This window comes from Streptomyces sp. NPDC043870, assembly GCF_056435785.1.
Window position 1 is genome coordinate 1 of the sequence record NZ_JBWKDT010000030.1, and the last position, 57671, is coordinate 57671.

Annotated in this window: 50 protein-coding genes and 1 pseudogene (1 of these 51 running past the window's edge); 22 read left to right on the forward strand and 29 right to left on the reverse strand. The window is 70.3% G+C overall.

Translation table 11 applies throughout. The features are described from left to right. Positions 1-101 precede the first annotated feature (101 nt). The gene (locus AC0699_RS28830; protein WP_478666099.1) at positions 102-968 is read right to left on the reverse strand and encodes an AraC family transcriptional regulator; all 867 of its coding nucleotides are present in this window, start codon (positions 966-968) and stop codon (positions 102-104) included. Between the two features lie 390 nt (positions 969-1358). On the opposite strand from AC0699_RS28830, the gene AC0699_RS28835 reads away from it, so the two are divergent. Beyond that, positions 1359-3827: a SpoIIE family protein phosphatase gene (locus AC0699_RS28835; protein WP_478665876.1), complete on the forward strand. Its 2469-nt coding sequence runs from the start codon at positions 1359-1361 to the stop codon at positions 3825-3827. 284 nt (positions 3828-4111) lie between these two features. Here the strand turns inward: AC0699_RS28835 and AC0699_RS28840 are convergent, their stop codons facing one another. After that, on the reverse strand, positions 4112-5053 hold the full coding sequence (locus AC0699_RS28840; protein WP_478665878.1) for an NAD-dependent epimerase/dehydratase family protein: 942 nt from the start codon (positions 5051-5053) through the stop codon (positions 4112-4114). A 307-nt stretch (positions 5054-5360) separates the two neighbouring features. Continuing rightward, positions 5361-6728 (reverse strand): FAD-binding oxidoreductase, encoded by a 1368-nt coding sequence (locus tag AC0699_RS28845; protein WP_478665881.1) that lies wholly within the window; start codon positions 6726-6728, stop codon positions 5361-5363. A gap of 157 nt (positions 6729-6885) precedes the next feature. Here AC0699_RS28845 and AC0699_RS28850 point away from each other — a divergent pair, with 157 nt between their 5' ends. Then, the gene (locus AC0699_RS28850) at positions 6886-7584 is read left to right on the forward strand and encodes a winged helix-turn-helix transcriptional regulator (protein WP_478665885.1); all 699 of its coding nucleotides are present in this window, start codon (positions 6886-6888) and stop codon (positions 7582-7584) included. A 160-nt stretch (positions 7585-7744) separates the two neighbouring features. Here AC0699_RS28850 and AC0699_RS28855 read toward each other — a convergent pair whose 3' ends face one another. The 9 genes from AC0699_RS28855 to AC0699_RS28895 all read right to left on the reverse strand — a co-directional run bounded on the left by AC0699_RS28855 (position 7745) and on the right by AC0699_RS28895 (position 19899). After that, the gene (locus AC0699_RS28855; protein WP_478665887.1) at positions 7745-8329 is read right to left on the reverse strand and encodes a hypothetical protein; all 585 of its coding nucleotides are present in this window, start codon (positions 8327-8329) and stop codon (positions 7745-7747) included. Positions 8330-8772: 443 nt separating this feature from the next. Further along, positions 8773-9729, reverse strand: a complete 957-nt coding sequence (locus tag AC0699_RS28860) for a DUF4344 domain-containing metallopeptidase (protein WP_478665890.1) — start codon at positions 9727-9729, stop codon at positions 8773-8775. Positions 9730-10036: 307 nt separating this feature from the next. After that, a complete protein-coding gene (locus AC0699_RS28865) occupies positions 10037-11362 on the reverse strand; it encodes a cytochrome P450 (protein ID WP_478665895.1) in 1326 nt (441 codons plus the stop codon). A gap of 339 nt (positions 11363-11701) precedes the next feature. Further along, positions 11702-12625: an RNA polymerase sigma-70 factor gene (locus AC0699_RS28870; protein WP_478665899.1), complete on the reverse strand. Its 924-nt coding sequence runs from the start codon at positions 12623-12625 to the stop codon at positions 11702-11704. Between the two features lie 156 nt (positions 12626-12781). Continuing rightward, on the reverse strand, positions 12782-13255 hold the full coding sequence (locus AC0699_RS28875) for a carboxymuconolactone decarboxylase family protein (protein WP_478665903.1): 474 nt from the start codon (positions 13253-13255) through the stop codon (positions 12782-12784). 203 nt (positions 13256-13458) lie between these two features. Further along, a complete protein-coding gene (locus tag AC0699_RS28880) occupies positions 13459-15588 on the reverse strand; it encodes a SpoIIE family protein phosphatase (RefSeq protein ID WP_478665907.1) in 2130 nt (709 codons plus the stop codon). 554 nt (positions 15589-16142) lie between these two features. Further along, complete coding sequence (locus tag AC0699_RS28885; protein ID WP_478665910.1) at positions 16143-17192, reverse strand: polyprenyl synthetase family protein; 1050 nt, start codon at positions 17190-17192, stop codon at positions 16143-16145. Then, positions 17189-18253 carry a tetratricopeptide repeat protein gene (locus AC0699_RS28890; protein WP_478665912.1) on the reverse strand — a complete coding sequence of 355 codons (1065 nt, stop codon included), beginning with the start codon at positions 18251-18253 and terminating at the stop codon, positions 17189-17191. Before AC0699_RS28890 ends, AC0699_RS28885 begins: the two co-directional genes overlap by 4 nt. Positions 18254-18729: 476 nt before the next feature. Beyond that, complete coding sequence (locus tag AC0699_RS28895; RefSeq protein ID WP_478665915.1) at positions 18730-19899, reverse strand: NADH:flavin oxidoreductase; 1170 nt, start codon at positions 19897-19899, stop codon at positions 18730-18732. A 115-nt stretch (positions 19900-20014) separates the two neighbouring features. Between AC0699_RS28895 and AC0699_RS28900 the strand changes: the two genes are divergently transcribed. From AC0699_RS28900 to AC0699_RS28915, 4 genes and pseudogenes are all read left to right on the forward strand, one after another. Beyond that, positions 20015-20452 (forward strand): MarR family winged helix-turn-helix transcriptional regulator, encoded by a 438-nt coding sequence (locus AC0699_RS28900; protein WP_478665916.1) that lies wholly within the window; start codon positions 20015-20017, stop codon positions 20450-20452. Positions 20453-20830: 378 nt separating this feature from the next. Then, positions 20831-22129, forward strand: a complete 1299-nt coding sequence (locus AC0699_RS28905) for an MFS transporter (protein WP_478665919.1) — start codon at positions 20831-20833, stop codon at positions 22127-22129. 64 nt (positions 22130-22193) lie between these two features. After that, positions 22194-22459, forward strand: a pseudogene (locus AC0699_RS28910) (hypothetical protein). Positions 22460-22582: 123 nt separating this feature from the next. Next, complete coding sequence (locus AC0699_RS28915) at positions 22583-23143, forward strand: hypothetical protein (RefSeq protein ID WP_478665921.1); 561 nt, start codon at positions 22583-22585, stop codon at positions 23141-23143. 167 nt (positions 23144-23310) lie between these two features. Here the strand turns inward: AC0699_RS28915 and AC0699_RS28920 are convergent, their stop codons facing one another. The 10 genes from AC0699_RS28920 to AC0699_RS28965 all read right to left on the reverse strand — a co-directional run bounded on the left by AC0699_RS28920 (position 23311) and on the right by AC0699_RS28965 (position 35380). After that, the gene (locus AC0699_RS28920) at positions 23311-23886 is read right to left on the reverse strand and encodes a MepB family protein (RefSeq protein WP_478666102.1); all 576 of its coding nucleotides are present in this window, start codon (positions 23884-23886) and stop codon (positions 23311-23313) included. Positions 23887-24006: 120 nt separating this feature from the next. Continuing rightward, positions 24007-26052, reverse strand: coding sequence for a hypothetical protein (locus tag AC0699_RS28925; protein WP_478665923.1), 2046 nt, complete (start codon positions 26050-26052; stop codon positions 24007-24009). After that, entirely contained in the window at positions 26049-26960 is a 912-nt protein-coding gene (locus AC0699_RS28930) for a hypothetical protein (RefSeq protein WP_478665927.1), read from the reverse strand. Before AC0699_RS28930 ends, AC0699_RS28925 begins: the two co-directional genes overlap by 4 nt. 108 nt (positions 26961-27068) lie before the next feature. Then, positions 27069-28478 carry an aldehyde dehydrogenase family protein gene (locus tag AC0699_RS28935; RefSeq protein ID WP_478665928.1) on the reverse strand — a complete coding sequence of 470 codons (1410 nt, stop codon included), beginning with the start codon at positions 28476-28478 and terminating at the stop codon, positions 27069-27071. Then, entirely contained in the window at positions 28471-29793 is a 1323-nt protein-coding gene (locus AC0699_RS28940) for a flavin monoamine oxidase family protein (protein ID WP_478665929.1), read from the reverse strand. Before AC0699_RS28940 ends, AC0699_RS28935 begins: the two co-directional genes overlap by 8 nt. A 47-nt stretch (positions 29794-29840) precedes the next feature. Then, on the reverse strand, positions 29841-30920 hold the full coding sequence (locus tag AC0699_RS28945; protein WP_478666105.1) for an ABC transporter ATP-binding protein: 1080 nt from the start codon (positions 30918-30920) through the stop codon (positions 29841-29843). Positions 30921-30952: 32 nt separating this feature from the next. Beyond that, entirely contained in the window at positions 30953-31813 is an 861-nt protein-coding gene (locus AC0699_RS28950; RefSeq protein WP_478665931.1) for an ABC transporter permease, read from the reverse strand. A 68-nt stretch (positions 31814-31881) separates the two neighbouring features. Beyond that, complete coding sequence (locus AC0699_RS28955) at positions 31882-32784, reverse strand: ABC transporter permease (protein WP_478665934.1); 903 nt, start codon at positions 32782-32784, stop codon at positions 31882-31884. 4 nt (positions 32785-32788) lie between these two features. Next, positions 32789-33925 carry a polyamine ABC transporter substrate-binding protein gene (locus AC0699_RS28960; RefSeq protein WP_478665939.1) on the reverse strand — a complete coding sequence of 379 codons (1137 nt, stop codon included), beginning with the start codon at positions 33923-33925 and terminating at the stop codon, positions 32789-32791. A 216-nt stretch (positions 33926-34141) separates the two neighbouring features. After that, on the reverse strand, positions 34142-35380 hold the full coding sequence (locus AC0699_RS28965) for an aromatic ring-hydroxylating oxygenase subunit alpha (RefSeq protein ID WP_478665944.1): 1239 nt from the start codon (positions 35378-35380) through the stop codon (positions 34142-34144). Between the two features lie 418 nt (positions 35381-35798). On the opposite strand from AC0699_RS28965, the gene AC0699_RS28970 reads away from it, so the two are divergent. The 8 genes from AC0699_RS28970 to AC0699_RS29005 all read left to right on the forward strand — a co-directional run bounded on the left by AC0699_RS28970 (position 35799) and on the right by AC0699_RS29005 (position 44264). Beyond that, positions 35799-36245 (forward strand): hypothetical protein, encoded by a 447-nt coding sequence (locus AC0699_RS28970; protein WP_478665948.1) that lies wholly within the window; start codon positions 35799-35801, stop codon positions 36243-36245. Continuing rightward, on the forward strand, positions 36242-37723 hold the full coding sequence (locus tag AC0699_RS28975) for an NADH-ubiquinone oxidoreductase-F iron-sulfur binding region domain-containing protein (RefSeq protein ID WP_478665951.1): 1482 nt from the start codon (positions 36242-36244) through the stop codon (positions 37721-37723). Before AC0699_RS28970 ends, AC0699_RS28975 begins: the two co-directional genes overlap by 4 nt. A 10-nt stretch (positions 37724-37733) precedes the next feature. Continuing rightward, a complete protein-coding gene (locus AC0699_RS28980; RefSeq protein WP_478665954.1) occupies positions 37734-37925 on the forward strand; it encodes a ferredoxin in 192 nt (63 codons plus the stop codon). 1 nt (position 37926) lies between these two features. Beyond that, the gene (locus tag AC0699_RS28985) at positions 37927-39987 is read left to right on the forward strand and encodes an acetate--CoA ligase family protein (RefSeq protein WP_478665957.1); all 2061 of its coding nucleotides are present in this window, start codon (positions 37927-37929) and stop codon (positions 39985-39987) included. An 87-nt stretch (positions 39988-40074) separates the two neighbouring features. After that, the gene (locus tag AC0699_RS28990; protein WP_478665960.1) at positions 40075-41247 is read left to right on the forward strand and encodes an acyl-CoA dehydrogenase family protein; all 1173 of its coding nucleotides are present in this window, start codon (positions 40075-40077) and stop codon (positions 41245-41247) included. A 39-nt stretch (positions 41248-41286) separates the two neighbouring features. After that, positions 41287-42459, forward strand: a complete 1173-nt coding sequence (locus AC0699_RS28995; protein ID WP_478665963.1) for an acyl-CoA dehydrogenase family protein — start codon at positions 41287-41289, stop codon at positions 42457-42459. A 189-nt stretch (positions 42460-42648) separates the two neighbouring features. Then, a complete protein-coding gene (locus AC0699_RS29000) occupies positions 42649-43509 on the forward strand; it encodes a 3-hydroxybutyryl-CoA dehydrogenase (RefSeq protein ID WP_478665966.1) in 861 nt (286 codons plus the stop codon). 143 nt (positions 43510-43652) lie between these two features. Continuing rightward, positions 43653-44264, forward strand: coding sequence for a TetR/AcrR family transcriptional regulator (locus AC0699_RS29005; RefSeq protein WP_478665969.1), 612 nt, complete (start codon positions 43653-43655; stop codon positions 44262-44264). A 30-nt stretch (positions 44265-44294) separates the two neighbouring features. Here AC0699_RS29005 and AC0699_RS29010 read toward each other — a convergent pair whose 3' ends face one another. Next, complete coding sequence (locus AC0699_RS29010; protein ID WP_478665972.1) at positions 44295-44495, reverse strand: hypothetical protein; 201 nt, start codon at positions 44493-44495, stop codon at positions 44295-44297. Then, complete coding sequence (locus tag AC0699_RS29015) at positions 44492-45691, reverse strand: MFS transporter (RefSeq protein WP_478665974.1); 1200 nt, start codon at positions 45689-45691, stop codon at positions 44492-44494. The genes AC0699_RS29010 and AC0699_RS29015 overlap by 4 nt, the downstream gene beginning before the upstream one ends. Positions 45692-45745: 54 nt before the next feature. On the opposite strand from AC0699_RS29015, the gene AC0699_RS29020 reads away from it, so the two are divergent. Together AC0699_RS29020 and AC0699_RS29025 are read left to right on the forward strand one after the other, a co-directional pair. Further along, entirely contained in the window at positions 45746-46489 is a 744-nt protein-coding gene (locus AC0699_RS29020) for an AraC family transcriptional regulator (protein ID WP_478665977.1), read from the forward strand. Positions 46490-46822: 333 nt separating this feature from the next. Next, complete coding sequence (locus AC0699_RS29025; RefSeq protein WP_478665980.1) at positions 46823-48148, forward strand: PP2C family protein-serine/threonine phosphatase; 1326 nt, start codon at positions 46823-46825, stop codon at positions 48146-48148. 275 nt (positions 48149-48423) lie between these two features. Here AC0699_RS29025 and AC0699_RS29030 read toward each other — a convergent pair whose 3' ends face one another. Continuing rightward, entirely contained in the window at positions 48424-49413 is a 990-nt protein-coding gene (locus AC0699_RS29030) for a GlxA family transcriptional regulator (RefSeq protein WP_478665983.1), read from the reverse strand. Positions 49414-49575: 162 nt separating this feature from the next. Between AC0699_RS29030 and AC0699_RS29035 the strand changes: the two genes are divergently transcribed. Continuing rightward, entirely contained in the window at positions 49576-50166 is a 591-nt protein-coding gene (locus tag AC0699_RS29035; protein WP_478665985.1) for a cysteine hydrolase family protein, read from the forward strand. 85 nt (positions 50167-50251) lie between these two features. Here AC0699_RS29035 and AC0699_RS29040 read toward each other — a convergent pair whose 3' ends face one another. The 3 genes from AC0699_RS29040 to AC0699_RS29050 all read right to left on the reverse strand — a co-directional run bounded on the left by AC0699_RS29040 (position 50252) and on the right by AC0699_RS29050 (position 51921). After that, positions 50252-50908, reverse strand: coding sequence for a glyoxalase (locus AC0699_RS29040; RefSeq protein ID WP_478665988.1), 657 nt, complete (start codon positions 50906-50908; stop codon positions 50252-50254). Between the two features lie 5 nt (positions 50909-50913). After that, a complete protein-coding gene (locus AC0699_RS29045; protein WP_478665992.1) occupies positions 50914-51360 on the reverse strand; it encodes a helix-turn-helix transcriptional regulator in 447 nt (148 codons plus the stop codon). 150 nt (positions 51361-51510) lie between these two features. Continuing rightward, positions 51511-51921: a VOC family protein gene (locus AC0699_RS29050; protein ID WP_478665995.1), complete on the reverse strand. Its 411-nt coding sequence runs from the start codon at positions 51919-51921 to the stop codon at positions 51511-51513. Between the two features lie 822 nt (positions 51922-52743). Between AC0699_RS29050 and AC0699_RS29055 the strand changes: the two genes are divergently transcribed. Genes AC0699_RS29055 through AC0699_RS29065 form a run of 3 tightly spaced genes read left to right on the forward strand, consistent with a single transcriptional unit; the run spans position 52744 to position 55429 of the window. Then, a complete protein-coding gene (locus AC0699_RS29055; RefSeq protein ID WP_478666108.1) occupies positions 52744-53358 on the forward strand; it encodes a helix-turn-helix transcriptional regulator in 615 nt (204 codons plus the stop codon). Next, complete coding sequence (locus tag AC0699_RS29060; protein ID WP_478665998.1) at positions 53355-54488, forward strand: aminotransferase class I/II-fold pyridoxal phosphate-dependent enzyme; 1134 nt, start codon at positions 53355-53357, stop codon at positions 54486-54488. Before AC0699_RS29055 ends, AC0699_RS29060 begins: the two co-directional genes overlap by 4 nt. Next, positions 54485-55429: an ornithine cyclodeaminase family protein gene (locus AC0699_RS29065; protein ID WP_478666000.1), complete on the forward strand. Its 945-nt coding sequence runs from the start codon at positions 54485-54487 to the stop codon at positions 55427-55429. Before AC0699_RS29060 ends, AC0699_RS29065 begins: the two co-directional genes overlap by 4 nt. Before the next feature lie 99 nt (positions 55430-55528). Here the strand turns inward: AC0699_RS29065 and AC0699_RS29070 are convergent, their stop codons facing one another. Further along, positions 55529-55750, reverse strand: coding sequence for an MmyB family transcriptional regulator (locus tag AC0699_RS29070; RefSeq protein WP_478666003.1), 222 nt, complete (start codon positions 55748-55750; stop codon positions 55529-55531). Positions 55751-55944: 194 nt separating this feature from the next. On the opposite strand from AC0699_RS29070, the gene AC0699_RS29075 reads away from it, so the two are divergent. Together AC0699_RS29075 and AC0699_RS29080 are read left to right on the forward strand one after the other, a co-directional pair. After that, positions 55945-56811 (forward strand): GNAT family N-acetyltransferase, encoded by an 867-nt coding sequence (locus AC0699_RS29075; protein ID WP_478666006.1) that lies wholly within the window; start codon positions 55945-55947, stop codon positions 56809-56811. A 198-nt stretch (positions 56812-57009) separates the two neighbouring features. Continuing rightward, positions 57010-57671, forward strand: the 5' portion of a protein-coding gene (locus AC0699_RS29080) for a class I SAM-dependent methyltransferase (protein ID WP_478666009.1). The gene runs 148 nt beyond the window's last position; only the first 662 of its 810 coding nucleotides appear in the window; it begins with the start codon at positions 57010-57012; the stop codon falls past the right edge of the window.

The window sequence follows — 57671 nt, forward strand, 5'->3', positions numbered from 1 at the left end:
CCCCCCCCCCCCCCCCCCCCCCCCCCCCCCCCCCCCCCCCCCCCCCCCCCCCCCCCCCCCCCCCCCCCCCCCCCCCCCCCCCCCCCCCCCCCCGCTACCGCTCAGACCGCAGTCCGCTCCACGGGGATCCACAGCTCCGCGTCCGCCTGTGCCGCGTCCTGCGACAGCCGGGTCCGCAGGATCTCGGGCCCCGGCCGGCTCCGGTACGGATTGGACGGGAACCACTGCGTGAACACGTCCCGCCACAGATACTGGAGCGCCTGCGGAAACGGCCCGGAGTTCTCGAAGACGGCCCACGTCCCGGCCGGGACGGTGAGCGCGTCCATGTCCTCAGGCACGGCGGCGCGGGTCACCACGCCGTGGTAGTAGTCGAGTTCGGTTCCCTCGGCGCGGCTGTCGTCCAGATTGTCACTCACCGAGACGATCCCCTCCGGCTCCTGATCGGACAGGCTCTGAATGCGCTGCAGCGTCTCCTGGCCGATGCCCCGGATGAAGGCAGCGATGGCCGGGTTCACCCCCTCGTGCACGAGGGGGACGCGCGCCTTCCTGCCGACCACACGGAATTCCTCCTTCTCCATGATCCTGTACCGCATGCTGCTACTCCCTTCGACGAGGAGGCGGAAGGACATCCGTGGCTGGGACTGCAGACTCGCACCGGCCCGCCTGGCCTCGCCGGGACCGACGCCGTGCATCGCGCGGAACGCACGCGCGAACGCCTCCCCCGAGGTGTAGCCGTAGCGCACCGCAACCTCCAGTAGCGTCCGCTCCCCGGCCAGCACCTCGGCACCCGCGACCGTCAGCCGCCTGCGCCGGATGTACTCCGACAGCGGAATCCCCGCCAGTGCGGAGAACAGCCGCCGGAAGTGGTACTCCGACGTCATCGCCATCCGCGCCAGGTCGGACACCTCGATCCGCTGATCAAGGTGGCACTCGATGTGCTCCATGGCCTGGTTCAGCCGCTCCAGCACCTCGGCCTCCCTTTTCTTTCGATCACTCACGTTAGGAAGGACCCACCCTGCCGGACCCGACATCCTGTGCCCGGTCCGGTCGGGTACGCCAGGCCCCGAGGGCCCGCGCACACCACACGTGCATCAACCACGACGAGGGATGAATCGCCGCAGTGAGCTCACCCCTGACGGTTGTCCCACCTTGTCCCATCTTCAACTTCCTACGAGGACGGAGCGCCCCCGGTCATGGGCCGCTGCCCCGACGAGCAGCTGCCGGGGGCGTGCGGGGCGACACGCGGGGTCCCCGGCTCCGGGTCAAAGCCGCATCGTGGCGACGGTGACCGGACGCGCCCGTCCGGGAGCGGTGTGTCTCGCTGGGCGCCAGTGGGCTGACCTGCGCAGACTGGAAATATGCGCGGAATATTCGTCGGCGGGACGGCGGAGCGTGAGGATCTGCTCGCCGCGGCCGTCGTCGAAGCGGTCGAAGCAACCGGCGCGTACGCGGGCAGTGTCTTTCTCCGTTCCCGCGACCGCCGGTCGATCGTGCTCGCCGCGACGTACGGGGTGCCACCCTCGCTGCTCGGTGGGTGGCGTCTCATCCCGGTGGGCAGCCCCCTCCCGGTCGCCGTGGCATACGGCTCGGGGCGCACCGTGCACTTGGCCGACGCCGAGGAGACGATGCGCCGGTTCCCCCAGCTCGCGGTGGCCCTGCCGTACGCCTTCGGCTCCTGCTCCGTGCCTGTGGGCGCGGGCGGGGAGGCCTTCGGGGCGCTGGCGATCGTCTGGACGGCCCCACCCGGCAGCGAAGGCCTTTCCAGGTCCCAGCGCCGCCGCGTGCGGAGCATCGCCGGTCGGCTGGGTGAGTCCCTCACCGACCTCCGCGCCCGTACCGGCGATCCTGTGGAATGCGACCCGCAGACGGTTCCCGTCGAGATCCCGGCTCCGTCGGCAGAGCCCGTGCGGGTGGGCCTGTTCGACTGGAACGTCGTCTCGGGCACGGTCACCGCGGACGACGAGCTCTGTGCGATCTTCGGTCTCGACCCCCGTGCTTTCGACGGACGGGCCGAAACGCTTGCTTCCTGCCTGCATCCCGGCGATCTCGCCTCGTTCCGGGCCGCTGGCCGGGAGGCAGCCGGCGAGGGCCGGATCACCGCGCGGCGCCTGCGCGTACGGGACCTCACGGGAGGCGGCGAGGGGTACCGCACGGTCGAGTTGTGGGGGCGCCGCGTACCGGAGGCCGACGATGCGCGGGCGCCCGTCCACCTGGTCGGCGCGGTCGTGGACGCCCGGGCCGGCCACACGGCCCTCGCCGCGGTCGAGCGGCTGCGGGACGGCCTGTTCTCCCTCGCCCCTGACGGGCGCGTCACTTACGCCAATCGCAGCGCCCTGCAACTGCTGGACGTTCCCGGTGAGGAGTTGCTGGGCCGATTCCTGTGGGACGTGCCGTGGCTTTCCGATCCCGACATCGAGTACCGGCACCGGTCCGCGATGATCTCGCAGATGCCGGCCTCCTTCCTGGCCCACCGCCCGCCCGAGCAGTGGCTCTCCTTCTCCCTCCATCCGGAGGCGGACGGAGTGACCGGCCGGGTGGTGCCCATCGGTCAGCCACCCCCGGACTCCGCGATGTCCCCCTCCCCGGCCGGGACAGCAATCGCCCCCAGACCGGCCCGCATGGGCGTCGTGTACCGCGTCCTGCAGCTGGGCAGCGCGCTGACCGAGGCAGTCACCACACGGCAAGTCTGCGAAGTCGTCGCCGAGCAGCTGCTGCCGGCCTTCGGAGGCCAGCAGCTGGCGATCTACGTCGTCCGCGACAGAGCGATGCACCGGCTCTTCCACACCGGCCACCATGAAGACTTCCTCGACTGGCTGGAGGGCGTGTCGGTGCACGCCCGCCTCCCCGGTACGGAGACCCTGACCTCCGGCGCTCCGCTCTTCATCGAGTCGCAGCAGGATCTTTCCCGGGGCTATCCGGACATCCCCACCGGCAAGGTGAGTTCCTGGGCGTACCTGCCGCTGATCGCCTCCAGCCGCCCCGTCGGCACCTGCGTCCTCGGCTTCGACGAGGTCCATCGGTTCACGGAGAAGGACCGCAGCGTCCTCACGGCACTCGCCGGGCTGATCGCTCAGGCGCTGGAACGAGCGCGACTCTATGACTCGGAGTACGCCGTCGCACGCGGCTTGCAGCAGGCACTCCTGCCGCACCGGCTGCCGGCAGTCCCGGGCATGCACACCGTCGCCCGCTACCTGCCCGGTACCAGCGGAATGGACATCGGCGGCGACTGGTACGACGTCATCCCCACCGACCGGGGTGTCTGTCTCGTCATCGGGGACGTGCAGGGGCACAGCATCGCCGCCGCGGCCACCATGGCCCAGCTGCGCAGTGCCGTACGGGCCTTTGCGGCCGTGAGCCATACGCCCGGCGAGGTGATGGCGGGCGTCAACCGGACCCTCCTCGACCTCGACCCCGGGCTGCTGGCCAGCTGCTGCTACATCCACCTCGAACACCACAGCCACCACGCCCACGCAGTCACCGCCGGTCACCCCCCACCCCTGCTCCGGCGCCCCGACGGCACGACCCACACCCTTGACCTGGACGTCGGTCCGGTCCTGGGCGTGGAGCGCGCAAGCACCTATCCCCCAACCCGGATCGCCCTCCCGCCCGGATCCGTCCTCGCCCTCTACACCGACGGCCTGGTCGAGGAACGTGGAACCGACATCGACGTGGGGATCGACCGACTGCGGACGACCCTCGCCCACGCCCGCGCGGACTCCCTGGACGAACTCGCCGACCGGCTCCTGCACAACGCCCGGGGATCCTCCTACCGGGCCGACGACATCGCCCTGCTCCTCACCGACTTCCGGTCACCGCGCTCTGAATGAGACCTCCGAGAACCGTGCGTCGGCCGACGGTTCGTCCGCAGTTCGGTACTCCGGTTGCCTGCGGCGGCCGGAAGCCGGGGTCCTTGGCGCGGTCCAGCGCAGCGCAGCGACTGATCTGCGGGCGCGTGCGGCGAGGCTCGCCCACCGGTACCCGCCCGGCTCGCACGCAGGCGCTGGTTCACATTCCGCGCCCCCGGAAACCGGCAGGCCGTCCCCGCGATCGCGACGTCCTCATGGCCGCGCTCGTGCTGAACTCGCCATGGAATCCTTCGTCGTCGCAGATGTCATCCCGTGGTGGCCAGTCGCTCACGCCACCAGTCCACCGTTGCCTTGACCTGCTCATCGACGGGGGTGGCTCGTACCGCGAGTTCAGCTTCGTAGGCGCTTGAATCAGCTACGAACGGTCGGTCGAACTGGTAACGGATCTCCTTCAGTTCGCGTATCTGGGGGGAGAAGACCGACAGGACACCCAGCACGGCCGGCGAGAGCCTGCGCACCGCGACCGGCCCCGTTTCCGACTGAGCGGCAAGGCGGTCGACCATCTCCCGGGTGGACAGCGCGGGCTCCGTCGGAACGTGCCAGGCCCGTCCCCAGGCCCGCTCCTCCCCCGCGACCTCGACCAGGGCCCTGGCCACATCAGGGAGATAGCTCCAGCTGTGCGGGGCGTCCGGATCCCCGAGCGTGGAAACCGGCTTGCCGCGCAGCAGTCGTGGCATGACCCGCGCGGCCAGGTGGCCGCCATCGGTCACGCCGGGCCCGAAGAAGTCCGAGGCCCGCACCTCGACCGCCTTGACACGACCCTGCTCATGCAGGTTCTGCGCCTGCTCCCAGACGGCGGCGCGCACTTTCCCCTTGGGGCCGGTCGCCGCGAGCGGCAGCTTCTCGGTGAGGGGGCCATCCACCGGACCGTAGCCGTAGAGATTGCCCAGCATGACCAGGACGGCCCCGGTCGCCTCGGCGGCCGCGCAGACCGACGAGGCCAGCGGCGGCCATTCACTCGCCCAGCGGTGGTAGGGCGGTGCGGCACAGCTGTAGATCGCCGCTGCGCCCTGAGACGCCTCGATCAGCCGCTTGCTGTCCGTCGCGTCCAACGCGACGTGCTCGATGCCGGGCTCGGGGCTTCGGCCTGACTTGGTGACGACCCGGACCGAGTGACCCTTCTCGGCCAGCAGCCGAGCAGTGGCCGCACCGGCAGGCCCGAATCCCACGACGACGTATAGGCTCACGCACGCACACTAGCGCGAATATGTGTTGCTCTTGTGCCAGGTGCCCGCGCCCCCGGAGGCCGGCGACCGCTGGACTCGGCTGATCATCGCCGCCCACGTCCCACCTCAAGTTCAGCGTGATGGGCTGAGCTTGGCGTCACGCGCTCGAAGCGAAGCAGTCCCGTTCCGGCCATGCTACGGGCGGCTTCCCTTCGCGCGCAGGGGGATGATGCTGCGCGTGGACACGGGCTGACAAGGTACGCAGGCTCATCGGGGATGAGCGGCGCCCCCGTGCCCAGAAGGACCCCGAGCGCGCCTTCTGGCGCGCTCAACCGGGGCGGATGTTCTTGTTGTGGTGGAAGGCGTTGTCGGGGTCGTACTTGGCCTTGACCTCGGCGAGTCGCCGGTAGTTGCGATCGCCGTAGGCCTCTCGAACGCGGCTGGTGTCGTCGTCGGAATCAAGGAAGTTGACGTAGACACCGGCGCGGTGCGGTTGGAGAGCTCGGAGGAACCCCCGCGCCCAAGCGGTCTCGGCAGTTGCGTGCTCGCCGGAATCGTCAGGGAGCCATACGCCGTCGACGATGATGTTGTGGGCCACGTCGCGACCGGCGTAGGCGGTGGCGTCGTGGGGGACACGGGCGACGGCGCCACCCATGTGGAACATCGCCGAGTACGACCGGGGCGAGCGGGCACTGTAGGCGTGATCGGCGATGACGGCGATGGCATCGCCGGAGAGGCCGGCGAGGTTCGTGGACTTCCAGTAGTAGTGCCACCCGTGGAGGACGGTGTCGTCGAGGGCGCACTGGTGGGCGACGTACGGCGTGGGTGCGATCAGGTCCACGAGCGGCGCCCCGAGCCGACGCAGGGCCCGCACCGCACGCTCGCCGTCCTCGACGGCGCCGGCGTAGCAGCAGGCGACGGCGATGGCCGGCCGCCAGTGCAGGTCCTCGGGGATGACGGGCAGTGGGGGGACGGTGCCGAGCCTGACGACGCTGCCGAGCTCGTCGGGCGCCTCGGCGGCGAAGTCCCGGTAGCAGCGCAGCACGTCGACGGTGTCGTCGGCCGCCCAGAAGACCGGTCCGGCCATCACGGTCGGGCCGATCGGATGCAGAGCGAACAGGAACGAGCTGACGACGCCGAAGTTGCCGCCGCCGCCGCGCAGCGCCCAGAACAGATCGGGGTGTTCGTCGGCGGACGCGCGGACGATGCTGCCCTCGGCGGTGACCACCTCGGCGGCCAGGAGGTTGTCGACGGTGAGCCCGTGTTTGCGCATGAGGAAGCCGATGCCACCGCCGAGCGTGAGCCCGGCGACACCGGTGTGGCCCACGATGCCGCCGGTGGTGGCCAGACCGTGGGCCTGCGTCTCGTGGTCGACGTCGCCCCAGAGAGCACCACCCTGCACCCGGGCCGTGCGGCCGTCGGGGTCGACCCCCACGGCCCGCATCGCCGAGAGGTCGATGACGATCCCGTCGTCGCACACCGCGGTGCCGGCCACGTTGTGGCCCCCGCCCCGTACGGCGATCTCCAGGTCGTGGTCGCGGGCGAAGCGCACGGCCGCGCCCACGTCGGCGGTCCCGCTGCATCGGGCGATCAGCCCAGGGCGCCGGTCGACGGCGCCGTTCCACACGGCTCGGGCGCTGTCGTAGTCGGCGTGGTCAGCGGTGATCAGCCGGCCTCGGAACCCCTCGATCTCCATCGCGGTCGCCTCCTCGCTCAGGTGGCCGACTCGCTCGCCGGCCGGTGGCGTCCTCGGTCCTCCGCTCTCGACGGTCCCATCGCACCACCGTGGACCGCGGCCGTGAAGTCAACAATCTGGACTTCACAGCCGAGGGCAGGCGCGCGACACTGGTGTCGTGCGGACGTACGGCCAGTACTGCCCCATTGCCCGTGGCGCCGAGATCTTCGCCGAGCGCTGGACGCCACTGATCATCCGCAACCTGTACCTGGGCTGCGGAAGCTTCAGTGAGATCCTGGAGGGCGCGCCCGGGCTCTCCCGCACCCTGCTCTCGCAGCGGCTCAAGCAGCTCGAACGGCTCGCCATAGTCGAGTCGGCACCCAAGCCCCACGGGCACGGGCGCCACTACCAGCTCACGCCCGCAGGTCACGACCTCTTCAAGGTCTGCGGGTCGCTCGGCGAGTGGGGTGCCCGCTGGCTCGAGATCGCCCCCGAGCACCTCGATCCCTTTGTGGCTCTGTGGTCGATGTGCAACGCGCTGCGCCGAGACCGGCTCCCGGACCGACGCGTCGTCATCCGCTTCGACTTCACCGGCCGCCGGCGCCGCGAGCGGTACTGGCTGCTGATCGAGCACGGAGACACCGAGATCTGCAAGACGTACCCCGGCCTCGACGAGGACCTCTACATCACGGCGGAAGCGGAAGCCTTCGTGAAATGGCACGCCGGCTGGCTCACGTGGGTCGAAGCCACCCGCGACCGCCGCATCCAACTCCATGGTCCCGTGTGGCTCGTACGCGCCTTCCCCACCTGGAACGCCCGGAGCGCCTTCGCCCACATCAAGCCGGTCTCCCGGACCGCGGCGAGCTCGGCAGCCTGACATCTTGGACGCGCCCACTGGAACGCCCCAGGCGGCCAGGCCGAGGGCCAGGAGCGGGCCGGTGATCGCGCCGAGGGCCGCGGCCGGGCCGGGCCGGGCCGGGCCGCCGAGGGTGGAGGCGTGTGCCTGGCACCGGAGAGCGACGGCCATTCAGGGGCGGTCAGCGGGTCCGTACCGCGGTGATGGTGAAGCGTTCGACTTCGGCGACGTGCCCACCGGTGGATGCGACAACCGTGAGCACCGGGTCGCGGGCACCGGAGAAGGACACCGACACGTTCCAGGGCTGGTCGTTGCCGCCCGCTGGAGTGCAGCACGGGGAGGTGCCCAACGGCGCCGCGGACGACGGCTGGCGCACCTGGACGCGGATACTCTCGTCCACTCCGGAGATCCGCCCGCCGGTCACCACCGGGGAGCGCACGAGCGACCCGTACGCGGGCGTGGTCAGGGAGAACGTCGTGTCGTCGGTGCCCACGACCTCCCACGGGGCGCCCGGGCCGGTGCCGTACCGCACGAGGTGAATCACCGCTGCGGTGCCGCCTTCGGGCCCCGTCGGCGCGACGCCGATGCGGGCGTGCCGACCGCTGACCGTGCGTGAGGAGACCCGGTCGATCTCCTTGAAGCCCAGGTAGCCACGGGTGAACGACAGTGCCGTCTGATCCGGGTCAAGATGCCAGGGCTGGTGGCCGCTGGAGCGGTAGGCCCGCTCCCACGCCTGAGCCTGGGCGAGGGTGGTGAACGGCCACACCGGCTGCAGGCTCCAGGAGCCGAGCGGTGGTGTGCCGTGGGGGGCGGGCGTGGTCGGGGCAGGCGTGGCCGCCGTGGCGGTCGCCGACGGTAGCGGCGGCCGGAGCGTTGTGCTCGACTGCGACGGCGCAGGCGCCCCTGGCGCGGCGGACGGCGACCCCGATGCCTTCGGAGACTCGCCAGAACCACTGCAGGCAGTGAGCATCAGGCAGGCCACAGCCGCTGCGGCGAAGAGCCTGAACGGGAGCGAGATGTTCATAGGTGCCCCAGAAGAGGTGGAACCGACCCGATCGTTCTGTCCGGCTATCGTCCCACCAGAGCGGTCCGCGTCACAGGGGCTGTGTCGTACTCCTTTCGCGCCCCTCTTGCTGGTGCTCGCCGGCGGCGGACAGGAGAACGCGTCGCGGCCGGCGGCGTCCGTGGGCGGGACGACCTTGCGCATGCTCATTGCCCGCTGCGGATCTCGTCGAGCTTCTCCGCGAAGTCCTTCATCTCCGCGATCAGCTGGTCGCGTGCGTTCTCCTGCGCCTTGTCGCCCTGGTCCTTGAATGCCCCGCTGAAATGTGGCTCGAGTTGGGTCCACCAGCCGTAGTCCAGCATCGCCCACGCCTGCGGACACAACGGGGCGCGGGTTTTCGGCAGGTAGCCCGCATCGACCAGGGGCCCGTGGAACCTCTTCGGGTCGCTCCCCTCGAGGTAGCAGAGGAAGTTGAAGACGCGTTGCTGGGTGACGGGGTGATCGCTCGAGAGCCCCTCCAGCGTCAGCTTGCCCTCCTCGCGGGCAAGTTCGTCGAAAAGGATTGCGGCTGCCAACGACGGACCCGGTCCAACCTCGTTGACGGTGTAGAACGACGCGAACCCGTCGGCGGCGTCCTCCTCGAGGCCGAGGTTCGCAAGCAGGAGCTGACGCTGCAGAGCATGGCCCATCTCGTGGCCGAAGATGAACTGGGTCGACTGTACGGTCAGGTCGTCGGCGTTGAACCCGGCCTCGGGGACCAGGGCGGGACGCTTGACGGTCTTGACCACGTTGCTGAGGACCTTTTCGATCTGGGTCAGGAACGACGGGGGCACAAAGATCGTCCTGCCGTCGGGCTGGGCGACCGCATCCGTAACCCCCGGTGGGACCTTGTCGGTGACTCTCACGACCAGGTCATACGGAAGGGTGACCGACTTGTTCACCCAGTCGGCGACCTGCTCGAGCACGCGGGACTTCCGGACCACCGCTACGGCATGCCGGTCCTTCGGCTTGATCGCGTTGTCCTCGTAGACGACCGTGACCTTGCCGTTCGCGGCAGCCTTGTCGCCGCCGCCGCCACACGAGGCGACTGCGAAGCCGGCGACGAGCAGCGCCCCCGCGAAGGCAGTCCTCAGAACGGCTGAGTACCCACCACTGCTCAGCACCCTGATCAGCTCTTTTCCTTGGTCACGGCGTTGGGGCGGGCGGTTGCACCTTCGTGGCCTCCGGAGGCACTTCCCGATGCCGGAGGAGGGACTCGAACGTAGCGAGCCGGGACGGCGAGAGGTTCGCAGGTTCGCATCGTGCCGACGGCTGGATGCCGGAGGCAGAGCTCGAACCTGACACGCGGATTATGATCGACGGACCCTATGTCCGCAATCATCAACTTGGGGTGGCTTTCGCCCCTCTTGGTTTGGATTCTTGGTTCGGACTCCTGGTTCGGACTCGCCCGGCGAACGTCACTGAAGCCGCTCAGGCGGGGTCGAGCGTCGCGGGGGTCGGGCCGTCCGGGCGGACGGTGATGCTGTACGCGGCCTTGGCCGGCGTGAAGTGGAAGACCGGGACGTAGGAGGGCAACAGGTGTTCGAGGAGGACGGTCGTCTCGCGGAGGGCGAACTGCAGGCCCAGGCAGGCGCGGGGCCCGATGCCGAACGGCAGATAGCTCCCCGGGTGCGTGGGGCGTCGGCCCGAGGTCGTGAAGCGCCACGGGTCGAAACGCTCGGGATCCGCCCACAGTCCGGGATCCCGGTGCGTGAGGTAGGGGCAGACCAGGACATCGGTGCCGGCCTCGACGGCGTAGCCGGCAAGGACGTCGTCCTCCACCGCGTGCCGGGGCAGCATCCACGCGGAGGGGTAGAAGCGGAGGGTCTCGTGTACGAGGGCCTGGATGGCCTGCCGCCGCTGCGGTGAGCCCTCGCCGCCGGCGGCGAGGGCCTGCCCACGGGCCGCGGGGTTGCGGTCCAGCAGCAGGTAGAGCCAGGTCAGTGTGGTGGCGGTGGTCTCGTGGCCGGCGAGGAGCAGGGTGACCAGCTCATCGCGAACCAGCTGGTCGGTGTACTCGGGGCGCGCCCCGGCCGCTTCGAGCAGGACATGCAGCAGGCCCGGGCCGTCGGGTCCGGCGGCGTCGCGGCGCGCGGCTGCGATGGCGTGACGGGCGACGGCGTCGATCCTGGCCAGCTCGGCGGCGACGGCCTCCTGCGCGGCGGCACTGTCGGTGGGCAGGGTCGGAAGTGCGGCCACCACGGCGCTCACGGCAGCCAGTTCGCGCTCGGTGTCCGCGTCGAGGGGATGTCCGGTCAGGGACCGCCAGATGGTGTCCAGGGCGTAGCGGCGCATCTCCTCGCCGACATCGAGAATCTGCCCGGTGCGGGCGTACCCGGCCCAGCGGGCCGCGGTGGTCCGCGCGGCCGCGGCGATCCGGTGTTCGTAGCGGCGCATCCCTTTGCCGGTGAACTGGGACTGCAGCAGCCGCCGTTGCCGCTGCCAGGCCTCGCCCGTCGCGGCGAGGACTCCGTCGCCGATCAACAGCCTGGCGCGGTGCGAGCGCTTGACGTACCGGTCCGGATGCAGGGCGAGCACGTGCTGGACGGCCTGGGGCTCGGTGACCAGGACGGTCGGGCGCGGACCGAGGCGGAACGCGGCGACACCGCCGAGCCGCTCGCGCGCCTGGGCGAGGAGGTCGACCAGCTCGCCTCCTCGGGCCTGCCACTGCTCGACGAGAGCGAGATCCAGCGCGGGCACCGGGCGACCGGCTCGGGCGGGGTTCGGGAGGGGGCCGGGGCTGGCATGGGTGGCCACGGTTCTGCTCCTGTTCGGCTGCTGTGCGTCGTCACTGACCGAGCGCGGGCATCACGGACTGTACGGGGGTGGACGCGGTAGGCGACAGCCCGCCTCGCCGCGCGGTGCGGCGAGGCGCGTTCAGCGCTTTCCCCGGGCTTGCGACCATGGTCCCGTCACTGCGGGAAGACCTGGGAGGTCTTGCGCGACTGCCACCTCCAGCCACGGCGTGCACCACGCGATGCGCGGCATCGCCCGCCTGCACGACCTCGACCTCGGCGGACAGGCGAACTGACCGCCACTCTGCGGCCGCTGACATGGGCTGCCGGTGAACGAGTCGGCCTGGGCCGCTTCTTGAGGTCAGTTCGGCTGCCGACGGGCCTGCCTCACCTCACGGTCGACTGCCCAGGCGTCCGCTACCGGGCCCACGTGCCCGAGCTTGTCGGGGTTGATCACCGAACGGATCGTCTGGATCTGCCCGTCGAGCACATCGAGCGCGAGGGTGTGGAGCACCTTGTCGTCCCGGTCCCGGAAGATCGCGCCGGGCTGGCCGTTGACCTCGTGCGGCTCGAACGTCACACCGATCCGGGCCATCCGGGGGAAGACGGAGGCAAGCAGCCGGGCCACGTTCTCGGCGCCGATGACGGCCCGGGCCAGCTGTGGGGCCTTGCCGCCGCCGTCGCCGACCATCTGCACATCGGCGGCCAGCAGATCCTGCAGCCCGCCCACATCGCCGTCCTTCAGTGCGTCGAAGAACCGCGACGCCAGTTCCTCCCGCTCTTTGCGGACCGCTTCGAAGCGCGGCCGCCCGGCCTCCATATGCCGCCGCGCCCGCACCAGCAGCTGCCGGCACGCCGCCTCCGAACGCCCCACCGCCGCGGCGACCTCGTCGAACCCGAAGGCGAACACCTCCCGTAGCACGAACACCGCCCGCTCCAGCGGGCTGAGCCGCTCCAGGAGCAGCAGCGCCGCCATCGACACCGAGTCGGCCAGCTCCACCGACCGGGCCGGATCCTCATAAGGGTCGGCGAGGAGAGGCTCGGGAAACCACGGGCCCACGTACTCCTCCCGCCGCACCCGCGCGGAGCGCAGCACGTCGATGGAGATCCGCGTCACCGCGGCCGACAGAAAGGCCTTGGTCGACACGGGCCGGGTCGCCGAGCCGTCAAAGCGCAGCCACGTCTCCTGCACCGCGTCCTCGGCCTCACCCACACTGCCCAGAATCCGATAGGCGATCGAGAACAGCAGCGGCCGCAGCTCCTGGAACTCCTCGACCTTGCTCACGCCGACTCCCCTCCCCCTGAAGCACTCCCACCCGGCCGTACTCGCCCGCGCAGGCATTTCCTGATGATCATTCGGATCACCGGCAGGCAGAGCAACGCCCCCAAGCCCGGGGACCGGAGCCCGCAGCCGGACCCCGAGCCCGTTGCTGATGCCGTTTCAGTGGAACTGCCCGGGCTCGTAGTCGCCCGCCGGCTGCTGGGTGATGATGTTCAGCCGGTTCACCATGTTCATGAAGGAGACCAGGACCACCAGGCCGGTGAGCTGCTCCTCGTCGTAGTGCTTGGCGGCGTATGCCCACACCTCGTCGCTGACCCCACCGGCCGCATCCGCGACCCGGGTCCCCTCCTCCGCCAGTTCCAGCGCGGCACGCTCGGCCGCGGTGAAGACCGTGGCCTCCCGCCACGCCGCCACCAGGTTCAGCCGCACCGAGGTCTCACCGGCAGCGGCGGCCTCCTTGGTGTGCATGTCGATGCAGACGGCGCAGCCGTTGATCTGACTCACGCGCAGCGCCACCAGCTCCTGCGTCGCGGCCGGCACCGGCAATTCCTTGAGCGCCTTGCCCGCAGCCATCAAGTGCTTGAAGGCCTTGGGGGCGCTCGGGCCCGTGAAGTAGTTCAGTCGCGCGTCCATGGTGTACTCCTCCGTGGTCGTCAGTGGCTACACCCCTGAGACGGGGTGGCCCGACCCCCTGTGACATGAACGCATGTGACCTGCGTCTCCCATCGCCGACTGCGACACCCCGAACAACGGGGCCAGTTGCCGCAGTTCAGGTCGGTCCGCGCGTACGCGGTCACCGGCAGCACCCGCGCCCCTGTCGATGCGGATCCCACGGGTCAGCGGGGCGCGTGGCGAATGAGGAGGAGGGCAACGTCGTCGGTGCGCGGGGTGGCCTTCGCGGCGTGATGGAGGAGGGTGTCGGCGAGTTCGTCGACGGTCTGGTCCCGGGCCTGCGCGAGGCAGTCGGCGAGGGCGGCGACGGCAGCGTCGATGTCGGTGCCGGGGGTTTCGACGAGTCCGTCGGTGTACAGGGCGAGCACGGTGCCAGGCGGCAGAGGGATGTCGGTGGCGGGGTAGTGCGCATCAGGGTCGATGCCGAGCAGGATCCCCGGTGACAGTCCGACGACTTCGGTGCGGCCGTCGGGGTGCAGGACCAGCGGTGCGGGATGGCCGGCGGTTGCTACGCAGGCTCGGTTCCGGGCGAGGTCGAGGTGGGCGTAGAGGCAGCTGGTGAACAGACCGGGCTCAAGGTCGGTGAGGAGGCGGTTGGTTCGGGCGAGGACGTGTGAGGGAGGTGTGCCGGCGGTCGCGTGGGTGTGGACGGCGGTACGGACCTGTCCCATGAGTGCGGCGGCTTGGATGTTGTGGCCCTGGACGTCACCGATCGCTGCCGCGGCGCTGGTCGGGTCGCATCGGATGAGGTCGTAGAAGTCCCCTCCGATCTCCATTCCGTGGCCGGCGGGGAGGTAGCGGGCGGCTACGTCCAGGCCGGGGATCCGGGGCAGAGAGTGGGGCAGCAGGCCGGTCTGCAGGGTGTGGGCGAGCTGGTGCTTGGTGTCGTAGAGACGGGCGCGGTCCAGGGCTTGGGCGATGAGCCCGGCCAGGGAGGTCAGAACGGCCCGTTCGGCGGGAGGGAAGGGACGGGCCTGGTCGTAGGAGAGGACGAGCGAGCCGACGGGGTGGCCGGAAGCGATGAGGGGGAGGAAGGCCCAGGCGTCCCTGCCGTGGTAGCGGACGGCGGCGGGGTAGGCGCGTTTGAGGTCGTCAAAGCTGCCGAAGAAGCGCGCGACACCGGTGGTCAGGGTGTGCACGTTCGGGTTGTCGGCGGTCAGGGGCGTGCCGTCGAAGCGGCTCATGAACTCGGCGGTGTAGCCGCGGTGTCCCACGATCCGCAGGCGGCCTCCTTCCACGGTCATCAGTGCCAGACCGCGGGGGCCGAAGGCGGGAACGAGCTGGTCGGCCACGGCCTCGACCACATCGTGCACGCCTGCGGTTTTCGTGAGCGCCGCCGCCAGGTACATGAGGTGGTACAACGCGCTCGCCCCGCCCGGTTCGGCGGCAGGTGGGGGCTCCGGCACCGGGCCGGCCTGGGAGGCGCCGCTGGTGAGGGGAGTGATCTGGACACTGATGCCGCGGTCGTCCGGATAGAGGTGGAACGACAGCCAACGGTCGGGCGGGCGCAGCGCCGTGAAGGACGTGGGTCGCCGGCTGATCACAGCCGCCCGGTAGCGGTCCTCGAAGAGCGGGTCGTTCATCCACAGCAGCACTTCCCAGGGCCGGTTGCCGCGCAGGACTGCGGCTCCCGCGCCGACCAGGTCGGCCCCGGTGGTGTTGATGAAGGTGATCCGGCCGTCCATGTCCAGGGCACAGCAGCCGACGGGGATGCGCTGGGCGAAGTCGAGTGCGGCCCGGGCCTCGTCCGGATCGGGATCGGGCGGGCGTGGTGGGAGCAGTACCCGTGGCTCTTCACCGGCCAGCGGATGGCCGCGGTCGGCGGCCTGCTGCAGGAGCAGCCCGGCGTGACGGCAGCACACGCTGATCGCCTCGCGCTCCTGCGGGCTCAGGGTGGGTGGGTGCCAGGTGGGCCACAGCAGCACCAGCCCGCCCCACACCTGCGTGCCGCTGGTGAAGGGGGCGGCGGCCAGCATGAAGTCGTAGGGCAGCACGATCCCGACCCTCGGGTAGCGCCGTGCCACCTCCTCCTGGCTGGCCAGCCACACCAGCTGCCGGTACCGGATGGCGTCCGTTACCGGGACGGGGTCGTCCACCGCGATGCGCGCCCACGGAGCGGCGATCCCGGGCACCACTCCCGACACCACCGCAAGCCGCAGCACTCGCTCCCCCGGCGGCAGGACATATGCGAGTCCCACCGAGGCACTGCTGCCCCGCACAACCTCGGCCAGCACCGCATCAAGGGCGTCCGGGCCGCAGCCGAAGTCGGCCATCGAAGCGCCGGGCTGAGGCATGCCATCACCCCGCTTCAGCAGTCGGCTGACGTGCGCCTTTTCGACGCCGGGCCGCCGGTACCGGCAGTCGACCACCACACCTACACCGCATATCCCACATACGCGGACAATACGCCCCATCACGTCGATGAAGCCCCGCCTCGGCCTCGGCCTCACGGCGCCTGGGTTGCACCACTTCGGGGCTCCCGGACAAGCGGTTCCAGGCACGCATCGTGACCGTCGCACGTCGAAGAGTCGCGGACCAGAGCGCACCAATGCCGATTCACCCGAGGCTACGGCCCCATACGCGGAAACGCCGGACGTCGCCGCTCCGTGCCGAGGCATGCCTGCCTGGCATGAGAAGACGTCGGTCCGGCGCCCCGGCCGCTGTCACCCCGGGAACGGTGGTGGCGGCCCGGCCTCGCGACAACTGGGCCGCCACCGCTGGATCATTGGGCGCACCACGGCCCGCCTTGCCGGCTGCCGACGTCTCGATCGACTGCGCCGGGGTCGTGGTCCGACGCTGTGGCCACGCCCGAGTCCGGGCGCGGCCCTGGCATGCGTGTGGCGGGCCGTCACATTCTGCGGTCGATGAGGAACGGCAGAAGCGTGAGGATCTCGTCAACCGCCGTGGGCACCAGCGGGACGCTCGTCAGGCAGTCGCGGGCGCTGTCCAGGTGGTGGTGGGCTTCGGCCAGGGTGGCAGAGCGCCCGCCCGCATCCTCGATGAGATCGGCGGCCCGCCGGACGGCGGTGTCGTCGAGGGGACGGTCCGAGGTGAGGAGCGCGACGAGGCGCGGTACGGCCGGACCTTCGGCGGCCAGGGCCGCGAGGACCGGGTACGTCTTCTTCAGCCGGCGTAGATCGTTGTGCACCGGTTTGCCCGTGACCTGCGGGTCTCCCCAGATGCCCAGCAGGTCGTCCACGGCCTGAAAGGCCACCCCGAGATGCCGTCCGGCCTGGGCGAGGGCATTCACGGTCGGGACAGGAGCCCCGGCGAGCACGGCACCCAGGCCGGCGGCGCAGCCGAGCAGCGCGCCGGTCTTGTGGTCCGCCATGGACCTGTACTCCTGTGGCCGCACGGCATCGGGCCCCGTCCAGGGACGGGATTCGAAGAGGAGGTCTTCGGCCTGACCGCGCACCAGGTCGTTCAGCGTCCCGGCCAGGTGCCGCACGGCTGTTGCGCTGTGAACGTTGCGGGAGTTGGCCAGCGTCTCCACGGCCATGGCGAAGAGCGCGTCTCCTGCGAGGACCGCGGGGCCGGTGCCGTACGTCGTCCAGACGGTCGGGCGCTGCCGCCGGGTCTCGTCGCCGTCCATGATGTCGTCGTGAAGGAGTGAGAACGTGTGGATCAGCTCCACGGCGACCGCGCCGACGACGGCGTTCTCCCCGGGCGCGCCGGCGGCCTCGGCACAGAGCACGGTGAGCGCCTGACGTACTCCCTTGCCCTGCGAGCCGGGGGTGGGCGTGCCGTCCACGTCGCTCCAGCCGAGCGAGTAGGCGGCCATCTCGGCCGGCCACGGATGAAGACGCTGGACGGCTTCTGTGAGAGACGGCCGCACGAGGTCGCGACAGCGGGCGAGGATCTGCGAAGCGGTGGTCCGGCCTGTTACGGGTGACGTCATCGGCGGCCGTCTTCCTCGCCGGCCGGGGTGGCAAGCGGCGCTACTCCGAGTTCGGCATGCGCCTTGTCGACCATGTCCCGGGCGTGACGCAAACCGATGCGGTCGAGAGTCCGGCGCAGCTCGTCCAAGTCCGCCGCGGTCTCGGCGTGGTCCCGGCCGAGACGGGCGAGCGCCTTGACCAGCCCGAGCCGGGCCAGTGCCTCGCCCCGCGGCTCGCTCATGGCGCGGAACTCCGCGAACGCTTCCTCGTAGACCGCGCGGGCTTCGTCGTAGCGACGGGCCCGGAAGAGCACATTGGCGCGCATCTTGTGGTTGTAGGCGAGGGCGCTGGACAAGTTCATCTCGCGGCAGGTGAGTTCGGCCTCGGAGAGCAGGGCAAGGGCGCGTTCCGGGTCGTCGTCCCGAAGGGAAACGATGTCAGCCATGCCGCGCAGGGCCCATGCCCGGCCACGCCGGTCGTCGGCCTTCCCGGCTATCTCGGCGGCTTCCTCGAACATCGCGAGGGCCGTGTCGTACGAGCCGGTGTTGCGGTGAATCTGGGCGATGCCCTCCAGCGCCCACACGGTGTGGCGGGCTTCGCCGCGTTTGCGTGCCTCGGCGAGCAGTTGCTCGTGCAGGACGGCGACCGCCTCGTAGTCGCCCTGGATCCGTCCGGTCTCCGCCAGGCCCGCGAGGGAGTAGCCCCGGGCCACGACGTCACCGCCGCGCTCGCCCAACTCTGCGGCGAGCCCCAGCAGCCGGAAGGCGAGCGCCAGCGCACCCCGCTGCCGGGCGAGCGTGCCGCCGCTCCACAGCGCCCAGGCCATTGCCCCCATGTCGCCGGCCGAGCGGGCGGCCCGGTAGCTGGCCTTCCACGCCTGATCCGCTTCCTTGACGTTGCCCAGCCTGCGGTGCGCCTCGGCCACGGCGAGACCGGAGCGCGCCACCTCCCGCTGCGAGCCTGCGACCTCGGCCGCCCTCAAGTGCTGGGTTCCTTCGGCGAGTACATCGGTCAGGGAGGAGTTCACCGACAGATCGGTGAGGGCGCCTTGGTATTCGGGCGCGAATGCCTTGCTTTGCATGGGTGCCTTTCGTGCGCGGTCAGGGCACCGGCCGACACAACTATACACTCCATGTATACACGAAGCGTATAGTCGCCTGGCACTCTGGGCCTGACGCTTGGGGAACCGGGGAGCCGCCCGTCACCTTCGACGGATGCGGCGAACCGCCTTGCTGTGGATCAAGACGGCTGCCGCGCGCCCGGGGTTGCTCGTCGCGAAGAGTTTCCCTGGCACGGCCAGAACAACGGCACCAACCGCATCGCCGGTGGCGGCACGACGAACGCCCCGCGCCCCGCCAACGGGCGCGGTGCAACGAACGGAAGGGCACCGGTGAGAACCGGTGCCCTTCGCCATACGAGGCCGCTACGTCCGTCACCGGGACGTAGCCGGTGGACAGAAGTCACGCGGACTCCATCCCAGCCGGTGCCGGTGCGCCGCGCCGGCCCGCCGCACCGGCAGCCCGCGGCCGCGGCGAGCAGACGGGCCAACGGGGAGCCCTAGCTCAGCGTCTTCAGCGCCGCCGCCTCGTACGGCTTCAGCTCCTCGAACCGGCCCCCCAGGACCTTCGCCGCCCACTCCGGGTCCTGGAGCACGGCACGGCCGACGGCGACCATGTCGAACTCGTCGCGCTCCAGTCGATCGAGGAGGTTGTCGATGCTGCCGACCTCGGCGCCTTCGCCCGCGAACGCGCGGATGAAGTCGCCATCGAGGCCGACCGAGCCGACGGTGATGGTGGGCCTGCCGGTGAGCTTCTTGGTCCAGCCCGCCAGGTTCAGGTCCGAGCCTTCGAACTCCGGGAGCCAGTAGCGGCGGGTTGAGGCATGGAAGGCGTCGACGCCGGCCGCGGCGAGCGGGGTCAGGATCGCCTCCAGCTCCTCCGGTGTCTCGGCAAGCCTCGCGTCGTAGGCTTCCTGCTTCCACTGCGAGTAGCGGAAGATCACCGGGAAGTCGGGCGATACGGCCTCACGGACCGCGGCCACGATCTCGGCCGCGAACTTCGTACGGGCCACGGAGTCGCCGCCGTAGACGTCGGTACGGCGGTTCGTCTGCGCCCACAGGAACTGGTCGAGAAGGTAGCCGTGGGCTCCGTGCAGTTCGACGCCGTCGAAGCCGATGCGCTCGGCAGCAGCGGCAGCCTCGGCGAAGGCTCCGATGACGTCGTCCAGGTCGCGCTTGGTCATCGCCTTGCCGGTGCCCTCGGTACCGTCGACGCGGATGCCGGAGGGGCCGACGGCGGGGGCCTCGGCGTAGGGCGCATCACCCTGCTTGCGCACCATGCCGATGTGCCACAGCTGCGGCACGATCGTGCCGCCCGCCGCGTGAACGGCCTCGGCGACCTTCGCCCACCCCGCCAGCTGCTCCTCACCGTGGAACCGCGGCACACGGTCGCTCGCCCCGGCCGACTCGTGGCCGACGTAGGTTCCCTCGGTGACGATCAGGCCCACACCCGCAGCGGCGCGACGGGCGTAGTACGACCGCACGTCCTCACCGGGGACGCCACCCGGGGAGAACATGCGCGTCATCGGCGCCATCACGATGCGGTTCGGGACGGTCAGGCCGTTCAGCGCGACAGGCCGGGACAGGATCTCGGCCGCGCGGGAGGTGGAGGACGCAGTGACGGTCTGCCCGGAGGGCCGTGCGGATGCCCTGTGCTGTGCCTGAGACACGGAAACCCTTTCCCAACTACTTAAGAACATAGAAGCTTGAGAACATCAAGCAATGGCTTTCACGGTAGACGTCAATATTTGAGATCGTCAAGCTTATGGACGTAAGGTGGCTCACATGCCTGAACCCCCGCGTGTCGGCACGGAACAGCTCATGGAGCTGCTCTCGGTTTCGCTCGGCGCCTACTACGGCGACTTCACGGCCGCGGCCGCCCGCGAGAAGCTCACGGCCAGCCAGGCCAGGACGCTCAGCGTGCTGCGCCACGCCCCCGCCGCGATGCGCGTGCTCGCCGAGACGCAGGCCTGCGACGCCTCCAACATGACGGGCATCGTCGACCGCCTGGAAAAGCGCGGTCTGGTCCGCCGCGAGCCCAGCCCCGGCGACCGCCGCGTCAAGAACGTCGTCCTCACCCCCGAGGGCGAGCAGGCCATCGACGCCATCCGCGCCGACATGCACACCACACTGGCAGGCCTGTCCACACTCGACGACAAGGACCGGGCCACCCTGTACGACCTACTGGACCGCGTCTTCACGGCCCGCCCCGCGGACGCCTGACAGGCCCGCGTCGCTGCTCGCCGGCTCGCCAGGGCTTCCCGGATCCGGGCCTTGGACCGCCTCGGGGCGGTCGAGCGTGAGGGACACCGCGTCCTGAAGGCCCGTCAGGGATGGCTGCGTGCGAGAAAGACCCGTCTGCTCCAGGGCGGATGACGTGCCGCTCCCGGCTACCGGCTGCGGGGAGGCCTCCGGCAGGTGCCCGGGGGCCCTCGGCGGTCGCTCAGGAGGGCACGATGGATGCGCTCGCCGTGGAGTGCCGGGCTCGGTCCCGCAAGCGATATCTGCTCGCGGCGATGGGGTGCGCCGGCGGAATGGTCCTGTTCGACCAGACCGTCGTCGCCGTCGCCCTGACTCCCATGGCGCGGGATCTGGGGCTCGATGCCGCAGCCATGTACCTCGCTCGTCTACGTCCTGTCGCTGTCGTCACTGGCGGCCGTCGTCGGAATGATCGCCCGCCGGTTCGGTTCGCTCCGCACCGTCCAATGCGGGGTCGTGCTCTTCGCCGTCGCGTCCGCGTGCTGCGGTCTCACTCCGCCGGGCGGAGCAGCGGAGCCGTTCATGCTCGCGGCGAGGGCCGTGAAGGGCGCGGGCGCTGCGCTGATGCTGTCCGTGGCCACGGCCGTCATCACGGAGGCCCACGCGGAACACGAGCGGGGAAGGGCCCTGGCCGCCTACGCGGCGTACGCCCAGATCTTCCTGGTGCTGGGCCCGGTCGTGGGCGCCCTGCTGACCCATGTCTTCGGATGGCGCTCCATCTTCCTGGTCAACGTGCCGGTATCCGCGGGGATCCTCTGGATGCTCAGACAGACTCGGTTGCAGATGCGGCGCACCCGGGAGGGCGACCTCACGGTTGTTCAGCCCGTGCTCATCGTCGTCGCCCTGATGGTCTTCGTCTTCGGCCTCTTCCAAAGCGGTGCCTGGGGGCTGCGGGACGGAAGGACGCTCACCTTCATCGGTACGGGGCTCCTCCTGCTGGCCCTGTCGGGCTGGATCACCCTGGGGTCCCGGCGACCGGTCCTGGACCTGCGGCTCATGAGGATCCGGGCCTTCGCGGTCGCCGTGACCCTGACGTTCCTGGTACAAGCGGCACAGCTCAGCCTGCTGGTCCACGGCGCCGTCCACCTGCAACAGGTCGAGCACCTCTCGGTGTTCGACTCCGGCGCCGCACTGCTCGCGCTGGTCGTCCCGCTGGCCGTCGGGACCTACCTGTCCGGGCGGCTGCGGGACCACTTCGGCTCGGTCCGGGTCCCGGCGCTGCTCGGGCTGGCCTGCGCCACCGTCGGCGTGGCCGCATGGACGGCAGCCCTCGCGCCGGACAATCCGTCCTGGCAGATCCCCGGAATGGTCGCCGCCGGACTGGGGATGGGCATGCCCATCCCCGCGCTCAGTGCCGAGATCATGAACTCCGTTCCCGACGGGGCGAGAGCCGACGCCTCCGTGCTCCGCCAGATGCTGCGGCAGATGGGCGGAGCCTTCGGCCTCGCGGTAGTCGGAGCGATCGCGCTGACCAGCAACGACCGCGCCGCGAATGACGCGGGCGTCTTCACCGGCTCGGCCACCGTCGCCGGTTTCGTCGGTGCGGGCATCTTCCTGACGCTGGCCTTCGTCCTCGCCGTCACGATGCTGCCGCAGCGGGCCGGTCTGCCACCGGCGGCGACGGCCCGTCGTCGCACCTGACCGTGCCGCCACACCGCCCCTGCCATCAGCACCGATGTCAGTGCCGGATGCGACCCTGGCCGGCATGGACGAACTGATGCGCGGAAGGGTCTACGGCAGCGATCATGACGACCCGACCCGGGGCCACGGCCGGGTCACCTCTACCGCGAACTGGTCGCAGGACCGCTGGACGGCCTCCTGCTCGACGTGACCGGCTGGTCCGAGGAGCAGCTGCGCGAAGGAGCCGCGCTCAGTACGGAGATCGGGTCGTTCGGCGCCGGAGGTCGTGCGCTCTACGGCCCCCGCCCAGGCGATCCCCGCCGCTGGGACTGGCAGGGCGACACTCCCTGACCCACTGCGGCACGGCAGCCGGTGTTCGCCCTCTTGTCAAGTAACGATTTCTCGGGACTTACCCCTCCTGACCAGGCCGAACACCCTGGGTCTCACAGCCTCGTACCGATGTCTGGAGACCCCATGTCTGCACTGTCCAGAGCGGTCGTGCTCCGCTTCTTCGGGTTCGTGCTCGTTTCCGGAGCGATGACGGCGGCCTGGAAGGGGTCACTGTCGGTATATCCGGAGGTGCTCTTCGCCGTGGCGGCGGCCCTGATCGTGACTTTCTTCGTCCGGCAGCGCCTGGCGCAGTACTGGCTGGAAAGCCGATGGGACGAGTGGCTCGGAACAGCTTCGGGGCTGGCGTGGCGGGACCGATGGGAACTCTTCCGGGCCACGGTGCGCGGCCGTGCTGTGGCCGAGCCGCGCTTGTCCGCCCTGGCCGTGCAGCGTGCGGAACGCCTGAGCGCACTGCTCGACGTCGGCCGGCCCGGGCGCGACGTGAGCTGGTCCCTGCTCGGCGCGGCTGCCGCCCTGATACTGGCGGGAAGCCTGATCCTGGTCCAGGAGCGAGAGGCATGGGCCGTCGTCGGCTGCGCGGCTCTGCTGGTGATCGCCTGCCTCGCCGATCTGCTCGTCAACCGTCGGCGTGCCCGGTGGGCCCAGCGGTGCATCCAGGCCAATCGCGGACTGGCAGGGCTGTGAGGGCGGCCTCCTGAGCCAGTCCTCGTCCGGCTCCCAGCCGTCCGCAGGACCTCGCACGATCCGCAGCCTCATGAGACGTGGCCACCGCTCCGCTCCCAGGAGAGGCGGCGGAGGATCACTCGTTCCGGCGACGGCCGATGACGTGCAGGCCGTCCCGGCGTTGTGCGTCAACGGCGGCCATAGGCGTGATAGAGCGCGCGGGCCCGGGCAGTGTCGATGGGCTCGGTCTCCGACAGGTGCAGGAAGTGGTTCAACTGCCACGTCTGCGTGTTGCGGGCTTGGCGGTTGGTGGTCGTCACCCACGGCGGGTAGACGCGGAATGCCCGTTTCCCGCCGGAGCCGTTCCGCGACACGATGTCCCGTTCGCACAGCACGTCCCGCGGAAACACGAACTGACCGAACTGCCGGCCTTCGCGAGTGCTGATGACGAACAGGTCAACGGGATCTTCAGCGTCGAAGGGCTGGATCGGCCCACTCGCGGACCGCTTCCACACCGTGACGAACTGGCCGACCTTCGTCGGGGTCGTCTTGGCCACGCGGAACCTGACCGACAAGCCATCCAGCGTGAACTCGAACGCCCCGTACTCGATGCTCTCCGCTTCAGGCACCGGCCGGGAACACGTGAACCCACTCGGGCCGTACACCAGCTCCTTCGCCACCAACAGGTCACCGGGGATCCCGGCGTCGCCCGACCAAGGCCCAGGATCACCGGCGCCGAGCCCCGAGGAGACGTCACGTTCCATCGCCATGATCGCATCCTGTCACCACTCACCATCGAACACATAATCGATCCCAGAAGGGACTGGCGCGGCGCGCCGGACCCATGAGGCCCGCAAAACGAGGCGGCCGCGGCGCGGTGGTACTCAGGAGCCACCCTCGCCTTCCTCCTCGACGAGCTCATCCTCCTCGTCGAGCTCTTCGTCCTCGTCGTCGTATTCTTCGTAATCCTCTGCGATGTCCGCGAGGTAGCCGCAGAGCTCATCGGCGAGGGGGCTTTCGTCAGCCCACCAGGGGGCAGCCTTACGCTTCCCTGACGGCTTCTCACTCAGCAAGGCTTCGACCGCATCCATCCAGGGATAGGCCACGGCCGCTTCAACGCGTGTGTCCCAGCCGTCAGGGTCGAAGTCCAGTTCGTGGGCGTCGCGGATCCTGGGGACGGGCACCCGCACCTGCTCGTGCTTCACCATCCAGGTGTTGCGGAAGAAGTCGAACTGCAGGTGGTAGCAGTCGTCCGTCTCGGAGAAGACTATCGGCGGGACGAGGAAGTGTGCCGCCCCGACGGTGGCGGCCACGTCGATGTAATTCGAGGGCGTGCCACCGGAGTTCCAGCAGGCCGCGAAGTTCACCGGCGCGAGCGATTCTTTGCTGAGAACGTGGATCTGATTGCCCTGGACCATGAACTTCTCCGGGTCGAGGACCACGTCCTGACCCAGCATGAGGATGGGCGCCGGCATGATGTGCGCCTTGGCAAAGGTCTGCGCGGCCTCGTTGAGCTCGACGATCTCGTCGAAGCGCGTGGCGTCGAACTCACCCCAGAAGTGGAACGGGCAGCAGGCGCTGTTCGTCTCCTCCGACTCGGGGAAGAACAGGGACTTGTCGAAAGCCGCGACGACGTCCGCTGCGCGCTCGCTGCCCTCGCCGCGCTGCTCGGCCAGGAAGCCGGGAATCCAGTCCGTTCCTTCGGCCTCGATCACGGACGACCGGCATACGTCGCGGAATGCCGTCTCGCCGAGCTTGCAGTTGAAGTAGTCGAGCAGAGTGATCGCGGCGCACTCGGTGAGCGAGAGCCCCTCGCTCCTGGCGAACCAGAAGTCGTAGCCGTTCGCGACGAAGTCCACCCCGCGGAACCGCTTGTGGACGAACGGCTCGCTCGCGGCACCACCGGCGGACAGGCCGTTCCAGTGCGCGGCGGCGACCTGGTTGTAGTAGGTGTCGGCGTGCCCGGCGAGCTCCGGGGCGAAGACGCTCTCACCGGTCAGGTAGCAGGCCTTGCTGAACAGCGCGCCGATCCCCGGGTCGTGTGCAACCTCGGACTCGGCTTGGTGGAAGATGAGTTCGGTGCGCAGGAAGGCCTTGCGGCCGTCGCGGTAGGGCGCGCCCTCGTGTTCGTACCGCTGGTCGAAGATGACGCAGGTGAAAGCCTCGATGTCGGTGAGGGCAGTGCCCCCGGTGAGGTCGAGCGCGGGCTCGCCCGAGCCGCCGGTGAGGTAGAGCAGCACCGTGTAACGGGAAACGTGTCCGCGGGCGGCATCGTAGTAGGGCGTGTCCCGGTGGTGGTGGAAGTTGGCGTCGCCGGGCTCGAAGCGGTTGCAGCGAAACACCGGGTTGACGTGCGAGAAGCCGTCGAGCATCGCCTTGGGCAGGGCCTTGGACACTGCCTTGGTGAGCGCATCGGCCAGCAGCGCCGAGTGGAAGATGAAGCGTTCGCCGCCACGGGAGCCGGAGTTGAGCGGCGGGATGTAGAGGTTCAGCTCGTCCAGGCCCTCGAGGCGGGCGCGGCCGGCGGCCGGCAGCTGCAGCTGTGCCGCGTACGCGTCCTGCGTGAGCTCCACGGGCTCGGCGAGCATCAGCTCCAGGGGCACGTCCGCGAAGAGCCGGTCCAGCGGCACGATGTTCTCGAAGGTACGGAACGACAGCTCGCGCGGGTCCACGAACACGGCAGCCAGGTGCGGCGCGTCCTCGCTGGGCCGGGCGAACAGCTCACGCGCCACCTCGTCGATGCGCTCTGCGTCGACGAAACGCACCGCCTTGAAACGCGCCGTCGGGTGCCAGGAGACCGCCAGCCCGTCGATCACGGCGGCGGCCTCGGTGTCGGTCGCGTCGACCTCGGCGCGGTAGCGGGCCACCTCCTCCTCGGAAGCCGAGCCGGTCGACAGGGCAAAGAAGCGGTCGCGGAGTTCGGTGCTCACACACTCCTCCAAAAGCTGCGCAGGGCGGTCGGGAGCTGAGAGGCGGACGCGAGCTTCTTCGCACCGGCGTCGGAGAGGTCCTGGCGGTAGAGCAGGAGGCGCTTGAGGGAACCGGCGAACGGCGCCTCGATCAGAGCTTGTGCGCCGTCCGCGCCAATCCGGTTGTGCCGGAGGTCGAGCTCCTCGAGCCGCTCGAAACGTGCCAGCGCGCGCACACCCTCGCCGGCGAGCCGGTTGTACTGGAAGTGCAGCCGCCGGACGTTGCCGAAGTTCCCGCAGGAGGCCAGGGCTGCCGCGCCGTCGCTGCCGATGCCGCAGTAGCGCAGGTCGAGCGTCTCGATCCGCCCGGCCGAGGCAGCGGCGGCGAGGCCCTTCGCCCCGGGATCGCCGATGCGGAAGTACGAGAGGTCCAGCTCGCGGATCCCGCCGAAATCGAGGTCCGCGAGTGCACCGGCCTCATGGGGCGGCGGCGGGAGCGGCATGTTGTCCTCGTCGAAGTCGGGCTCGTCGCTCCAGTACTCGCCGTCCGCCTCCTCTGCATCGGCGCCCGGCCGGATCCGCAGCGCGGTCACGAAGCGGCCCTGCAGGGCCTCGGCTATGCGTGCGGGTGCCTCCTCCGACCAGGCGACGGCCACCTTGGTGGCAAAGCCGTATCGACGCGCCACAGTCGTCACGCCCTGCGGCATTTCGGCGTGCCAGCTCTCCTGATGCTCCTCCGTCAGCTGGTCGATCTCGCTCCGCAATGCCTCGCGTTCGCCGTCCCGCACCTCGCGCGCGAGTTGCAGCTCCAGCTCGATCAGCCTGCCCCGGGCGTCGTTCTGCCCCAGCAGCACGTCGCTGTAGGCACGCCGTGCGGCGGGGTCGTCCGGGTTCTGGCGCAGTAATTCTTCCAGTGGCGTTGGTCCCATACGGAGCACTCTAGGGACGGCCACTGACAATCGGCCGGGCCGCTTTCCACGGAGGCGCACGCGACCGGTTGAACTGCAGGAGCCGCCGGCCGACGTTACCGAAGCGGGCTACATCATCACATGCTTGACCTGCGTGTAGTCCAACAAGCCGGCCAGCGACAGATCGCTTCCGTAGCCGGAGTGTTTGACTCCGCCGTGCGGCATCTCGGCCACGGTGGTGCCATGGGTGTTCACCCACACGATCCCGGTGTGCAGTGCCCGTGTCGCCCGCATCGCGCGTTCGTAATCCGTCGTCCACACGCTTGCCGCCAGGCCGTACCGCACGTCGTTGGCGAGCCCCAGGGCCTCGGCCTCGTCGGTGAAGGACTGGACGGTGACGACGGGGCCGAAGATCTCCTCCTGGACGATCTCGTCGCTCTGGCGGACTCCGGTGACGACGGTGGCCTCGTGGTAGTAGCCGGGCCCCGGCCGCCCGGAACCGCCTGTGACGATCTTTGCGTGACCGGGCAGCCGGCCCAGCAGGCCTTGGACCGAGGCGAGCTGGGTGGCGTTGTTGAGGGGGCCGAAGTCGGTGCCGGGGACCAGGGCCGACGTATGGGCGGCGAACGACTCCACGAACGCGTCGTGGATGCCGCTCTGCACGAGCAGACGGGCGGGAGCCGTGCAGTCCTGGCCCGCGTTGTAGTAGGCGATCGCGGCCAGTTGCGCGGCGGTCGACGCGATGTCGACGTCGTCGTGGATGACGACCGGTGCGTTGCCGCCGAGTTCCAGATGAACGCGCTTGAGGTCCATGGCTGCTGCGGCGGCGATCTGCTGTCCGGCGCGGACGCTTCCGGTGACGGCGATCAGCCGGGTTGCCGGGTGGGCGACGAGGGCGCGTCCGGTGTCGCGGTCGCCGCACACCACGTTGAGCACCCCGGGCGGCAGGTGTTCTGCGGCGATCCGGGCGAGCAGTGCCGTCGACGAGGGGGTCGTGTCGGCGGGTTTGACCACGGTGGTGTTCCCGGCGGCGATCGCCGGGCCGATCTTCCACGCGGCCATCATCAGGGGGTAGTTCCAGGGCGTGATCTGGGCACAGACGCCGACCGGTTCCCGCCGGAGGAGCGAGGTGCGTGCCTCGGTGTATTCGTTCGCTGCGGCGCCCGGCAGGTTCCGTGCCGCTCCCGCGAAGTAGCGCAGCGTGTCGGTGACCGCGGGCAGTTCGTCGGCCCGGAACAGGTCAGTGGGTTTGCCCGTGTCGCCGGTCTCGGAGTCGACCAGGTGCTCCGCGTGTGCCTCCATGGCGTCGGCGATGCGCAGCAGTGCACGTTGGCGTTCGGCCGGCGTGGTCGTGGACCACCGCTCGTAGGCGTCGGCCGCGGCCGCGCAGGCGGCGTCGGTGTCGGCCCGGCCGGAGAGCGGGGCGGTGCCGTGCCTCAGGCCGGTCGTCGGGTCGACGAGATCCGTCGTGCGGCCCGACGCGGCGGGCACGTCCACTCCCCCGATGTGGTTGAGGACCACGTTGCTCTTCTCAGCCACGGGTGAGCGCCTCTCTCGCCGCGGCGCGGCCGGTGCGTACCGCGCCTTCCATGTAACCGGCCACCCATTGGTCGGATCCGCAGACGTAGAAGGGCGGTTCGTGGGTTCCGTGCAGGGGGCCGACGGCCATGACGTCGCCGGGTACCCACTGGGTGACGTAGCCCCGGGTCCAGGGGTCGGTGCCCCACATCCGCACGTACGTGCTCAGCGGATAGTGAGCCTCCTCGCCGTAGAGCCGGGCGACGTCGAAGAGCAGTTCGTGCTCCCGCAGTGCCTCGGGCATGCCGAGCAGTACGCCGTACCGCTCGGGCGGGACGAGGGCGGAGAGGATTCCCCGGTTCTGCGGCCAGGTGCTGCCGACGACGCCTTCGCACTCGGACAGTCCGTTCAGGTCCGAATCGCGCCAGAACGGCTTGTCGTAAGCGGCGACGAACTTGGCGGCCAGGGCCTGCCGCTGGCGGTGCAGGGAAGCGAGCCGCGCGTCGGACACTCCGGTGACCGTGAGCCGCCGCAGGGGGCCGACGGGGAGCGCGCTGACGACGGCGCCGGCGGTGAGCGTCTCCCCTCCGGCGAGGCGTACGGTGCAGCCGGCAGGCCGTATGGCGATGGCCTCGACGGGGGCGCCCAGGCGTATCCGCCCCGCCAGCGCGTCGGCCATGCGCAGGGCGACGGTCGCCGAGCCTTCGGCGATCCGCAGTCCTTCCCAGTCCTCGTAGTCGTAGTGCTCGCTCTCGTCCCCGCCGGGCACCGCGGCGTGCTTGCGCAGGGCGGACAGGAGCGAGGTTCGTTCGTACGAGCCGCTTGCCAGGGCGAGTTGGCCGATCTCCCACAGGCGCACCACGGCGGGACTCGCGCCCTCGGAGCGCAGCCAGTCGGCGACGGACAGGGTGTCGAGGGCGGCGGCGTCGGGGTGCGCCCAGGGGTCGTCGGGGGCGACGCTGTGGGCGAGTGCCGTGAAGGTGCTGGTGAGCCGGCGGTGGCAGGCGTCGTCCCCGGGGCCGAACCAGTGCGGCGGGTCCCCGGCGGAGATCCCCTCGGGTGTGGCGCGGGCCATGGCGCCGGGTTCGGCGACGTAGCTGGGTACGAGCGTGAGTCCGAGTTCTTCGGCGAGGGCGAGGTAGGCCGTGTGGGCGCGGCCGACGACTTCTCCGCCGAGCTGTACGAGCCGGCCGTCGGGCAGAGTGGTCTGCTCGACGCGTCCGCCGACCCGGTCACGCGCCTCCAGGACGAGTACGTCGGCTCCGCCGGCCGCCAGGTCCCGTGCGGCGGCGAGCCCGGCGAGTCCGGCGCCGAGCACGATGACGTCGCGGTTCATCGGGGGTGTTCTCCCTTCGGTGGGTCGGCTGGAAGGCTCGGGGCGGTTCAGTCCAGGACCAGACAGTGTTCGGGCTTCCAGCCGAACTCGACGCGCTCGCCGCCGCTCCAGCGGTCCTCCATGCGTGAGCGTGCGGTGTTCTGCTCCAGGACGGACAGGACGATTCCGGGGGCGAGTTCGATGAGGTAGGTCGTGGTGGCGCCGGAGTAGACGGTCTCCCGGACGACGCCTTCGGCCCGGGCCATGCCCGGTTCGATGTCGGTGAGCCAGATCTTCTCGGGCCGGATGGAGAGGCTGACCCGGGTGCCGTCGGTGACACCGGCGCGGGTGCCCACGGGAAGGGAGGGCCCGTCGTCGAGGGTGACCTGGCCGGAGCGGTAGGTGCCGGGCACGAGGTTGGAGGTGCCCATGAAGGAGGCGACGAACCGGTTGGCCGGGTGCTCGTACACGTCCTCGGGGGTGCCGCACTGCTCGACGCGGCCCTCGTTCATCACCGCGATGCGGTCCGACATGGTGAGGGCCTCGTCCTGGTCGTGGGTGACGAAGACGAACGTGATGCCGATCTCTCGCTGGATCTGCTTGAGTTCGACCTGCATGTGGCGGCGGAGCTTGAGGTCGAGCGCGGCGAGCGGCTCGTCGAGGAGCAGCACCTGGGGGCGGTTGACGAGCGCTCGGGCCAGGGCGACACGCTGGCGCTGGCCGCCGGAGAGGGTGCGGGGCTTGCGGTCGGCGAATCCGTCGAGCCGGCAGCGTTCGAGCGTGGTGGCGACGCGTTCGCGGATCTCGGCGCGGCCGACGCCTGCGCGTTTGAGGCCGAAGGCCACGTTGTCGGCGACCGACAGGTGGTCGAAGAGGGCGTAGCTCTGGAAGACGGTGTTGACGTTGCGCTTGTTGGGAGGCAGGGCGGTGACGTCCTCGCCGTTGAGCAGGATGGTGCCGTCGGTGGGGTCGGTGAATCCGCCGATCATCCGCAGCGAGGTGGTCTTCCCGCAGCCGGAGGGGCCGAGGAGGGAGAAGAACTCGCCCGGCGCGATGTCCAGGGTGAGGTCGCGGACGGCGAAGGAGTCGCCGTAGCTCTTGCTTATCGCGTCGAGCCGGACCGCGGGTTCGGTGTGCGTCGCCGCCATGGCGGCCGTGGTGGTCGTCGTGGTCACGGGTGTCACTTCCCGGAGAGGAGGTCGAGGCCGCCGCGACGGCCGAACAGGCGCGGGATGAACAGGGCCAGGGCGATGAGGCCGATGGATCCGGCGAGCATCAGGGTGCCGACGGCGTTGATCGTGGGCTGTACGCCGAACCGGATGGCGGAGTAGATGCGGACGGACAACGGCTGCGGATCGACGCCGGTGGTGAAGTAGGCGAGGACGAAGTCGTCGAAGACGAGGGCGAAGACGAGTACGGCGGAGGCGAGGATGCTGGGGAGCAGCGCGGGCAGGGTGACCAGGCGCAGCGCCTGCCAGCGGCTGGCTCCGAGGTCCATCGCGGCTTCTTCGGCCTCGGGGTTGAGGGCGGCGATCCGGGACCGGAGGATGACCGTCACGTAGGAGATGGAGAAGGTGATCTCCGCGAGCATGACGGTTCCGGTGGACAGCGTGATGCCCATGCCCTTGAAGAGCAGCATGGCCGCGACCCCTGTGACGATCTCAGGGGTGATCAGGGGGACGAGCATGATCAGGCCGGCCAGGGAGCCCAGGCGGCTGCGACAGCGGACCAGGCCGAGTGCCAGGGCCACGCCGAGGACCAGCGAACCGGCCATGGCGACCAGCGACACACGAAGGCTCATGCCGAGTGAGTCGAGCAGGACATCGTCCTTGAGGAAGGCCGAGTACCAGCGGAGGCTGAAGTCCTTGAATACGGTGAGGGACTTCTGGGAGTTGAAGGAGAAGAGGACGACGACGCCGATGGGGAGGTAGAGGAGCGCGAAGAACGCGGCCGTGACGGCGAAGGCGAAGCGGGGCTTGCGGTCGGTGCCGCGGCGGCGCCTGCGGAGGCGGGACGTGCCGGCGGCCGGGCTCCTTCCCACGCGCGTATCCACGGCGCGGACCGGACGGAGGGCCGGGCGGCGTTGCGGTTTGAGTGCCGGGCGGAGAGTCATCGCGTCGCCTCCGCTTCGTCCTTGCGGGCCCGGCGGAGGTAGCCGGCCATCCCGAGGAACAGGACCGCCATCATGAGCATGGTGAGTGCCGAGCCGAGCGGCCAGTTCTGGCCCTGGAAGAACTTGTCCTGGATCAGGTTGCCGATCATGATCTGGTCGGGGCCTCCCATCAGCTGGGCACTCACGAAGTCGCCCATCGCGGGCAGGAAGACAAGGACGCAGCCGGCTGCCGCTCCCTGCCGGGTGGCCGGCAGGGTGACGAAGAAGAAGGTCCGCAGGGGGCCTCCGTAGAGGTCGCGGCCTGCCTCGATCAGCGAGACGTCCATACGCTCCAGGGCCGCGTACAGCGGGATGATCATGAACACGACGAAGCCGTAGACCAGTCCGGCGATGACACCCACGCCGGACTGCAGAATCTTCGTGGCGCTGTCGGCGAGCCCGATGGCGCGCAGTGCCTTCAGCAGGGGGCCGTCGTCGGACAGGACGACGGACCAGCCGTACATCCGGACCAGGTAGTTCGCGAAGAACGGGACGACGATGGCGGCGATCAGGAAGTTCTTGAAGCGTCCGCCGTGCAGGGCGATGGCGTAGGCGACGGGGTAGGCCACGGCCAGGCAGATGACGCAGGTGATCAGTGCGTAGCCGAGGGAGCGCAGCAGCACCGCCCGGTAGGCGGGTTCGGCCAGTGCCGTGATGTTCTCGAAGTTGAGTCCGAACTGCGGATTGCCGAGGGGGTCGGTGGTACCGAGCGCCAGTGCGGCCACCAGGACGAGGGAGGCGATCAGGAAAGCGGACATCCAGAGGGTGCCCGGGACCATGAGCCAGGCCCACAGCCGGTTGCCGCCCGCGGACGGGCGTCTGCGGGGCCGGGTCAGGGCGTGATCTGTGCGTCGTCGCATGTCGTCAGCCGGCCTTCACGCGGGTCCAGGCGGTGTCGCGGGCCCGTTCGCCCTTCGGGGTGACGTTGCGGAAGTAGAGCTCGTCCTTGAGGTCGGCGCTGGAGACCTGGCACTCGGGGAACGGCTCCACGAGCGCGGCGTAGGTGTCCTCCGTGCCGGCGACCGGCATCGGATAGCCGATGTACTCGATGTTCTTCTTCACGTTCTCCGGGCGGAGCATGTAGTCGATGAAGAGCATCGCTGTGCCGGGGTGGCGGGCGTCGGAGGGGATGGCATAGCAGTCCGAGTTGACCGGGGCCCCTTCCTTCGCCACTTCGAAGCCGAAGATCGAGGGGTCTTTCGCCTGGTTGAGCATGGCGGCCATGTCGCCGCTCCAGGCCTGGGTCATGGCCGCGTTGCCGGTGAGCAGGTTGTTGTAGCTGTCGCTCGAGAAGCCGCGCAGATGGGGCCGCAGGGAGCGCAGGGAGTCGGTGATGCGGCCCAGCTCACCCTCGGCGCTCGTGGAGACGTCGAGTCCGAGCTTGAGCGCTGCCATGCCCAGGACTTCGTCGCGGTCGTCGAGGAGGAACACCTTGCTCTTGGCCCGGGCGTTCCACAGATCGTCCCAGGAGCCGGACAGGTCGCTGCCGATCTTGTCCTTCCGCCAGCCGATCCCTGTCTTGTACATGGTGAACGGGACGGTGTGCCGGGCACCGGGGTCGTACCAGGGGTCGGCGAAGTAGTCGTAGTGGCTGAAGACGGCGTCGGCGTTCTTCAGCCGGTGGTGGTCGATGGGGCGCAGCCGGTTTCCTTCCGCCAGCCGCTGGGCCCATTTCGCGGTGGGGAAGATGATGTCGTAGCGATTGCCGGCGTTGAGCTTGGCGGCCATGCCTTCCATCGAGTCGAAGTTCGACTGGATGACCTTGACTCCGTACTCCTTCTCGAATCCCTCGAAGACGGCCGGGTCGACGAAGTCGGCCCAGTTGAAGTAGACGAGGTCACCGTCGACCTTGACGTCGATGGGCTTCTCGTCGGCCTTCTCGGCGGCAGGGCCGGACGAGGAGAATCCGCAGCCGGCGGCGGTCAGGCCGAGACCGGCGACCGCGGCGGAGCCGGTGCGCAGGAAGGAGCGGCGGGACTGGGGAAATGCGTCGGGGGACATCCGTGGTCCTCTCCGTAGGGTCCGTGCGGGCAACGGACACCTGGTGCGGGCGGGGTGGTCCTGGCATGGGTGCACGTGGGGGGCCAGGGAGCCGCGGGTCGGTTCGGGGGGACCGCCTGCGTGCTCGTCAGGGGGTGGCCTTGGCGGTTCATGCTCCACGCCGGCCGTAGGGCGGATTCGGCTCAGTGCCGCTCGTGCGGCCGTGGGGCGTCAGGCTCAGGGCGCCGCGCCGTCGAGGTCGGCGCGGATGCGGTCGGCGAACCAGCCGACCGCGGCTTCGCGGCGGGACAGGGGTCCCGGCTCGAAGCCCGGGGTGGAGAGTCCCTTCTGCACACGGGCCACCAGTTCGGCGTCCTCGTCGTTGGTGATCCAGCCGATGTGGATGTTCAGCCGCCGGGCGAGCTTGGTGCGCAGCCCGGTGCCACGGCGCGTGTAGAACGCTCCGGGTACGGCCACGCGGTCCACCGCCGTCGGGATCGCGGTCCAGGCAAGCACATGGTCGGGGTAGAAGTCGATGAGTGTGTTCGGATAGATCACGGCGTACCGCCAGACCCTCCGATCGGCCTCGGTCAGGCCGGGCATGGGTGCCGCGATGCGCTGGTAGAGGCGCTCGGCCCAGTTCGAGGACGGTTTGTCGCGCAGAGGTGAGGCGAACAGCGTGTACGCCTCGTGGATCTCGCAGGTGTAGGCCTGGTAGTCGAGCAGGCGCATCAGGCCCGGATGGGCGACGGGTACGTGATAGCCCTCGAGGTAGTTGTCGACGGCGACCTTCCAATTGGCGTGCTGCACCTCCGCGGCGTCCAGGTCATGGATACGACTGCGGCCGAGGGGCACCAGATCGGCCCCGGCGTAGTGGCCGACCGCCTCGGCCAGCCCGGCACACTGCTCGCCGAGGGGTACGGCGTCCTGGTCGAGGTTGACGAACACGAAGCCGAGGAACGACTCCACGCGGACGGAGAACAGTCCCAGCTTCGGCTTGTCCAGGCACGGGATCTGCCGCGCCTCGGGGGCTCCGACCAGGCGCCCGTCGAGTTTGTACGTCCAGCCGTGGTACGGGCACCGGATGGCCTTGCCGGACGGTTCGGGCCCGGTGACCAGCCGGGTGCCACGGTGCCGGCAGATGTTGAGATGGGCGGCGAGGGCGCCGTCCTCGGTGCGGACGACCAGCACCTCGCGGCCGGCGACCGTGGCGGCGAGCCGGGCACCGGGGCCGGGGAGGTCGGATTCGTGGCAGACGAGCTGCCAGGACCTGGCGAAGAGGTGCCGGGTCTCCGCGGTCGCCGTGTCCGGGTCGGTGTAGTAGTGGGCGGACAGCGCCCGGCTCGGGGCCTCCAGGCCCGCTCCGTCCTGACCGGTGCTGCGCCGGTCGGCATCCGCGGAGCCGGTGAGGCCCGCGGGGCGGTCCTGCTTCAGTGGCGCCGTGGGGGCCGTGGGGGCTTCGGTTTCGGGCTGCATCGGCTGGTTCCTCCATGCCGCGCAGGCGGCGATCGGTAGTGAGGCGGCCCAGGGGCGGTCGGCGGGGCCCGGCGAATGCGGGAGATGCACCGGAGACCGCGCTGACTAATTGGTCAGTCAGATTGCTGACGGGTTTCCGTACTGTCAAGACTTGCAGCCTGACTAATTGATTAGTTAGCGTAGTCCTCATCGCCGCTCCCCGGCGATCGCGGACCTTTCTCGCGAACCGGATGCCGTCGCCTTCCCGGCCGGCCCGCCGTCCGGTCCCGTACCGCTGAATCCCCCGTCTCATGGCGCCCCGTCCCCTGCCCGGGCCAGGGACACGGTGTCCACCGCACCTCGGCTCCCCCAGGCACCTCGGCTCCCCGACCGTCCGGTCGCGCCATGACGGATCCCCACCCCCTCACCGGAGGCACGCATGAGCGGTCGTCGGAGTCTCGTCTGGCTCGGGCTGACACCCGAACCGGAACGGGAGCTGCCGCCAGCCGTCGCTGCCCTGCGCACCCGTGCGCGGGACGCAGCCGCGACGCGCCCCGAGCCGGCCGCCGCCGAGCGGCGGCGGCTGGAGCGGCTGATCCTGCACGGCAGCGAACGCAGCTGGCTGCGCTATCTCGCCGAGGTCACCGACCTGGTCACGGCGGTCGCCGACGGCTCCGCGCCAGGAGACCGCCGTGCCGCGCTGGTGGCGGGCGAGGTCGTCCTGGACCACCACCGGATGCTCATCGGGCTGCCCGGTCCCGGCTACGAACGGACAGCGCCCGACCGCAGAGCGCTGGAGATGGCGCTACGGGCCCTGCGCGCCGGCACGGCCGGGCGTACGGGCGACCAGGAGTCGGCACCTGCGGCGGAAGGAGACCGGGGATGACCTCGGACCCGAGGCCGGGAGCCCGGCCCGTCAGGGAAACGGAGGCCGGCACGGCCGGACGGCGGCGAGCGGCCCGGACGGCCGGAGCCGCCACGGGCCACCGGGCCCCCGCCACCCGAGAGCCGGCGGCGAGCCGGCGTGCGGACGCGAACGTGATCGGGGGTGTGGCGACGGCAGCGGCCGCCACCCGCATCCGGACCCTCGTGCCCGGCGGACCCGGCACCGTGCTCGGCCCTGCGCCGGACGTCGCGGAGAGCGCCGAGGCGTACCTCGACGCAGGCGGTTACCGGGAGACGGCCGGGCCGGCAGAACTGCTGGAACGGATTGCCGACGCCGGGCTGCTCGGCCGCGGCGGTGCGGGATTCCCGGCCGCCGTGAAGCTGGCGGCCGTCCGGGACGGGGGCGGCGTGCCCGTCGTCGTGGCGAACGGCGAGGAGGGCGAGCCGGGTTCGGTCAAGGACCGCTGGCTGCTGCGGGCCAGGCCGCACCTCGTACTGGACGGACTCGCCCGCGCCGCCGCGGTCACCGGGGCCGCACAGGGCTACGTCTATCTGTCCGACCCCTACGCGGCCGCACGCGTCCGCCGTGCCCTGGCCGAGCGTCCCGCACCGCTGCCGGTCGAGGTGATCGAAACCGGTCACACCTATGTGGCGGGCGAGGAGACCGCTGCGGTACGGCGCATCAACGGCGGGCCCGCCCTGCCGTCCGCCAAGCCGCCGCGCCCGTTCGAGCGCGGCGTGGCCGACCGGCCGACCCTGGTCTCCAACGTCGAGACGCTCGCCCGGATCGCTCTCATCGCCGCCCACCCGGAACGGCGCCACGACATCGCCCGCAGCACACTGCTCAGCCTGTCCTCCGACACCGGCACGGCACTGCTCACGGAGGCCCCCTACGGCACCACCCTGCGCCGGCTCGCCGCAGCACAGGGCAGCGACGACGCGACCGCCGCGCTCATGGGCGGATTGTTCGGCGGGCTGATCGGACCGGGCTCGCTGGACCTCCCGCTCGACCACGGCGCACTGGCCGGGGCGGGCACGGCGCTGGGCTGCGGTGCGATCCGCTTCCTCCGGCCGGGCGAGTGCCCCGTCGCCGTCGCCTCCGACGCCGTGGACCATCTCGCGGCCGAGAGCGCCCGCCAGTGCGGCGTGTGCGTCTCGGGCACGGCCGCCATACGGGATTCGCTGCGGCGGCTGACCACCGGCACCGCGGCCACCGACACCGCCGAACGGCTGGAGCGCTGGTCGTCCGGGCTGCCCGGACGCGGCGCGTGCGGGCTGCTCGACGCCGCCGCGAGTACGGCGGGCAGCCTTCTCACCGCGTTCTCCGGCCTCGTGCGCGGCCACGTCGAGGCGGCGTGCCCGGCCTGCGCCACCGCACCCCCGACCGGCGGTCACCGGCTCGTCGTGCACGTGCCGCGTGTCGCCGACGACCCGCCCGCCTCCCCCACCCGCTCGGCTCCCCGCGCGTGCCCTCGCTGAAAGGACCACCGTGAAACTCTTTCTCGACTCGACTCGCTGCCAGGGCTACGGGCTCTGCCAGGAGCACGCCCCCGATCTGGTCGGACTCGACGAATGGGGCTATGCGGCGGTGCTCGCCGTCGACGTACCGCCCGGCGAGGAGGAGGCCGCGCGCGCCTGCGCCGAGAGCTGCCCCAACTCCGCACTCCGGCTGGAGAAGTGACATGGGGCGTGACCTGACGGCGCTGTTCAACCCCAAGTCCGTCGCCGTCGTCGGCGCCAGCGACGACCCGGCCAAGTACGGTCACGCGGTGGCCGCCCAGGCGCTGCGCGCCCCCGAACGGCGGCCCGTGCACCTCGTCAACCGCCGCGGCGGGACGGTCCTCGGCCGCCGTGCGGCAACAAGTCTCGGCGAGATCGGGGAACCCGTCGAACTGGTGGTGATCTCCGTGCCCGGCGCCGGGTTCGAGACCGCCGTCGACGACGCCCTGGCCTGCGGAGCCCGCGCCATCGTCGGTATCACCGCCGGCTTCGCCGAGGCCGGCACGGCCGGGCTCGCCCGCCAGCGGGCGGTCGCAGCGCGGGTGCGGGAGGCGGGCGCGGTGCTGGTCGGCCCCAACTGCCTCGGTATCGCCGACAATACGACCGAGCTGTATCTCGCCTCGGACACCTTCACGGACGGCGGTGTCGCGCTGCTGAGCCAGAGCGGCAATCTGGCCCTCGAACTCCAGCTCCGCATGGCGCCGCACGGCCTCGGCTTCTCCCGGTTCGTCTCGCTCGGCAACCAGGCCGACGTCACCCTGGTCGACCTCGTCGAGGACTGCTCACGGCACGAGGCCACCTCCGCGATCGCCGTGTACGCCGAGGACTTCGGCGACGGCCGTGCGTTCGCCCGGGCCGCCGCGGCGGCGGGCAAGCCTGTCGTCCTGCTGACCGGGGGCCGCGGCACCGCCTCCGCCCGCAGCGCCCAGTCCCACACCGGCGCGCTCACCACGTCCGCGGATGTGGTGGCCGCCGCCTGCCGGGACGCCGGCGTGGCGCTGGTGGCCACGCAGCGCGAGCTGGCCGTCGTACTCGCCGCACGAAGCGCGGGGTCACGCGCCCGGGGACGGCGTACCGCCGTCTTCACGGACGGCGGTGGGCATGGTGTGATCGCCGCCGACGCGGCGGAGGCCGCCGGTCTCGACGTACCCGAACTCGGCGCCGAGGCACAGGACCGGCTGCGGGCGGTCCTGTGGGAGCAGTCCGCGGTCGCCAACCCGGTGGACCTGGCCGGGATGGGCGAGCAGAGTCCCCGGTCGTACGCGGACACGGTCGGCGGACTGCTCACGACGGACGAAGTCGACGCCGTACTGATGACGGGCTACTTCGGGGGCTACGCGGCCTCCGGCAGCGGTCTCGGCGGCGGCGGAGCCACCCTCGCCGAGGGCGAGGCCGCGGCCGCGCGGGAGATCGTCGCCCATTGGCGGACCACGCCGAAGCCGCTGGTCGTGCAGTCGATGTATCCGCAGTCGCCGAGCTGCCGCACCCTGGCCGGGGCGGGCATCCCGGTGTTCTCGGCGACCGAGGACGCCGCCCGCGCACTGGCCGCGATGGCCGTGCCAGGCGCGGGCGGGGCGCCGGGGATCTCCCCGCTGCCTCCGGCCGCCGCGCCGCTGCGCGACGCCGGGTACCACGGGATACGGGGCCTCCTGGCTGCCGCCGGCGTGCCGTTCCCGCAGGCCCGCGCGATCACCTCCGAGTCCGGACTCCTCGCCGCGGCGGACGCGTTCGCCGGACCGTACGTTCTCAAGGCCCTGCACGTCCTGCACAAGTCCGACGCGGGCGGGGTCGCCCTGCGGCTCGCCGACCGGCAGGCACTGCTGGCCGCGTACCGGGAGATGCACAGCAGGCTCGGCGCGCCGTCCTACTCGGTCGAGGCGATGGCGGATCTCAGCGACGGCATCGAGCTGATCGTCGGCGTCAACCGCGACCCGAGGTTCGGTCCGGTCGCCATGGTCGGTCTCGGCGGCGTACTGACCGAGGCGCTGCACGACGTCGCCTTCGCCCTGGCGCCCCTCCCGGCCGCGCGTGCCGCGGAGCTGCTGCGCGGCCTGCGGACGGCCGCGCTGCTGTCGGGTGTCCGCGGACGGCCCGCCGTGGATGTGGCCGCCGCCGCGGACGTCATCGAGCGGATCACCACCGTCGCCGCGGCCCATCCGGAGATCGCCGAACTCGAGGTCAATCCACTTCTGGTCCGCCCGGACGGCGTGCTCGCCCTGGATTCCCGCGCCGTACTGGCCTGACAGCTCCGCCCCGTCCCGCACCGCGCCGCACCCTGCCCCCGTACCACCTCCCACTCCCCGTCCCGACCGAAAGGCCCGGAGCACACCATGGACTTCCGCTACACACCCGAGCAGGCCGCCCTCAAGGGCCGGGCCGCCGCGTACACCAGGCTCCTGATGGAGTACGAGAACCAGTCCGAGGAGGCCGGCGGTCCACTGCCCGCCGACACCGTGCGCGAGCTGACCCGAGCCGCCATCGACGCCGGTGTGTACGCCATCAACATGCCCACCGAATGGGGCGGGGCCGGTCTGTCGCTGCTCGACCAGGTCATCGTCGAGGAGGAGTTCGGGAAGGTCACCAACTGCCTCTGGGACATCCCGTGGCGTCCCGCCAACGTCCTGGCCCACGCCGATGAGGCGCAGCGCGAGAAGTACCTGCTGCCCGTCATCCGCGGCGAGCGCTTCGACGCCTTCGCGGTGACGGAACCGGGCGCGGGCTCGGACCCCACCTCCGGTACGAGCACCGCGACCCGCACGGACGGCGGCTGGCTGCTGAACGGCGAGAAGTGGTTCGTGACCTGCGGCGACATCGCCGACTTCCTGCTGGTGCAGGCCGACGCCGGCCCGGAGCGGGCGCCCACCCTCTTCTTCGTCGACAAGCAGGCGCAAGGGCTGGAGATGACCCGGGTGCCGCGGTTCATGCACTCGGCGGTGAACGGGCATCCCGAGTTCACGTTCACCGATGTGTTCGTTCCCGACGAAGACGTGCTCGGGAATGTCGGAGACGGCTACGAACTGACGAAGGAGTGGTTCACCGACGAACGTCTGATGATCGCGGCGCGCACGGTCGGAGCCGCCGAGCGAGCGCTGGAACTGGCCCGCGACTGGGCCGTCGAGCGCCGCCAGTTCGGCTCGCCCATCGCCGACTTCCAGCTCGTCCAGGGCATGCTCGCCGACTGCGCCGTCGACATCGCCGTCAACCGCGCCTACGCCCACCAGGTCGCCTGGGAGGCCGATCAGCCCAACACCGACCGCAAGGCGCTGCACGCGAAGGCGTCGACGGCGAAGCTCGCAGCGAGCGAGGCGGCGGGCCGGGTCATCGACCGGTGCGTGCAGATCTTCGGCGGCCGCGGCTACGACCGCTCCTATCCCGTCGAACGCCTCTACCGAGAGCTGCGCGTCGACCGCATCTGGGAAGGCACCTCCGAGATCCAGCGCCTGATCATCGCCAACGAACTCATCAAACGCGGCACTCGGGCACTCGCGCTGCCCGCCTCCTGACACTCCCCCGGCCCGGCCACACGACACCCAAGGACTGACATGGACTTCCGTCTCACCGCCCGTCACGAGGAGCTCAAGGACTCCGCTCGTGGGCTCACCGAGTTCATCATGAAGTACGAGCTCGACTGCGAGGAGAACAACGGCCTGCGGTCACAGGCGCACGCGGACATCCGCGACGCCGTGCTGGCAAGCGGACTCCAGGCCGTCAACATGCCGGAGGAGTGGGGCGGCGCCGGACTGACGATCCTGGAACAGGCCGTCGTCCAGGAGGAGCTGGGGCGGCTGACGGGCGCCCTGTGGGACATGGTCTGGCGCCCCGCGAACGCTCTGCGCTTCTGCACCCCCGAGCAGCGCGAGCGCTACCTCGTCCCGGTCATCCGGGGCCGGCGTCGCGACTGCTACGCGGTCACCGAGCCCGAGGCCGGGTCCGACCCGCAGAGCATCAGGACGACCGCGACGCGCAGCGCGGACGGCTGGGTGCTGAACGGCGAGAAGTGGTTCGTCACGGTCGGGGACCACGCCGATTTCATGATCGTGCTGGCCGCGGCCGGTGAGGATCGCGCGCCGACCCTGTTCCTCGTGGACAAGGACACCCCGGGAATCGAGATGACCCGGGTGCCGCGCTTCATGCACACCTTCGTCTACGAGCACCCCGAATTCACGTTCACGGACGTCCGTGTCCCGGATGACGCGGTGCTCGGCGGTATCGGGAACGGCTACGACATCACGCGCTCCTGGTTCACCGAGGAGCGTCTGATGATCGCGGCGCGCACGGTCGGAGCGGCCGAGCGAGCGCTGGAACTGGCCCGTGACTGGGCCGTCGAGCGCCGCCAGTTCGGCTCGCCCATCGCCGGCTTCCAGCTCGTCCAGGGCATGCTCGCCGACTGCGCCGTCGACATCGCCGTCAACCGCGCCTACACCCACCAGGTCGCCTGGGAGGTGGACGCGGGACTGTCCGACCGCAAGACCCTCCACGCCAAGGCGGCCATCGCCAAGTTGTCGGCGAGCGAGGCGTCCGGGCGGGTCATCGACCGGTGCGTGCAGATCTTCGGCGGCCGCGGCTACGACCGCTCCTACCCCGTCGAACGCCTCTACCGAGAGCTGCGCGTCGACCGCATCTGGGAAGGCACCTCCGAGATCCAGCGCCTGATCATCGCCAACGAACTCGTCAAACGCGGCACGGACGTCCTGCAGATGCCCTCCGCCGGCTAGAGGGAGCCGCCTCGTCCCGGGTCCGGGTGTACGCCGCCCGGACCCGGACCCGCCTCTGCTGGGCGGCCACGGACAGCCGGACGGCTCCGGGCAGCCGGACGGCTCACCCCTGTGTGTCCCGGCCGGCACGCACTCGTCAGCCACGACCGGCCCGCCCGCCCGGGCCGCCGAGCAACGTACGGAGTACCGATGACGGATGTCGAGCGGATCGGGGTCGTGGGCTGCGGCCTGATGGGATCCGGTATCGCCGAGGTGTGTGCCCGGGCAGGCCTGGACGTGGTGGTGGTCGAGGCCGGTGAGAGTGCCGCGGTGGCGGGCCGGCTCCGCATCACGTCGTCGCTGGACCGTGCGGCGGCCGCGGGGAAGTTGACCTCCGAGGAACGGGACGCCGCACTGGGGCGGATCACGCTGACTGCGGACATGGACGGCATGGCCGACCGTGATCTGGTGGTGGAGGCCGTGTCCGAACACGAGCGGGCGAAGCTGGAGGTCTTCGAGCGGCTCGACAAGACCGTGGCGGGCCGCGATGCGATCCTCGCGACCAATACGTCGTCCATCCCGGTCATTCGCCTGGCGGCGGCCACCTCGCGACCTGAGCAGGTGGTGGGACTGCACTTCTTCAACCCCGTACCGGTCCTTCCCTTGGTCGAACTGGTGCCGTCCCTGCTGACAGGTGACGTCACCGCGGCGCGGGCAGAGGCGTTCGCGTCGGTAACCCTCGGCAAGCAGGTCGTCCGCGCCCGGGACCGGGCCGGGTTCGTCGTGAACGCGCTGCTGGTGCCGTATCTGCTGGCAGCGGTCCGGATGGTCGAGACCGGCGTGGCGTCGGTCGAGGACGTCGACAGAGGCATGGTCCTCGGCTGTGCGCATCCGCTCGGCCCGCTCGCGCTCACCGATCTCATCGGGCTGGACACCGTCCAGGCCATCGCGGAATCGATGTACGAGGAGTTCCGAGAGCCGCTGTACGCCCCGCCACCACTGCTGGCACGCATGGTTGATGCGGGCCTGCTCGGCCGGAAGTCGGGCCGGGGCTTTCACACCCACCGATGAGCCGCCGCACCGTACCGGGGCTCGGCTTCCGGCGTCCGAGCGGACCGGGGCCCGGAGCCGACAGGGATACGCGAAGATGGAACAGTGCGGGACGCGACGTCCCACGGACCGCGCCGGCACCTACCAGACCAGGGAGCACCCACGTGACCAAGGCCGAACGCACACGCGAGACGCGTGAGCGGATCCTCTCCGCCGCGTGCGAGGTGATCGCCGAGGTCGGCTTCGAGAGAATCCGTATGCGGATGGTCGCGGAGCACGCGGGCGTGTCCACCGCTCTGCTGCACTACCACTTCGAGACCCGCGAAAAGCTGTTCGCCGAGGCGATGACGTACTCCTTCGCGCAGACCGGCACGGAACTCGAACGGGACGCCGATTCGGTGTCCGCCGCGGTGATCCTGGCCCGCATCCTGCGGGCCCTGCTCCCCACGGACCCGGAACTCCGGCAGGACTGGCGGCTGTGGCAGGAACTCTGGGTGCGCGCGCTGCGCGACGACACGGCGCGACACCTCGCCGTCGACCTGTACGAGCAACTGCACGAGTGGGTCGGCAATGCCCTACGGAGGGGCGTCGACTCCGGGGAATTCGCCCAGTGCGACGTCGATGAGACGAGCACCCTGCTGCTCGCGCTGTGCGACGGATTCGGGATCCGTCTGATGCTGACGGACCCCAAGGTAACGCTGGACACCGCGCAGAACGCCATCTGGGGCGCCGTTGCGGGGACCATCGGCGTGGAGCGGCAGTTCCCTGCGCTCTGATGCGACGGCGTGTCGAAGCAGATTCGCGGATCACGGACACACGCGCCTCGCCGTTTCCCCGTACCTCATGCCGAAGGAAACCCGTCTGCCCCCGAGGTTGATGGCGGTGAACTTGATGCCGTGCACGCGCGGCTCCACTGCGATCAGCGACAGGACCTCGGTGCCGTACTGAGTCGAGCGTTCCAGGCGATCGCCGACCTTGAGGTCTTCGGCGGGGACATCGACGTTCATGCGGGGATGGTACGGCTTGCCGAGTCGTCTCCCTTCGGATGAGCCGCGGGCCCGGGCTGCGGCACGGCGGGTTCGGGCAGGGTGCGGAACAGCAGCCAGTTCAGGACTGGCAGCAGGATCAGTGGTGCCAGGGCGGTTTGCAGGGATGTCGCGTCGGCGACGCCGCCGATGAGAGGGCTCGCCAGACCGCCGATGCTGACGGTCAGACCGAGCGTGATGCCACTGGCGGTGCCGACGCGGGAGGGCAGGTAGTCCTGCCCGAGCGTGACCTGCAGCGAGAACGGGACGTACAGGCCGACCGACGTCAGCGCCACGAACAGATACAACGCCGGGCTCGGTACGAAGATCAGGCCCGCGACTGGTCCGACCGTGAGCAGGTACGACCAGCGCGCGACGGTGACCCGGTCCCAACGATCGGCCAGCGCGCCACCCAGCACGGAGCCCACCGCGCCGCCGAGGAACAGCACGAACAGCGCCGCGGTGCCCGCCGCCGTGCTGCCGCCCATGCGCTCGGTGGCGTAGAGCGAGATGAAGGTGCTCAGGCCGATGAAGACGATCGACCGGCACACCACGGCCAGCGACAGCTTCACGAACGACGCCGGGTCGTCGGCCCCGACCGCCACGGTCGTACCCCTCCCGGAGGACTGACGCTGCGCCAGCACCCGCAACACGGGCAGACACAGCACGGAGCCGACGAGCGCCGGCAGCACCAGGAGCGGCGTCAAGCGCAGACCGCCGAGAGAGACAACGGCGGCGACCATGAGCGGGGCCGCCGCGAAGCCGAGGTTTCCACCCAGCGAGAACCAGCCCATCGCGCGGTGGCTGCCCCGGCCGGCAAGCCGGGCCACCCGGGCGGACTCGGGGTGATAGGCCGCCACGCCCACCCCGGACACCGCCACGAACGCGAGGGTCGCCGCGTAGGAGCCGCTCACCCCGCTCATCGCGATACCTAGGCCGCCCAGCAGGGTGCTGACCGGCAGCAGCCAGGGCATCGCCCAGCGGTCGGTGAGCGCACCGAACACCGGTTGTGCCACCGACGACAGCAGGGAGGCGGCGAGCACGATGCCCGAGACGGCGGCATAGCTGTAGGCCCGCTCGGCGACGAAGAACGGCACCAGGGACGCCACGGCGCCCTGGTAGACGTCGACGCACGCGTGCCCGAGGGACAGCAGGGTGATCGATGAATTCCTTCGCACCCCGTCATGATCGGTACTGGGCACTGTGTCGCACTTCCAATAAACTGCCGGGCGATGACGGAAATCCGCCACGAGTCGGTCGCCCCGACCCGAACCCAGCGACTGGCGCCCGGCGCCGCGATAGACGCCCACCGGCACGATGACCACCAGATCGTCTACGCCGGCCGCGGAGTGCTGGCCGTCACCACCAGCGCAGGCTCCTGGGTCGCCCCGGGGACCCGAGCCATCTGGGTACCCGCCGGCACCGTGCATGCCCACCAGGCCCACGGCGAACTCCAGCTGCACCTGGTGGGTTTGCCCGCTACCGAGAACCCACTCGGCCTGGAGACGCCGACGGTGCTCGCCGTGGGTCCGCTGCTGCGCGAACTGATCGTCGCCTACACCCGCCCACCGGGCGACGACAGTCCCGAGCGGGCCCGCCTGCGCGCGGTGCTGCTCGACCAGCTGCGGGCCTCGCCCCAGGAGCCCCTGCACCTGCCCACACCCACCGCCCCCCTGCTGCGAACGCTGTGCGACATCCTGCGCACCGATCCGGCGGACAGCCGCACCCTCGCCGAACTGGGCCGTGAGGTCGGGGCGAGCGACCGTACCCTGTCCCGGCTGTTCCGCAGCGACCTCGGCATGACGTTCCCCCAGTGGCGCACCCAGTTGCGGCTCCACCACGCGCTGGTCCTGCTGGCCGAGAACACGCCGGTCACCGCGGTCGCGCACCTGTGCGGCTGGTCGTCCGCCAGCGCGTTCATCGATGTCTTCCGCCGCACCTTCGGCCACACACCGGGCACGTACCCGAAGGACTGAGCTGCGGACGTCTCAGGTACCAACCGCATGGGGAAGCCTTCTCCTTACGCCCCGGAAGGAGGCGAGCAGTACGAGCGTCGGCCGTTCGAGGAGGCCGAGGTGTGCGCGGGGACGATCGCGAGTGCTGGAGCAGCATCCCGAGGGGATCGGTGTCGAGGGCTTGGCCCGGGAGACCGGCATGGTGCGGGCCCGGACCCGCTCGAGGTGATGCGGCAGCACGCGAAGACCAATGGGCTGCATCCGCGGGTCGGCGAGCCGGAGGTCCGCCCGGGTGAGGTTGAGTAATGCACGCCCGCGAGGTAGGACGGCTTGTGCGGGGCATCGGGAGAACCCATGGAACCTGAACAACCGAAACCTCCGAACATTGCCGACCTGCCTCACTTCCTGGACGGTCAGCTCGACGAGATCTCCGCGCAGCTCCGGAGGCTGGCCCGGACCAGGGACCGGCTGCAGGCACTGCTGGACGCGGTCATGGCAGTCAGCCGGGAGTTGGAGCTTCCAGTGGTGCTCGACCGGATCGTCACGGCCGCCATGGACCTGGTCCAGGCTCGCTATGGTGCGCTGGGCGTCCTCGATGAGCAGGGCGAGGGCCTGGCGCACTTCATCCCCGTGGGGCTGAGCGTGCAGGAACGGGCCGACCTGAGCGGCGTCGAGTTTCCGCACGGACGGGGTCTGCTCGGGGCCCTGATCCGCCGCCCTGAACCGCTCCGGGTCGAGGAGATCGCCTCCCACCCGCATTCCGCAGGGTTTCCGCCCGGTCACCCACCGATGCGCAGCCTGCTCGGGGTGGCGATCAGCGTCCGGGGCGAGGTCTACGGAGACCTCTACTTGGCCGACCGGCGTGACGGAGAGCCGTTCGACGCGTACGACGAGGACATCGTCGTTGCGCTTGCCGGGGCGGCAGGAGTGGCCATCGAAAACGCGCGCCTGTTCGAGCAAGCGCGGGCGGGCAGCGAGCAGTTCCAGCGTCTGCTGCTGCCGACCCTGTCCGACCTTCGACCGTATGAGGGCGCCGCCGTCTACCGGCCGGCGACCGCCCCCGCACGGGTCGGTGGCGACTGGTACGACGCCTTTCTGCTCCCGGACGGGGCGTGCGCCGCCGTCATCGGCGACGTGGGCGGCCACGACCTGAAAGCTGCGGCGGCCATGGCTCAGACCCGCAACATGCTGCGTGCCCTGCTCTACGACCGCCGCACCCCGCCCAGCGCGGTCCTCACACAGCTCGATCACACTCTGCACGCCATCACCGACAACCCCGTCACCACTGCGTGCCTGGCCCGCATCGAACCCGAAGGCTCCGCCTGGACCCTGCGCTGGAGCGCCGCAGGCCACCTCCCGCCCCTGCTCATCGCCCCCGGCCGGCGGCCGGAGTACCTGTATGCCGAACCCGGGATCCCCCTAGGAGTGGACGCCGACCAACCCCGTCCTGACCACACCCACCCACTTCCCGCCGGCTCCACCCTGGTCTTCTTCACCGATGGGCTGATCGAGCACCCCCAGCACCCCATCGACACGAGCCTCGACGCCCTCGCCCGAACCGCGGCCGCTCACGGCGACCTCTCCCTGAACGAGCTCTGCCAGGCCCTTGTCGACCACCACCCCAGCGACGGCCACGACGACATGGCCATCCTTGCCCTGCGCACACCCCGGTCGACGTAGTGGCACCTTCCTGCCCGGCCGGGGGAACGACCCGAGCGAGCCGCGGCATCAGCCCAGCGTCGGCCGGTCGAGGAATCGCTGCACGATGTGCGGAGGCGCAAGTGCTCCAGCGGGAGGCGGCCGTAAGGAGTGCCGTGGAACACGCTGATGAACTCGGCGATGCCGTCCAGTGCGATCACGGTGGAGACCAACTGAGGGCTGCCAATGGCCAACTGGGCGTCGAAGGCCCCTCGCGGCGAGTACCGGGAGGGCGTTGTGCATGGGCGGGGCGCGGACTATCGGGAGTGCCGGAACCTGCTGCGGTATTCCGTCGGTGTCGTGTTCAGTTTCCGGCGGAACGCGCGGATCAGGGTGTCGGGTGTGTTGAAGCCGCACGCCGATGCGACACGTTCGAGGGTGTCGTCCGTGGATTCGAGCTGGTTCCTTGCCACTTCGACGCGGGCCGATTCGATGTAGGCGGCGGGTGTCATGCCGAGTTCCGTCTTGAAGACGCGGGTGAGCTGCCGTTCGCTGACGTGGGCGTGCTCGGCGAGATCGGTGACGGTGAGGCGGTCGGCGATGTGCTGCGTGATGTAGTGACGGATGTCAGCCATGCGGCGCGTGGTGGAGACGGGTTCGATCGGGACGCTGAACTGGCTCTGCCCGCTGGGGCGTTTCAGGTACATGACGAGCTGCCGGGCGACGCGCAGTGCGACGGCCTCGCCGAAGTCTTCGGCGACGAGGGCGAGTGACAGGTCGAGGCAGGCGGTGATACCGGCTCCGGTCCACACGTTGTGGTCGCGGATGAAGATGGGGTCGGCGTCGACGTCGACCGCCGGGTGGTCTGCGGCGAGCTGCTGCGCGGTGGACCAGTGGGTGGTGGCGCGTTTGCCGTCGAGCAGCCCGGCGGCTGCCAGGATGTGCGCCCCCACGCACACGGACGCGACGCGGTTGGCCCTGCCTGCCAGCTCCTTCACCCATTGGACCACGGTGGGGTCGGTGACGGCGTGGACGCGGCAGTTGCCGTCGACCTCGACCGAGCCGGGAACCATGAGGGTGTCAATGCGGCGCGTGGATGCTTCCTGGAAGGTGATGTCGGGGAGGATGCGCACCCCGGCAGAGGTGGTGACGGGGTCCATGGTTTCGGCGGCCAGAACCACGTGGTACCCCTCTGCGTCGCCGGTCTCCCGTTGCAGCAGTGCGAACACTTCCGGAGGGCCGGTGACGTCGAGGAGGTCGACGCCGTCGAAGAGGAGCACGACGATGAACCGGCTGAGGCTGCTCAAGGGGTGTGTCCGTCCGGTCGGGGGCGGTGGCACAACACCGGACCCGGTGTCTGAATCTGCAAGTTACATGACATTGCTGCCATGCGTGGTGGGTTCGTAGCGTGGGCGGTGCGCCATCACACGGTGGCCCTGACCTTTTGATACCTGACCCGAAGGTGCAGCATGCCTACGACAACTCTGCGGGAACTCAACGGATTCGACCAGACCCCGGCTTCGCCGGCCGGCGCGACGCTGATCCTGATCGACTACCAGAACACCTACACCCGCGGCGTGATGGAGCTTCAGGGGTGGCAACCCGCACTCGACGCTGCCGCCGCGCTGCTGGCCGGGGCCAGGGAAGCGGGTGCGAAGGTCGTCCACGTCATCAACGACGGCGGCGAGGACACCCCGTACGACATCCGTGCCGAGATCGGCCGGATCCACCCCCGCGTGGCGCCCATCGCGGGCGAGCAGGTCGTCGTGAAGACCACGCCCAACGCGTTCCACGAGACGAACCTGGGTGAGCTGGTGGATGGTGCCGGGAACAAGGACGTCATCATCGCCGGGTTCATGACCCACATGTGTGTCACGTTCACCGCGGAAGGTGCGTTCCTGCGCGGGAACCGTCCCACGGTCGTCGCCGATGCCTGTGCGACGCGGCCGTTGCCGTCGGTGGGCGGCGGCCTGACCGCCGACCAGATTCACCGCAGTGCGCTCGCGACGATCGCAGACCTGTACGGCGTGGTCGTTCCGTCGGCTGCTTCCCTGGGCTGATCCGTCCCCCCTCCTTCTCCCTTCCTTCCTCCCCCGCGAGGAGTTCCGCTGCGGCGGCGTCGTGGTCCCCGTTCAGGGCGCCCCCTCAGCGGCCCGGTGATGTTTCGTTTGCGACAACAGCCCGGGGATGACACAGGGATGCGGCCTCCCAGGCAAACCCGTCCGGGTCGGTGAAAGACCCGGTACCGCTGCCCAGCACGAGCCGGTGCGATCCAGTGCCGTCGTCGGGGACGCCGACGTCCTTGGCGAGGGCACGGCGCCCGTACAGCGCCAGCTTGACGGGAGACGACTGAGTGGCGAACTCGACGTACTTGCGGCCGAAGCTCTTCGCCACGACGAGGCCGCGGTCGACGTAGAACCGCTTGCTCGCGGCCACGTCCGTGACTCCCAGCAGGAGCACGACGTCGTCGATCTGCCGGGTGGCCGGGCCGGTGTCCTTCTTCGCCGACGTGGCGACCTTGCAGATCGTTCCGTCCGGGGCTTGTACGACGCCGCCGTAGCCCCAGAACGACTTCGCGGCAGGCTTCAGCGGCGTGGCGCCGGCGTCGAGGGCGGCGTCGATGAAGCCGTTGACGGTGGCCGGCTGGGAGACCGTGAGCGACAGCGCGAACCCACGGAAGCCGGTCGTCGGCACCTCCGAGGCCCGCAGGCGCACCTGAGTGCCCAAACCGAAGGCGGTGTAGAAACGGTTGGCGGCCGTGGGGTCGGCCACCTCGAGGGTGACGGATTCGATGGAGGTCATGTCCGTCACGCTAGTTGCGGCTCAGTCGCCGGTGCTTCTCGATTCCTGACCGGTCTGGTCACCTGTTCCGTGACGCGCGACCGCATCCCCGCCGCAGCGCCCGCCGTACCGCACTGGTAAGCGGTGGGCGGCGTGCCGACCAGCTCGGTGAAGCGGGCGCTGAAGGTGCCCGGCGACGAGCAGCCGACCGCGAAGCAGACCTCGGTGACGCTGAGGTCGCCACGGCGCAGCAACGCGGTCGCGCGCTCGATGCGCCGCGTCATCAGGTAGCCGTACGGCGACTCACCGTAGGCGAGCCGGAACTGGCGGCTGAGGTGACCGGCCGGCATGTTCGCGCTGCGGGCGAGCGCCTCGACGTCCAGCGGCTGCGCGTACTGCCGGTCGATCCGGTCGCGAACGCGGCGCAGCCGCGCGAGGTCGCTCAGACGCTGTGCAGCGGTAAGTGCGCGCATCCATGCGGCATGACACACGAGAGGACCCTTTCATCGCTGTTCGCAAGTACCTGAGTACATGCTGGGGCCGAAGAACGACGAGGCCTGCTGGCCGACATCCCCAGGAGGCACGGAAGCGCCGGCCACCGAGGCCCGAGCCGCTACCAAGGCTCAGCGCAGCTCTTGGATGCGGATCAGGTTGCCCGCGGGATCGCGGAAGGCACAGTCGCGAACGCCGTACGGCTGCTCGGTCGGCTCCTGGACGACCTCGGCGTCGCGGGCCTCCAGCTGCTCGAAGGTGCCGTCGAGGTCCCGGGTGGCCAGCAGGATCCAGCCGTAGGTGCCCTTGGCCATCATCTCGACGATGGTGCGGCGCTCGTCGTCGGTGATGCCGGGGTCGGCGGCCGGCGGTGCCAGGAGGATGGAAGTGCCGGGCTGATCAACGGGGCCGACCGTGATCCAGCGCATCTTGCCCTGTCCGACGTCGCTGCGGACCTCGAAGCCGAGGATGTCGCGGTAGAAGGCCAGGGATGCGTCCGGGTCGTCATGCGGAAGGGAGGTCGTGTGAATGGTGATGTCCATGGCCGTCACGTTAGTTGCGGCTCGGTGACGGACGCTTCTCGATTCCTGATCAGTCTCGCGTGTCGCGCGAGCCGCTACTGCGCGGGCGTCCGCTTACTGCGCGGGCGTCCGCGGGTCGACCGGACGGTGTCGTTCCAGCGGTGGCTACTCGGCGCTCGCCTCCCTCGAACGGATGGCCGACCTCGCGCCGCGCGTGGCCCTTCCTTCCCACGGCCCGACACCCGCCGACCCCACTGCCGCGTTCAGCACCGCGCTGCGCCGCGCCCAGCGTCTCGTGGACGACCCGGACGGAGCCGTCTGGTACGGGGCCCGGCGGATCTTCGCGTTCGCCCTGATGATCCGCGACGGGATCCCAGCCGGCGAGGTCGAGCCCTATCTACACGCGCGGGACTGGCTCACGGATGCGGCACGCCTCCTGGACCGCACGCCGAGGCCCTCACTGCCGAGCTGGTCGCGACCATGCCCGGCAGTGGCGCCGTCGTCCTGCGCGACGGACGCCTCCACGCAGCCGCCGACCACACCCCGGTCGCGGTCGAGTCGCTGCGCGTGCCGTACCCGCGGGCCCGGCCGGCAACCGAGCCGCGCCGACTCGCGGCGCGGCGGGCGGCGAGCAGCCCCACGGCCGCTCGCCGTCCACTCCCGCCCGGACCTCCGGTCAGATGGTGTGCTCCGGCACCGGGAACGTTCCTGCCCTCACGTCGGCCGCGAAGTCCCGGGCGGCGTGGCCGCGTCCCACACCCCTCGGCCTGGACCGAATATCCAACTTGGACGTAGAGTCCAGCCATGGGTACTGTGGAAGAGGGCACCGACCCTCGTGTGCGGATGTGGGCACCGGCATGCCAGGCCGTGGCACTGCTGCTCGGTCCGTACGCCGAGGTGGTCCTGCATGATCCGGATACCGATCGGATCCTGGCGATCTGGAATCCCATGAACTCGCGCGGTCCGGGTGATCCGTCGCTGCTGGGTGAGCTGGACGCCCTCGATCCGTCGGCCCGGGACGTGTTCGGGCCGTACGAGAAGCTGCTCGCGGACGGCCGGCGCCTGTCATCGGTCAGCGCGATCCTGCGCGATGCGGACGACAAGGCTTCGGCGGTGTTGTGCGTCAATCTCGACCGCACGCCGCTGGAACAGGCCGCGGCTGTGCTGTCGGCGTTCGGCGCACCGACCGTGTCCCGCCCGGAGCCGCTGTTCGAGCAGGACTGGAGCGAGCGCGTCCAGCACATCGTCGGCGCTTACGTGCGCGAGTGCGGCCGCCCGGTGGAGCGGCTGACCCGCACCGACCGCCTCGCCGTGCTCGCGCGGTTGGACGAGGCCAAGGTCTTCGCCGTGCGCCGTGCCACCCCGGTCGTCGCCCGCGCCCTGCGGGTTTCCCGATCGACCCTCTACGGCCTGTTGGCCGAGCTCAGAGCACCGAACGCAAAGGACCACACGCGATGACCCGTCTGCCCGACTTCCGCCTGGAAACATACTTCTCCCGTTGGGAGTTCGCCGCGCAGCACCACCTGACCGCGTCTGACGTACAGACGATGACGCTCAGGGAACTGCTCGCTCTGGCAGACGACCACGACCGGACCGCGTTCGAGAACCTGTCGCTGGGCTACACCGAGACCTACGGTGATCCGGCTCTGCGTGAGGTGATCGCCCAGATGTACGAGCGGGCGGACTCCGCGGACGTCATCTGCTTCGCGGGCGCTGAGGAGGCCCTGTACCTGGCGATGAACGTCCTGCTCGACGCTGGTGATCACGCGGTGGTGGTGACCCCGAACTACCAGGCGGCCGAGACCGTGCCGCTGGCGCTGTGCGAGGTCACCGGCGTCGCTCTCGACCCGGACCGCGACTGGGCCCTGGACCTCGACCGGATCAAGGCGGCGATCCGGCCGAACACCCGGGTGGTGTCGGTGAATTTCCCCAACAACCCCACCGGCAAGGTCATCGACGCCGCCGACTTCACCGAGTTGGCGCGGCTGTGCGACGAGCATGGCATCCATCTGTTCAGCGACGAGGTGTACCGCGGCCTGGAACGCGATCCGGCCCGTACCCTGCCGCAGGCCGCCGACCTGTCCGAGCGCGCCCTGTCGCTGAACGTGACCTCCAAGTCGCTGGGACTGCCGGGTCTGCGGATCGGGTGGATCGCCTGCCGCGACCGCGCCCTGCTCACCCGGCTGGAGCGGGCCAAGCACTACACCACCATCTGCAACTCCGCCCCCAGCGAAGTCCTGGCCCGCATCGCACTCAAGGCCCGCACCACGATCCTGGACCGCAACCGGGCCCTGATCGCGCGGAACCTGCCCGTCTTCGACGCCTTCTTCGCCGAGTTCCCGGACGTCTTCGAATGGCAGGCCCCGGACGGCGGCTGCGTCGCCTACCCCCGCTACCTCGGCCCGGAAGGAGTCGAGGAGTTCTGCACCCGCCTGGTGGAGGAAGCCGGCGTCCTCCTGCTGCCCGCCGGCATCTACCGCTCCGACCTCACTCCCACCCCCACCGACCGCTTCCGCATCGGCATCGGTCGCGCCCGTCCCGAAGAGGGCTTGGCCGCCTTCACCGAGTGGATGCGGGCACACCGGTGAGCCGGGCCGTCTTCGACGCAGCCGCAATCGATCGGGCCGCCACCCCGCACCTGGTCCTCGACACCGTCCGCGACGCGCTGATCGCCCACGCCCACGGCCGCACCACCGTGCCGCCACCGCTGCACCTTCAATTCCCCCACGCCGACGGCGACTGCCACGTCAAAGCGGGCTGGGTCACCGGTGCGCCCGACTTCATCGTCAAGATCGCGACGGGCTTCTATCACAACCCCGCGGCCGGCCTGCCCTCCAACCACGGTCTGGTCTGCGTCGTCAGCGCCCGAACCGGCCAGGTCCGAGCGATCCTCGACGACCAGGGCCTCCTCACCGCCCTGCGCACCGCCGCCGCGGGCGCGCTGATCACCCACGCCATGGCCCGCCCCGGTGCGACGACCCTGGCCGTTTTCGGCACCGGAGAACAGGCCCGGCTCCAGGTCGAATGGCTCGCCAGGCTCCGTCGGATCAGCACGGTCCTGGTCCACGGTCGCAGCCAGGACAAAGCCCGTGCGCTCTGCGAGGAGTTCAATGCGCGCGGGCAGCATGCCCGGCCCGCCTCCGCCGTGGAAGCCGCAGGCGCCGACATGGTCATCACCACCACCCCTGCCACCGCCCCGGTCCTGAGCGCCGCCGACGTCCGACAGGGCGCACACGTCACCGGCATCGGCACCGACATGCCCCACAAGAACGAACTCCCCCCGGCGCTCTTCGCCCGCGCGGCACTGATCGCAACCGACGACCACCAACAGTGCGTGGACCACGGGGACTTCGGCCGTGCAGTCATCGAGGGATCGGTCACGTCCACCGGAGACACCCCCGTGGGTCTCCTGCTCGAAAAGCCTGTCGAGCGGCCGGACGACGCGATCACCGTCGCAGACCTGACCGGCGTCGGCGCACTCGACGCAGCTCTCGCCTCAGCGGTCCTGCGCGAACTGACACAACAGTAGACACACGTGCGTGCCGCCCGCGGACCCGGGGCCATGCCGTATGGACTGATGTTCGACCAGAACAGTGCAGTCAGCCCCCGCCTTTACCCATCCGACAATTCACAGCGTGCTGTTCGCCGGAAGGTCCACCGTGCTGGGAACGGGAGGTGTGGTGAGGCCGGCCAGGAGCTGGAGGGTGGTGGCAGCCTCGGATCCTGGCGGTGCGCTGTAGATCATCATGGTCATGTCGGGGTCGTCGGGGGCCCGTATGGCGACGTAGTCGAGTGCGAGTTCGCTGAGCTGAGGGTGGTTGGAATCGCTGAGCTGCCGGGCACGATCCATGCTCCCAGGGTCGGTCAGGGCCGTGCGATTCCGCCTGGTCCTGGCGGACCCAGGCAGGGCGGACCCGGGTTGGGCGGAACTCTGGGTCGAGTCTTCGATCACCGGCCGCCTTCCCGAGTCCCCGAACCCGCGACACGCCGGCCGATCCAAAAACCGGGTGCGGACTGTTGGTGCGGTGGTGTGTGATCGGGGGTATGGCGATTGCGCTGGGCAAGCCGGGAGTCGACGGGCTGAGCGAGGCTGTGGGCGTGCTGCGGGAGTGGCAGTACGACGGGGCGCCGATGCAACTGCATCCGGGGGACCTGGGCTGGTTCTGGCGGTCAGGTGCGGAAGCGACCGCCGCGGCGGTCAGGACGTGGAGCCGGGACGGACAGATTCTCGCCGTCGGACTGCTGGACGGTCCCGGGCTGTTGCGGCTGACGATCGCGCCAGACGCTCAGCGGGACGAGGAGCTGGCGCAGCAGTTGGTGGACGATGTGACCGAGACGGAACGCGGCGTGCTGCCCGGGGGGAGGGTGAACGTCGCGGCGCCTATGGGTGCACTGGTCCAAGATCTGCTGTTCGAGGACGGCTGGAACGCCGACGAGCCGTGGACGCCGCTGTGCCGCGACCTCACGGAGCCGGTGAAGGACCCAGGCGTGCGGATCGGGGTGGTCGTACCGGAGCAGGCGCACGTGTTTGCCGCCGTACAACGGGCAGCATTCGACGGGTCGAGGTTCACGGCCGAGCGCTGGCACGCGATGGCGGCCGGATTGCCGTACGCCGACGCCCGGTGTCTGGTCGCGTACGACGGCCAGGGCAACGCGGTGGCGGCGGTGACGGTGTGGTCGGCAGGTCCGGATAGGCCCGGGTTGCTCGAACCGATGGGCGTGCACCGGGAACATCGCCGTCACGGCTACGGCGAGGCGATCACCGTCGCCGCGACGGCCGCACTCCAGGAGCTGGGCTCGTCGAGCGCGAACGTCTGCACCCCGAGCTCCAATGTCGGTGCCGTCGCCACCTACAAGTCAGCCGGCTTCCAGCAGCGCCCCGAGGTCCGGGATCTATACCGGGACGCCTAGTTCCTCGTCTTGATCAGGACTGTTCTTCCTGGTGAGTGCTGCGGCGGGTCAGCCGTCGGTCGGGGCCGGTCTCCTCGACGGGCCGGATCAAGACACCTGTTACGTACCTTCTTCAAGCCGTCCGTGCTGATCAGGTAGCGGGTTAGGGTCGTGGCACCATGCTGATCTTCGGCTGGGGGTTTGGAGAGGGTGCCGGTGTTGACGGGATTCGACAAGAGTGAACGGCGGATGTGGGCGGGCCGGGGCGCCGCTTATGCCGGAAGCTTCGCCAGGCTGTGCGCCTACCCGGTGCCGCAGTTGCTCGATGCCGCTGAGGTAGGGCCGGGCATGCGGATGCTGGATGTCGGAACCGGGCCGGGGACGGTCGCTGCTGCCGCATGCACCCGGGCCGCGACGGTGACGGCCGTGGATGCGGAGCCGACCATGGTCGAGCTGGCCATGCAGGCCGCGCCCGCGGCTGACGTGCGCGTGGCCGTCCTTCCTGAGCTTCCCTTCAGCGATGGAGAGTTCGACGCCGTCGTGGCCAACTTCGTGCTGAACCACGTGGGCCGGCCCAGGGTCGCCCTGGCCGAGCTGCGCCGTGTCGTGAGGCCGAACGGCTTGATTGCGCTGACGATATGGGCGGCACCGCCGGCCCCGGGCCAGGCGCTGCTCGGCCGCGCGATCCAGGCCGCAGGTGCGGTGCGACCACCCCACCTTCCCGCAGGACTGGCTCCTGAAGAGGACTTTCCCCGTGACGAGAAGGGACTGACGGGCCTGATGGATTCGACAGGGCTGTGCGAGGCGGCCTGCGAGACCTTGCGCTGGGACCACCGCGCCGGCGCCGACGAGTGGTGGAGCGGTCCTGCGGCCGGCGTGGC

What these genes read in the sequence shown, in the direction of transcription:
- AC0699_RS28835 (WP_478665876.1), top strand. Translation starts at nt 1,359, where the DNA reads ATGCGCGGAATATTCGTCGGCGGGACGGCGGAGCGTGAGGATCTGCTC.
- AC0699_RS28845 (WP_478665881.1), bottom strand. Translation starts at nt 6,728, where the DNA reads ATGGAGATCGAGGGGTTCCGAGGCCGGCTGATCACCGCTGACCACGCC.
- AC0699_RS28875 (WP_478665903.1), bottom strand. Translation starts at nt 13,255, where the DNA reads ATGGACGCGCGACTGAACTACTTCACGGGCCCGAGCGCCCCCAAGGCC.
- AC0699_RS28880 (WP_478665907.1), bottom strand. Translation starts at nt 15,588, where the DNA reads ATGCCTCAGCCCGGCGCTTCGATGGCCGACTTCGGCTGCGGCCCGGAC.
- AC0699_RS28885 (WP_478665910.1), bottom strand. Translation starts at nt 17,192, where the DNA reads ATGACGTCACCCGTAACAGGCCGGACCACCGCTTCGCAGATCCTCGCC.
- AC0699_RS28890 (WP_478665912.1), bottom strand. Translation starts at nt 18,253, where the DNA reads ATGCAAAGCAAGGCATTCGCGCCCGAATACCAAGGCGCCCTCACCGAT.
- AC0699_RS28900 (WP_478665916.1), top strand. Translation starts at nt 20,015, where the DNA reads ATGCCTGAACCCCCGCGTGTCGGCACGGAACAGCTCATGGAGCTGCTC.
- AC0699_RS28905 (WP_478665919.1), top strand. Translation starts at nt 20,831, where the DNA reads ATGCCGCAGCCATGTACCTCGCTCGTCTACGTCCTGTCGCTGTCGTCA.
- AC0699_RS28915 (WP_478665921.1), top strand. Translation starts at nt 22,583, where the DNA reads ATGTCTGCACTGTCCAGAGCGGTCGTGCTCCGCTTCTTCGGGTTCGTG.
- AC0699_RS28920 (WP_478666102.1), bottom strand. Translation starts at nt 23,886, where the DNA reads ATGGAACGTGACGTCTCCTCGGGGCTCGGCGCCGGTGATCCTGGGCCT.
- AC0699_RS28930 (WP_478665927.1), bottom strand. Translation starts at nt 26,960, where the DNA reads ATGGGACCAACGCCACTGGAAGAATTACTGCGCCAGAACCCGGACGAC.
- AC0699_RS28940 (WP_478665929.1), bottom strand. Translation starts at nt 29,793, where the DNA reads ATGAACCGCGACGTCATCGTGCTCGGCGCCGGACTCGCCGGGCTCGCC.
- AC0699_RS28945 (WP_478666105.1), bottom strand. Translation starts at nt 30,920, where the DNA reads ATGGCGGCGACGCACACCGAACCCGCGGTCCGGCTCGACGCGATAAGC.
- AC0699_RS28955 (WP_478665934.1), bottom strand. Translation starts at nt 32,784, where the DNA reads ATGCGACGACGCACAGATCACGCCCTGACCCGGCCCCGCAGACGCCCG.
- AC0699_RS28960 (WP_478665939.1), bottom strand. Translation starts at nt 33,925, where the DNA reads ATGTCCCCCGACGCATTTCCCCAGTCCCGCCGCTCCTTCCTGCGCACC.
- AC0699_RS28965 (WP_478665944.1), bottom strand. Translation starts at nt 35,380, where the DNA reads ATGCAGCCCGAAACCGAAGCCCCCACGGCCCCCACGGCGCCACTGAAG.
- AC0699_RS28970 (WP_478665948.1), top strand. Translation starts at nt 35,799, where the DNA reads ATGAGCGGTCGTCGGAGTCTCGTCTGGCTCGGGCTGACACCCGAACCG.
- AC0699_RS28975 (WP_478665951.1), top strand. Translation starts at nt 36,242, where the DNA reads ATGACCTCGGACCCGAGGCCGGGAGCCCGGCCCGTCAGGGAAACGGAG.
- AC0699_RS28985 (WP_478665957.1), top strand. Translation starts at nt 37,927, where the DNA reads ATGGGGCGTGACCTGACGGCGCTGTTCAACCCCAAGTCCGTCGCCGTC.
- AC0699_RS28990 (WP_478665960.1), top strand. Translation starts at nt 40,075, where the DNA reads ATGGACTTCCGCTACACACCCGAGCAGGCCGCCCTCAAGGGCCGGGCC.
- AC0699_RS28995 (WP_478665963.1), top strand. Translation starts at nt 41,287, where the DNA reads ATGGACTTCCGTCTCACCGCCCGTCACGAGGAGCTCAAGGACTCCGCT.
- AC0699_RS29000 (WP_478665966.1), top strand. Translation starts at nt 42,649, where the DNA reads ATGACGGATGTCGAGCGGATCGGGGTCGTGGGCTGCGGCCTGATGGGA.
- AC0699_RS29010 (WP_478665972.1), bottom strand. Translation starts at nt 44,495, where the DNA reads ATGAACGTCGATGTCCCCGCCGAAGACCTCAAGGTCGGCGATCGCCTG.
- AC0699_RS29020 (WP_478665977.1), top strand. Translation starts at nt 45,746, where the DNA reads ATGACGGAAATCCGCCACGAGTCGGTCGCCCCGACCCGAACCCAGCGA.
- AC0699_RS29025 (WP_478665980.1), top strand. Translation starts at nt 46,823, where the DNA reads ATGGAACCTGAACAACCGAAACCTCCGAACATTGCCGACCTGCCTCAC.
- AC0699_RS29035 (WP_478665985.1), top strand. Translation starts at nt 49,576, where the DNA reads ATGCCTACGACAACTCTGCGGGAACTCAACGGATTCGACCAGACCCCG.
- AC0699_RS29040 (WP_478665988.1), bottom strand. Translation starts at nt 50,908, where the DNA reads ATGACCTCCATCGAATCCGTCACCCTCGAGGTGGCCGACCCCACGGCC.
- AC0699_RS29045 (WP_478665992.1), bottom strand. Translation starts at nt 51,360, where the DNA reads ATGCGCGCACTTACCGCTGCACAGCGTCTGAGCGACCTCGCGCGGCTG.
- AC0699_RS29050 (WP_478665995.1), bottom strand. Translation starts at nt 51,921, where the DNA reads ATGGACATCACCATTCACACGACCTCCCTTCCGCATGACGACCCGGAC.
- AC0699_RS29055 (WP_478666108.1), top strand. Translation starts at nt 52,744, where the DNA reads ATGTGGGCACCGGCATGCCAGGCCGTGGCACTGCTGCTCGGTCCGTAC.
- AC0699_RS29060 (WP_478665998.1), top strand. Translation starts at nt 53,355, where the DNA reads ATGACCCGTCTGCCCGACTTCCGCCTGGAAACATACTTCTCCCGTTGG.
- AC0699_RS29070 (WP_478666003.1), bottom strand. Translation starts at nt 55,750, where the DNA reads ATGGATCGTGCCCGGCAGCTCAGCGATTCCAACCACCCTCAGCTCAGC.
- AC0699_RS29075 (WP_478666006.1), top strand. Translation starts at nt 55,945, where the DNA reads ATGGCGATTGCGCTGGGCAAGCCGGGAGTCGACGGGCTGAGCGAGGCT.